The organism is Streptomyces sp. NPDC102451 (assembly GCF_044765485.1).
Taxonomy (GTDB): domain Bacteria; phylum Actinomycetota; class Actinomycetes; order Streptomycetales; family Streptomycetaceae; genus Streptomyces.
On the sequence record NZ_JBIWKD010000018.1, the window covers coordinates 56,692 to 113,108 of the forward strand.

The window sequence follows — 56,417 nt, forward strand, 5'->3', positions numbered from 1 at the left end:
CGCTGCTCGACACGGCCGCCCTGCGGACCGAGCTGGCCACCCACCGCGCGGGCGCCGCCCGCGCCCGCACCTGGCTGCCCCTGCTCGATCCCCGGTCCGGCTCCCCCGCCGAGACCGTCGCGCGCCTCCGCCTGCACGACGCGGGCCTGCACCCCGTCACCCAGGCCGTCCTGCGCACCCCGTCGGGCCGCACCCTGCGCCCCGACTTCCTCTTCCCCGCCCAGGGCCTGGTGGTCGAGGTCGAGGGGTACGCCTTCCACGGCACGCGCGAGGCCCACGCCGCCGACCTGCGCCGCTTCAACGCGCTGCAGAGCTGCCCTGAGGTCCGCCGCGTCCTGCGGTTCACGGCCAACGAGGTCTTCCACCACCCGGACCGCTTCATCACCGAGGTCCGCGCCGCCCTCGCCCTCGCCGGACTGGAGGACTGACGTACGGGGGCGACGTTCGTTACGGCGCTTCCCGGAGGCCCCCTTGCCCCTTGCCCTCTTGCCCCCTTCCGCTCCAACTCCCTGCATTTACAGCTCTGCTGCCCTTTCGCTTCTGCTGCCGCCCGGTCCGACGCCGGGGCCCTGCCCGGCGCCTCCTCAGAGGTACTGCTGGAACCAGAGCCCGGCCAGGCTCGCGGTCAGCAGACCCGCCCCGTAGCACAGCCCGCGCACAAAGTGGCCGGCCGCCGACCGACGCTGGGACCGGGCCCATCGGCGTAAGCGGCCGGTTCGGGGATGAGGCGTCCGGTGTGCGGGCGGCGTGGTGTTCACACGGTGCATGTCGGTCCTCCAGGCATGGGGAAGGGAGCCCTGCGGGGATCAGCGCCCCGGGGGCTCCCTTCGGTCGGTCGCAGTGGGGGTGACGTGGGGGGATGGGGTTGGGTAGCGGGGTGGGGGTGTCAGCGGCTGGTGAATTCACGCAGGTGATCGGCCAGCCGCCGGTCGGGACGGCTCAGGATGGGACTGCTGCCGTCCCCCGCGAGACGGTCCACCTCCATCTCCAGCAGCCCGGTGGGCGGCGCACTGGCGTCCGAGCCGTTCTTCCGTACGTACGTGGCGACCGTCTCCAGGCAGCCCAGCAGCACGTCGTCGATGCTCTCGGCGCCGGGGCGGGAGTCGGTGACCTCATGCCGCCAGTGAGCGGCTTCCCGGCCCTCCCCGAGGGAGAGATGGTGCAGGTGCAGGCAGTACGCGGAGACCCTGTGCCCGGCCCCGGCAGAGAGCTGCCACCAGAACTGGGCGCTGTGGGGGTGTCCGGTCAAGTGAAGGAGGCAGGCGAAGACCGCTGCCCCTTCGACGTCGAACGTCGTCTCCGGCAGCGGGACCGCGAGCTTGTCGATGTGCCCCGCCGCGCCGGGGGCGTTGATCATCCACCGGCAGACCGTGGTCAGCCGGTGCCCCGCCTGCGCGGCCCTCGCGGTGTCGGTCGCCGGTGCGGTCCGGCCCGCGTCGGCGGCCAGTCGGCGCAGTGCGGCCCCTACGTCGAATCCCTCGGGGTCCGTGACCGTGACGCGTGCCCGTTCCAGGGCTCCGTCGATCGTGGTACCGGTCGCTGCGGTCACTGTCCTCCCTCGTTTCCCTGCGTGACGCGGGTGCGTACGGGCAGGTCCAGCTTTCTGCCCAGCCGTTCCTTCGCCCTGCGGCAGTGGTAGTTCACGGTGCGGTCGTCCAGGCTCATGAAGCGGGCGATCCGGCCGGTCGGGTAGCCCAGGAGGTAGCGCAGGACGATCACCGTGTACTGCCGGACCGGGAGTTCGGAGATGGCCTCGTAGAGACCGATACGGCTCTCGGCGAGTTCGAGTTCACCCCGCAGCACCTGGAGATTCCGTTTGATCTGCCCGTTGATGATGTAGGCCGGGTCCCTGCCCTCCCTGGCCAGGCGCCGGGTGACGTGGCGGTGCAGCACCGCGAGCGTGCGCCGCTCCAGCTCGTCCTCCTGGAGCAGCCCGTCCCAGACCGCGTGGATCTCCAGGAAGACCTCGTGGACGATGCTTTCCGCTGCGGGCCTGGTGCCGCAGTGGATCTCCGCGTAGGCGTGGAAGAACTGCTGGTGGCTGAGGACGAAGGCCTCGAAGTCCAGGGGCAGCGCCAACGGTTCGTGCACTTCGTGGCTCCTGCTGCCCGCGGGTCTCTCTCCTTCACGGACGTCGTCATCACGCATGGGGACCTCCGGCACGCGGCGCTCTGATGGGCACAGCACTCTTCACGGGGATTCCTCTTTGTTGAGGGGTGCCGACTCCCGGTGCCTTCGGCCCGGTCGGCTTCTGGTCCCACTCAAGCGAATCCGGGCCCACAGGACTCAATCCCGGTCAGAAAAAATTACCGGACGTGCTCATTCAGCAACCACGTGCAAGATCCACGGTTGACACCACCCGCATCGCAGCGCTCATGAACAGGCACGATCCCTTCGCCGTACGGACTGACCCTCGGCGCGGACCCGGCGATTGTGGCGCAGCCCACACCGGTCTGGAGCGGGAGCGGGCGGGCGGGAGCGGGCGGGCGGGAGCGAGCGGGCGGGAGCGAGCGGCGCGGGCAGCGGAGGCGGTCCGGTGGGGCGGCATACGGCTCCGTCGACTGCTGGAGCGTCTCGCGCGCAAGCGCGCACAGAGGCAGCAACGGCGGGGTGGGCAGCGGGCCCGTCGCCACCCGCGCGTCCGAGCCACCGGGGGCGCCGGGCCGGGCTCCCCCCTTCCCCGAACAGGGCGTGCAGCCAGCGCCGACGCCGCAGGCGGGAGGGGGAATCTGGGAAAGGGAGGGGTTTCGGCACTTCGGGGACAACCGGGTTTGGACCTCGGGGACCGGAATCCCTGTGGATTCTGCTACTGGGGCAGCACCACCCACGACGTGACCCCCGCGTCCGGGGCCTGGGCGGCGCGGAGACCCCAGTCGCCGCCCCAGTCGTCGACGACGACCGCCAGTAGCCAGAGGGCCCGGCGGCGCCGGGCCTCGCAGAGGGCGAGGGTGTCCGGGTCCGGGTGGTGGGGGTGCTGGTCCCGGAGGACCAGGCGGAGGGTGCCGTCGCAGCGGCGCAGCGAGAGGTAGAGGTCGCGGCCGGGGGTCAGCGCGGCGCTGACGGCGATGAGTTCGCTCACGACGTGCGTGACGGGCCAGGCGTGGGACCGGAGCCCGTGCGCAGGCAGCGCCGCCGTGACCGCGCGCCGCCCGACCGCCGCGCTGCGGGGGTCACCGGGCAGCGTGAGGCTGAGGACGAGCCCCGGGGGCGGGTAGGGGTGCTGCACCGCTGCGGGGCACAGGGCGGTGCGTTGGGGTGGGGGTGCGTACGGGTGCATGGCTGACTCCCTGGTGCTGGTGGCGAGTTGACCGACACCGCCGCTACGGCCGAGCTGTGGCCTGTCTCCCTGGCGCGGACCGACCCCTCCCAGGGCAGGAGTTACGGGCAGGGCCGCGCGATGCACTTCGGCTGGGCGCGCAGTGTGTTGCGGTGCGTGACTCACGGTAGACCCTGCGTGGCACAGATGTCTCCGTGTTGGAGGCAATTGCCTCCTTACGGGTGGACCGGGTACCTGACTCAGCGGCAGACTGTGCCTACCGTCGGCGGAAGAAGAGGGCCATGCCGAGCAGTTCCACACCTACCGAGCGGCAACGGCGCCTGGGCGCCGAGCTCCGCAAGATGCGCACCGCCGCCGAGGCCACGACTGCGTACGCAGCAGGCCTGCTCGGCGTCGACAGGACGAAGATCTCCAACATGGAGGTCGGCGTCCGACCTGTGGCGCCCGAGCGGGTTCGCACGCTGGCCTGCAACTACGCGTGCCCTGACGGCCGTTACGTCGATGCGCTCGTGGAGATGGCAGAGCAACGAGAGCGCGGCTGGTGGGAGCAGTACCGGGGCACCCTGCCTTCGGGCCTGCTGGACATCGCCGAGCTCGAATGGAACGCCGTGCGCATCCGCACCGCGCAGACGGTCCACCTCCCGGGCCTGCTCCACACCGATGGGTACGCTCGCGCGGTCTTCGGCGCCGTACTGCCGGCGCTCTCGCGGCTGGAGGTCGAGCTGCGTGTGGCCCATCGCATGGACAGGCAGCAGGTGCTGGAACGCGAGAACCCGGTCGACTACGTGGGCTACGTCCATGAAGCCGCGCTCCGCATGCAGTTCGGCGGGCGCGAGGTCACCCGGGACCAGCTCGTGTATCTGTGCGAGGCCTCCGAGCGCGAGAACATCGACCTACGAGTCGTCCCGGTGAGCCGCGGAGCCTTTCCCGGCGCGGGTCACGCACTCCTGTACGCGCACGGTGTCGTGCCCCAACTGGACACGGTGCAGCTGGACTCCGCGCACGGCCCGGAGTTCATGCACGCCGAAGCGCAGCTCACCAAGTACCGCGCCCACCTGGACTGGATGGAGGGAGCGGCGCTGGACGTTGCAGAGTCACGCGACTTCATCCACTCCGTCGCACGTCAACTTTGAGGAGCCTCACGATGGCCGAGATCAACTGGGAAGCCCCCTACTGCGGCGAGGGAAACAATTGTTTCCGGCTGGGGACGGATACCGAAGGCAACGCGTTCATCGCCGTCCTCGGCCAGGAGGATCGTTACCTCACCGACAGCCGCGAAGCCCTCCAGCAGATGATCCGGGACATCAAGGCCGGCAAGGCCGATCACCTGCTGTAGACCGCATTCCCCTCCGCATGCCCGCCGGCCGGGCGCCTGCGCCGGCTCACGAGCTGCCAGGCGCCCAGGCCCAGGACCAGCACGGTACCGACGCCGATCCCCGCGAACCCGATCGCCCGCATGGTGGAGTTCGGGCCGCTGCCGGGGACGCTGCTCCCGAGCCCGAATCCGGCCGCCTCCGCGTCACCGTCGTACGGGGGTCCCTGCTGTGCCGTGCCCTCGATACCGACGTTCAACGTCATGGGGACGCTGCTGGGCACCTTGGGATCGAGGGTCACCTGGACGTAGTACCAGCCCTGGAACCGCATCGCCGACGCCGCGTCCGTCCCCACCTCGAACCGGTTCGCGTACGCGGCCGGGGCCGTCCCGAGGTCGACTCCGGTGGGGGCGCCCGAATAGCCGGTGCTCTTGTCGGAGACGCGGCCACGGGCGGTGTTGTACAGCGCGAGGCGCAGCCCGTTGACGGTGAAGAACGACGTGTCCGACGTGCCGTTGGCCAGCTGGGCCCGCAGGAAGAGCTGCTGGCCCCAGGCGACCGGCACCCGGTAGAAGCGGCTCTCGCCCGGCCGGATGTCGTCCCTCCAGGCGCCGCCTTCCACGGCTGCCGCGTCGTTGAACCCCGTGCCGCCGCTCACCTTCTGCGGGGTGCCGCCGCTCGGTGACGGTGCCTTGGAGTTCCAACCGGTCGGCGCAGTGGGCTGATCGGCGCCGGGCTTGAGGCCGGGCTCCGCCATGTACGTCAGCTCGATCGGCCACTTCGCACCGCCGCTGGTCTTCGTACCCGCCCAGGCCACGGTGTAGAGGTAGTCCCCGGCCTCCTGGCACGGTGTGCTGCTGTCCTTGATGCGCCGTGACGCGTAGCTCGCGATCGTACGAGCGGTCTCGCCCCCGAAGTACGCGGCCGGGCTGGAGCCGCACGCCGTACCGTCGGCCGAGGTCAGGGAGACCTGGATGCCGTCGAGGATGGCGCTCTTGCTGCCGGGGGGCGGGGCGAGCACGGTGGAGACGTACGCGTGGGAGGTGGCGTCCAGCCGGACCCGGTAGTACTTCTTCTCGCCCGGCGCGATGGTGTCCGAGTAGATCTTCGCCCGCTCCAGCTCGGGCCCGTCCACGCTCGACTCCGCGCCGGTGACCGGCACCGATCCGTCGGCCGGCCGGTACGAGCGGGCGGCGCCTCCCGGGGTGTCGTCCGCCTGCGGGGCCGCCACCGCGGCGCTCGGCAGCAGCAGGACGCAGAGTGCTGCCGCCACCCCGGCGGCACCGCCTCGGGGCCTCGACACGATTCGGTTCCTCTCGTCGGGCACTGGGCCCCGTTCGTGCGGGGTCCGGTGCCCGACCCTACGGCCGCGGGCACCGAACCCCCAGACTGCGTGTGTGCCGACTCTACGAGCCGTTGGTGCGCGGGAAGGAGACCTCCACGCGACGGTTCTTCTTCCGGCCCTCTTCGGTGTCGTTGCTGGCGATCGGGTACTGCTCGCCGTAACCGCGGATCTCGAACGTGACGCTCGGGAGCTTGGTGGCCAGCACCCCCTGCACGGCGTTCGCCCGCTGCTTGGACAGGACGTCGCCATGAGCGGAGGACCCGAGGTTGTCGGTGAAGCCGAAGACACGCACCTTCGGGGCGTCCTGGGTCTGGATCTCCAGGGCGATCGCGTTGATACGGGCCGTGGCCTCGCTGCTCAGCTTGGCGCTGTCCTTGCCGAAGAGGACTTCGGCCTGAAGGGCGAAGGTGATGTCGGCGTTGGTGTCCTCTCGGCGTTCCTCACCGCCCATGTCCTCGACGATGGACTTGATGTCGAGCACACGGACATCGCCGAGCGTCGCCCCGTCGCCGAGCATGAGCCCGGGCGAGTTGGCGTCGACCTCGACGGGTGGCGAGGCGCTCGGCACGGCGGTGGGGTTGTCGTCCGCCGAGGCCGAGGTGGCGCCCCAGAGCGTCGAGGTGCCGAGGACGACCGCTGCGGCGGCGCAGAGACCGATACGGCATCGGAGAGCGCTGCGCGGTGCGGGTGGTGTGGGGGTGAGTAGCTGCATGGCGGTCGTCACCCCGAGATCTTGATCGTCGCGGTGGGCATGGTGGGGATCTGGAAGTCGACCTCGGTGGTGCTCTGCGGCGGGGCGGGGAACTGGGCGAAGAACGGAGCCTCTGCTCCCGCCGTCAGGCCTTCGAACTTGGTGCACAGGCAGCGGCCGTCGGTGTCCCGAAGGATGAGGTACCGCTTCTTCCCTTGCTGGTCCACCAGCGAGGCACCCGCCATGGAGGCGCCGTTGTTCACCAGTTCCTGCTCGGTGCCCTGCCAGCCAACCGCCGCCCAGATCTGCTTCGATCCGTTCTTGACCCTGCCCTTGACGGTGACGAATCCTCCAGCTTCACGCTTGGCCGAGCTGATAATGGCCTCCACGCCGTCCTTGCCCTTGATCGAGGCAAGCACCTGGCTCTCGTCGTCCTCTGCCGGTGCGGGAGCTTCGCTCTTCTGGTCGGTTGACGAGGACGAAGAGCCCTGGGGCTTGCTCTCGGGCTCGTCCGAACCGTCATCGCCACCACAAGCCGTCAGGACGACAGCCATGGCAACGGAGGCGGCAGCGACGGCGGCCCCCTTGAAGCGAATCCGGGTCATGGCTGCACGCATCGGCGTGTTCCTCTCGGTGACGTTCACTTACTTGTCGGCCAGGTGGACGGAGAAAAGGTCTGCCAGGTCCGGCAGGAGGCTGAGGTTCTTCGGGTCGATATCGAAGTCCAAGTCTTCGTCATCGCAGACGGCTTTGTACGCCTTCTGCTCCTCGGACTCGTCCGTGTCGCCGTCGTCATCCGCCGGGGGGCTCGGCGTGGGACGTGTGTCCTCTTCGATACGGCAGCGCGGCTCGATCACCGCCCTGGCGGTGGCTTCGGCCTTCTTCGTCTTGGTACTGGCGATCACCGAGCTGCCGACGGTCCGGTTGGTCTCGACCTTGACCGTGTAGGACGCCTCGGGCCAGTAATCCGGGTCGCACATGACCGAATGGGCGTCGTTCGCCGCCGCGAGCCGGTCGGCTGCGGAGCACGACCTCTCTCCGATGTCCCGGCCGCTCAGCAGGTTGTCCCACGCGTCGAGGTCGAAGGCCCCGGGCCAGCTCCACTCGTCCCGCGCGTCCTGGGCCGCGGCCAGCGCGGCTGCGTCGGCGGCCGTCTGGGCCTCGTTCTTCTTCATCGAGGCCTGGCCGACGGCGAAGTAAGCGAACGCAAGGAAGAGCAGGCCCGCCACCACCATGATGTAGATGGGGAAAGCCTGCCCTGCCTCGCGCGACTGTCTGGTTACTCGCCGCCGCCGCCCGTGATCTTGCCGATCTGCGTGGTGATGGCAGTTGCGATCGTGGTCCCGAAGTTCGTCGTCATGAGCACCCCGATGATCGCCACGACCACCACGATGATGCCCAGGTACTCCACCGCGCCCTGCCCCTGGTCCGCCCGGGCCTTCATGCGCTCGACGGACGTGTTCGCCCAGACCTTGGCGTTGACGGACGCCTTCAGCATCAGCTTGCTCATGATGTTCCCCTCCGGGTTCGGCCGACCGTGTGCCGGCCGACGCGTAAGTCTCTGTGGCGTCGCCCCCGTTACCGGCTTCCTCCTGGCCGGTGCCGTCTGCGACATGAGAAACGTACGGCCGGACACCCCGTTCGGCGCAGGGCCCCAGGGCCCAAAGCCGGGCCCAAAACGCGCGTTGGGCCCGACCCGTCGTTCTCCCCCGTTCAGCCATGGCGGTCTGTCCCCCTCGTCCCAGGTCCCGGGCTCGGCGCCGTGCCGAGCCAGCGGGCGATCGCTTCGCTGCGGCTGCTGCTGTGCAGCTTGGTGAAGATCCTGTTGATGTGGTTCTTGACTGTCTTCTCGCTGATGAAGCAGGTGGCGGCGATCTGGTGGTTGCTCATCCCGGACGCGATGAGCTCCATGACCTCCGCCTCCCTCGAACTCAGGTCGTACTGCTGCCTGTTGGGCGTCCGTAGCCCGTTGTGGCTTCCTTCAGACGAAGACTGTGCCACAACAGGTTGCAGTTGCGAAAGGCTTTCCGGAACGCCCGCAGGTCGCGCGCCGGAGGGGCCGGGAGGCGGCGCGGTGTGGGGCGCGTGGCCGGGGACGCCGTCGGGGGTGCCGGGCGTCAGTGCCGTGCCCAGGCCTTCCGGGAGGTTCCTCGGGACCTGGTCGGGGCCTTGGCGCATATGGGCGAGCAGGGCGTTGGCCGCGGTGGTGGTGAAGGGGGCGCGGCCGTTCTTCGTGTCCCGTACGGACTGGACGAGTTCGTCCGCGGTGAACTCGCCGTGCACCAGGTAGCCGCCCGCGCCCAGGCGCAGCGCCTCGTGGACGATGTCGCTCTCACGGCTGTACGTCAGCATCATCACAGGTGCAACCTGCACCAGGTGGGGCAAGGCGGAGATGCCGTCCACGCCGGGCATCCGGACGTCGAGCAGGACGACGTCGGGGCGGTGCCGGACGGCCGCCTCGTAGGCCTGGCGGCCGTCGGCGGCCTCGGCGACGACCTCGATGTCGGCGCGGCCGCTGAGCAGGACGCCCAGGCCTGCGCGTACGACGGGGTTGTCGTCGGCGACCACGACCCGCAGGGGGCCGGTGGCCGGCAGGTCGGGACCGCTGGGGAACGGGGGCATCGCTTCGGGTCCCGTGGGTTGCGGGCCGGAGTGCGGGGCGGCCGGGAATCCGGGGGAACTGCAGTCCGTGCTGAGGGGATTGGAGTGCGGGGAGGTGTGCTGGGAGACATGGTTCTGCGAGGCCCAGTTCTGGCCCGAGGCACGGGAGACGTCGTCCGGCATTCTGCGACCTCCTCTCAGGTGTGATGGGGACGGGTGACGGAGCGGTGGTGGTGCGGGTTCAGCTGCCCGGGGCCGGGCCCGGTCGTGCACCCGGCGGGGGTGTGAGCGCGGCGACGGGGAGTTCCAGGCGGACTTCCGTGCCCTTGGCGGCCCTGCCCTTGCCGATGCGGATGCGGGCGCCGATGGAGGCCGCGCGCTCGACCATGCCGACGAGGCCGAAGTGGCCGGCCCGCCTGAGGTCGTCGAGGGTGGTCCCGGCGGGGAGGCCCCGGCCGTCGTCATACACGCTGACGCGCAGGACGTCGCCCTTGATGCCGGCCAGGACGGCGAGGTAGGTGGGGTGGGCGTGCCGGTGGGCGTTCTCCATGGCTTCGGAGGCGACGGTGAGCAGTTGGCGTGCGACGACCTGCGGTACCGGGGGGACCGGGGTGTCGCCGAGGGTGCGGAAGACGGTGCTCGTCCCGTGGCGGCGGGAGAAGTCGTCGGCTCGGGCGCGGAGTTCGCTGACAATGTCGACCCCGCCGTCCAGGCCGGATTCGCGGCGCAGGTCGGAGAGGAGTTCGCGGGATTCGGCGGCGGCGCGGCGGGCCGAGCGGGCGACCAGTTCCGCCTGGTGCCGGACCGTGAGCGGGTCCATCCGGTCGGAGGAGTGGGCCAGTCCGTCGGCGGCCAGGGCCAGGCCGTGCAGGGTCTTGGCGACGGAGTCGTGCATCTCGCGGGCGAGGCGGGCGCGCTCGTCCTCGACGGCCACGCTGACGGCGAGGCGGGCGCGGGTCTCGGTCAGCGCCTGGCTGGCCGCGCCGACCCGGAGCATCAGATTGCGCAGGGCGACGCCGACCGCCCCGGCGAGGATGCAGAAACCGGGCAGCAGGAGCACGGAGGCCAGGCCGTCGGCCTGGAGTTTGTCCTCGGCGCCGTAGGCCGCGGCGAGGATCAGGCTCTGTACGGCGGCGAAGACGCCCGCCGCTCGCCAGCCGTAGACCAGTCCGGCCAGGAGCGGGGTGCAGACGACGGCGTATCCGAGGGTCGAGTCGGGTGTGGCGGTGAACAGGAGCAGCGCGCCGAAGACCGTGTCGGCCCCGAGCAGGAGCGGGGAGCGCACGAGGAGCGGCCCGAAGCGTTCCCAGTCGCGGTAGAGGGCGTACGAGCCGACGACGGTCACCAGGACGGCGGAGGCGACCAGCCAGCTCGGGAGGCCGGGGGCGGTGTTGTCGAGGGCCTGCGGGGTGCCGATGGCGATCATGGCCAGCCGGAAGAGGAACACCTGGCGGGCCAGCGCCGAGAGGGCGTTGACCTGGATGGAGACCGTGGGTGTCGGGCCGGCGGGGGTGGACAGGGCGGCGTGTCGCGATTCCTCGGCGCCCGGTTGCAGGGAGATCGTCATCGGCTGCCGCTCACTCCCCCGTGAGGGATCCGAGGTCGGTGTCGGATCCGAGCAGCATGGCCGCGCCCATGAGGATCATGGTTGCGGGGATCATGAAGGTGGTGACCATCAGCGTGGCCTTGGGGACCGCCTTGGCCGCCTTGCGCCGGGCGTTCTGCGCGTCGGTGCGGCGCATGTCGTTGGCGATGGCGATGAGGGTGTCGACGATCGGCGCGCCGAGTTCCTCACCCTGCTGGAGGGCGGTGACGAACATGGCGACCTGTTCGGAGTCGTTGCGTTTGCGCAGTTCGTCGAAGGCCTGGCGGCGGCTGATGCCCATGTCCATCTGGCGCAGGGTGATGCGCAGTTCGTCGGACCAGGGGCCCTGGTACTTCTCGGCGACCCGGTCGAGGGCCTGCCGGAAGCCGAGGCCCGCGGAGACGACGACGGCGAGGACGTCCAGGAAGTCGGGGAGGGTGCGGTCGATGTCGTCGCGGCGCTTGCGGACGGCTGCCCAGATGCCGACCTCGCCCCAGAACAGGCCGAAGGCGATCATGAACAGGGCCATGAAGAGCTGGCCGCTGGTGAGCATCGCGAAGGCGGCGAAGCCGCCGAGGGCGCTGTAGACGGCGCGGCGGGCGGCGTAGCGGTCGATGGTGAGGCCGCCGGGGTTGCCGGCCATGTCGATCTTGCGGCGTTTCTCGTTGACCTTCTTGGGTCCCATGAGGCGCAGCACAAGGGGCGCCCAGCGCATGCCGAGCCGGTCGATGCCGGAGCCCACGGCGGTGGTGCGGGTCGAGCCGACTTCCAGGGCGAGGGCGAGGTCTCCGGGGAGGGTGGCCTCGGCGCGGTACATCCGTACGCCCTTGAAGGCGCCGAACACGCTGAGGCCGACGACGAGAGCAAGCAGCAGTTCCATACCGGTCCCCTCCTCAGATATCGATCTTGGAAATGCGGCGGATGGCGACGAAGCCGAGGGCGTAGAGGCCGAGCGAGATGATGACGGCGATCTGGCCGGCGACGGATCCCGTCATGCGGTCGAGCGCTCCGGGGAGGATCGAGTTGACGAGGAGCATCGCGCCGACGCCGATGGCGGGGACGGCGTACGCGGTGGTGTTGACCTGTGAGAGCTGGGTGCGCACCTCACGCCGGGTCTCCTTGCGTTCCTCCAGCGTGATGGTGAGGTTGCGCAGGGAGGAGACGACCTGGCCGCCGGCCCGGTTGGAGAGGATCAGTGTGGAGACGAGGACGACGAGTTCGCGGGAGGGCAGGCGTTCGGCGAGTTCACCGAGTGCGTCGTCGAGGGTGCGGCCGACACCGAGCTGGTCGGCGACCACCCGGAGTTCGTCCCCGGCCGGCGCTTCGAGTTCGTCCGCGGCCATGTCGATGGACGTACGCAGCGAGAGCCCGGCCTGGGTGGCGTTGGCGAGCACCCTGGAGATCTCCGGCAGCTGGCTGATGAAGGCCTCGGTGCGCTTGGTGCGGTGCCAGTTCAGGAAGGTGTTGGCGCCCCAGAGCGCGGCGAGGCCGGCGAGCGGGCCGAAGAAGGAGGCCAGGACGGAGGCCGCGATGAGCCAGAGGGCCGCTGCCGAGGCCAGGACGTAGAGGAAGTACTCGCCCGGAGTGAGGTCGAGGCCGGTGGCGGCGAGCTTCAGCTCGATCCTCTTGCCCAGCTTCGTACGGCGCAGCCTGCGGTCGAGCCCCCGGAAGCGGCGCTGCGGGCCCATGTCGATCTGGCCGGTCGAGGAGAGGCGGTCGACGAGGGCTTCGCGCTGGGCCTTGCCCGAGGTGTAGGCGTGCAGGCCCAGGACGCCGAGTACGCAGCACAGCAGCGTGACGCCGATGGTGAGCGGTGCGAGGTTGTCCATGTCGGGGTACCTATCTGGCCTCTCGGGTGGCGAGGTATTCGTCTGACGGGGCGACCCCGAAGGCCTGGGGGATCGGCTGTCCGGCCATGTAGAGCCGGTCGGCGATGCGGCGCGGGAGCGGGAGGGCGTGGAACTCGCCGTGGATCACACCGTCGGTGTCCATCGGCCGGGCGTCGAACCGGGCGACGGTGACGATCCTGTACGGGTCGCGTCCGTGGGAGTCGAGGACCGCGATCTCGGTGACGCGCCTGGTGCCGTCGGCGTGCCGGGTCAGCTGGACGATCACGTCGACGGCGCTGTTGATCTGGTCGTGCAGCGCCTCGAAGGGGATCTTGATCTCGGACATCGAGGCGAGGGTCTGGAGTCGCATCAGCGCGTCCTCCGCACTGTTGGCGTGGACGGTGGCCAGCGAACCGTCGTGGCCGGTCGACATCGCCTGGAGCATGTCGAGCGACTCGCCGCCTCGGACCTCACCGACGACGATGCGGTCGGGGCGCATGCGCAGGGAGTTGCGGACCAGGTCGCGGATGGTGATCTGGCCCTTGCCCTCGACGTTCGCGGGGCGTGACTCCAGCCGGATCACATGGTTCTGCTGGAGCTGGAGTTCGGCGGAGTCCTCGATGGTGACGATGCGTTCGCCTTCGGGGATGAGCCCGGAGAGCGCGTTGAGGAGCGTGGTCTTCCCGGTGCCCGTGGCCCCGGAGACGATCAGGTTGAACTTGGCCTGGACGAGCCCGGCGAGCAGCAGCAGCATCTGCTGGTCCAGCGAGCCGAAGCCGATCATCTCCTGGAGCGAGAAGGACCGGGGGAAGCGCCGGATGGTGAGGGTGGCGCCGGTGAGGGAGAGCGGCGGGATGATGACGTTGACGCGCTCGCCGCTGGGCAGGCGGGCGTCGACCATCGGATTGGCCTCGTCCACCCGCCGGTTGACGGTGGAGACGATGCGTTCGATCGTCTGCATGAGCTGCTCGTGGCTGGCGAAGCGCATGGGGAGCTGCTCGACCCGGCCGGCCCGTTCGACGAAGATCTGGTCGGGCCCGTTGACCATGATCTCCGTGATGGAGGCGTCCTCCAGGAGCGGTTCGAGGACGCCGAGGCCGAGTGCCTCGTCGACGACCCGGCGGATGAGCTGGGAGCGTTCGACGGTGGAGAGGACCGGGCCCTCGCGGCTGATGATGTGGCCCAGGACGCGTTCGAGGCGGGCGCGCCGGTCGGCGGCGGCCAGCGAGGACATCTCCGCGAGGTCGATCTCCTCGAGGAGCTTGGCGCGGTAGGTGGCGACCAGGTGGCCGTCCTCCCGTCCCCCTCCGCGCTCCTCGGGGGCGGTGATGCGTGCCCGCAGGCTCATGGGTGGTACTCCTCGGATGGGATGGGGGGTGCGCTCAGTCGCGGGGCATGGTGGCGGACTTCTCGACGGTCCGGTCGCCGAGCAGGCCGAGCAGGACGTCGGGGATGGTGACCGTGACCTTCACCGTGACCGAGTCGCCGCCGGTCGGCGGGGCGATCCGGGCCCGCTGGGCCACCCAGTCGGTCATCGACGCCTTGCCGACGCGCTCGTACGATCCGCGCAGGCCGTCCTGCGAGGCGGTGCGGGCGGCGGCCCTCGCGCCGGTGCCGGCCTGCTGGGCGGTGTAGGCGATCAGGCCGAGCTGGAGGCCGGCCATGCCGATGAGGATGAGGACGGGGAGGAAGCCCAGGTACTCGATGGCGGTCGAGCCCCGGTCACCACGCCTGGCCGTTCCCGCTCGCCGTCCGGCCGGGCGTGGGATGCGCCGGGCCGCGCGTGTGGTCCGTACGGCTGCCATGACGCGTCACTTCCCTTCCGCGGCCGCGCCGGCCGTCGCTCTGACGGGGATGGGGAGGCTGGCGAAGCCGGGGAACAGGACGGGGGCCTTCAGGGTGATGCGGACCGTGACCATGTCGTCCTTCAGCAACCCGCACTCGTGGATCTGCGCGGGCCCGTCCCATGCGCTCGGGAGCCGTTCGTACACTGCTGCCTCGCAGTTGCTCCGGCGGTCCCAGGCGCCCGAGGCGGCGGCCTTGCGTGCGCCTTGGTCGGCCGCGCCGCTCGCCAGGGTGAAGGTGTACCCCACGAGCACCGCCTGCCAGAGCAGCACCAGGGTCACCAGGATGATCGGCACCATCCCGGTGAACTCGATGGTCAGCTGGCCACGGTCCTGTCCCAGCCGTGCCCGTATCCGGCCCGGTTCTCCTCTGCCTGGTCTCACTGTCGGCCTCCCCCGCTGGTCGTGCCGCCCTTGCGCTTGCGGCCCCCGATCGAGCCCCGGTCCCCGCGCAGCATCCCGCCGCGCGGCTCCGCTCCCTGGGAAGGCTTCACGAGTCCGAGCTCGCCCGCCAGGGCCCAGAGGGCCTGTTTCACGGTGGAGCGTGGGTCCAGTTCGTGCATACGGCCCGAATCCACCGCGCCCTGGAGTTCCTTGAAGTTCGCCGGTACCGCCGTGCCCGCCATCCGGGTCCCGGTGATCCGCTGGATCAGGGCGGGCTGGATCTCCGTGTTGCGGTTGAAGCGGTTGACGACGGTGAACGTCTCCTCGGCCTTGCGGATCTGGAGCCGGTCCCACATCCGTACGATCCGCTTGGCGCCCCGTACGGCGACGACGTCCGGGGTCGTCACCAGTACGGCGGTGTCGGCCATTTCGATCGCCGCGGCGTTGGCCCCGCTCATCTGGCTCCCGCAGTCGATGACGACGACCTCGTAGCGCGAGCGCAGGGCGCTGACGATCTGGCGGGCGGCGCGGTCGCTGACCTCCTCGCCGCGTTCGCCCTCCCCTGGGGCCAGCAGCAGCGCCAGGCCGGTGTCGTGCGAGAACACCGCGTCGGAGAGGACCCGCGGGGAGATGTCGGTGATGGCCGCCAGGTCGACGACGGAGCGCCGGAACTGCACGTCGAGGTAGGCGGCGATGTCGCCGGTCTGGAGGTCGAGGTCGACGAGTGCGGCCGTGTGCCCGGAGGCCTGTGCGGCCAGGGCCAGTTGTACGGCGGTGACGGTGGCCCCGACCCCGCCCTTGGCGCCGGTGACGGTGAGGACCGTGCCTCCGGGGCCGGTGAAGACGTCGCCGCCCGTGCCGAGGTGGCGCCGTACGCCCGTGGACCACTGTGCGGCGGCCTGTACGCGGTTGACGAGCTCCTCGTAGCTGAGGGGGAGGGTGACCAGGCCCCGTGCTCCCGCGTCCATGGCGGCGGCGAAGAGGGTCTGGCTCGCGTCGGCGGTGATCAGCACGACCCCGACGGCGGGGAAGCGCAGGGAAACCTCCCGGATCAGCTCCAGGGCGGGCACCGGGCCGATCCGCTCGTGGACCAGCACGACCTCGGGCAGTTCCTCGATGGACTCGCCGGCGAGCCGGGCGAGGGTGTCGATGAGCTGCGTCGAGTCACCCACCGGCGCCGCCGGCTCCGCGTCGGGGAGCTGGCTGAGGAGGGTGGTCACGGACCTGGCCGCGTCGGCGTCACCGACGGCCGGGAGGATTCTGGTGGTCATCCGGGCCCTCACTTGTCCTTGTCGAGCGTGTAGGTCCGGTCGCCCGGCCGGATGGTGCCGTCGCTGCCGGGTGCGATCAGTGCGAGTCGTACGTGCTCGGCGAAGGACTCCGCGTAGGCCACACGCTGGGTGTCGAGGGTGTTGAGCGCGAAGGTGATCGGCACGGCCTCGGTCGCCTGGTTCCGGTCGTCCTTCTTCGGTTCCAGGGCGGTCAGTTCGCCGACGTCGAGGACCTTGGCGTTGGAGACGATGACCTTGGACTGGGACGCCTCACCGTCGCGTTCGCCCGCGAAGGTGGCGTAGATGTTCACCTTGTCGTTCGGCCGGATCTTGCCCGCGACACCGGTGGCGGCGTCGATCATGATGGCGATCTCCTGCTCGCCCGGGCGCAGTTCCGGGCTCCTGACCATCATGTCGGACTGCATCAGGGAGCCCTTCTGCAGTTCGGTGACGGCGATCTTGCCGTCGATCTCGCCGATCTCCGTGACGGCGTTGCCCGACAGCCAGCGCTTGGGCATGGAGACCTTCTCGAACTGGTCGGCCGACAGGGCCGTGTACGGGGCCACGTCCGACTTGAGCCGGTAGGCGTCGACCTCGGGTCCGACCTTCGAGTTGACGTCGCTGATCACCGAGAGCACCCCGGCGAAGGCGCCGAAGGCGCACAGGACCGACAGGAGCAGGAGTATCACGCCGCGGCGCTGGCGGGAGTTCATGGGCCGGACAACCTCGTTCGAATCGGATGCGTGGGGCAGCGGACAGAGAGGGATGCGCGGTGTCTGCGGAGAGCCCGGGGCTCGCTAGGTGCTGGGCGGCGCGGGCGCTCCATGGCTCAGGACACCCGGGGAGTGCATTCGGTTCTCCGGCGGTGCCAGCGGGGAGGAACAGAACCCGCAGCGGTCGCCGATGAGCTCCATTCCGCACCAGTGGCAGTTTTCCCGGCGTACGGAGGAAACGAGCTGGTAGATCACGGAGATGTCCGGAAGGAAGGAGGCGAATTCCACCAGCTTCCCCGTTCCCCACCAGCGCGGCGAGCCGGAAGGCAGGGCGCACTCCTGAACGGCCTGCACGCCCCAGGCCGGAGCCAGGGTCTGCTGGACCCATTCGGATGTCAACTGTCCCTTGGCGATCAGCAGTTGTGTGGCGAAGGGCGGGCCTGCCGGGGGTTCGGCGGTCGGTCCGATCCTGACGAGCTGCGGGCTGGGACCGGCGAGCACGGCGAACTGCGATCCCGGCACCCAGGACTTGGCGTGGCTCTTGAGGCTGACGGGGACCCGGTCGAGCCTGGCCACGGAGTTCAGCAGGGCTCCGGCGTGGATGTAGTGGGCGAGCAGCCGCGCCGCCGAGGCCACCACTCCGGGGCTGAAGTCGCAGATGGAGAGCTGGCGCAGCTGGCGTACGAGGACGGCGACGCCCAGCGGCGGCAGGTCCGTCCTGAGCAGGGCGATGCGGTCGCTCTCCAGGACGGAGCGGATGGCGTGCAGCCGGCGTTCATGGGCGGGGCTGATGCCCGTGGGGTAGACCGCGATCACATAACCGTGCTGTTCCAGAAGCAGGTTCATGTCACCGATGGCGAGATCGAGGGGCTGGGCGTCGGGCGCCTGCAGCAGGGCCGCCGTGGGTGTCTGCTGATCGGTCGGCGGTAGCACGAGATCAGCGCTGGTCACTGCTATTGCGGTCGGCACGCTCTTCCCCGTTCGGCCCCGGCCGTCGTCGGGTGTGACTCCGGCCGCAATCGCTCCTGCTCCGTGCTTCTTCCCCAGCACTTTAGCCACGTCAGACCATGCAGAGAACAGATATCGGAACCCAGTACGAAGACGTGCGGCACAGGCGTTCGCTACGCCTCCGTATGAAATCGGACGAAAAGCAGAGTGGTTAACTCCTGTACCACTGCGTAGAGTTACCCCGACCGGTGGGGTTTGAAATCGGCGGGAATTAATCCGCCCACGTCAGAACGTATTTCCTCCCCTTTCCCCGGCCTTCCGCGATATCCGCTCCGTCACGTTCCGGCCATCCCCGAGGCGCGACTCGCACCGTCACCCGCACTGTCACCCGCGCGAGTGCATACGGGAGGGTCCGGGGCCGTTCACCCGGAGGCGCGCACGCCCCTCGCCGGCCCCTCGCCGGCCCCTCGCGGGCATCCGGGCCGCCAGAGGTCTTGACAACTCGATTGGTCTGGACCAGTTTATCGGCCAACGGTGGCCACCGTTCCCGCCAGCACCCCCAACTCCCCCACCGGAGGCAGCAAGTGGAACGCTCCGCAGGCAGCAGCAGGCACAGAAGACGCCGGATCCGGCCTCTCCTCGGCGGGGCCGTCGCCGTCGTCGCGGCCGGGGCGCTGGGCGTCACCGGGCTCGTCACCACCGCGCAGGCGGCCGACGTCAACGTGGCCAAGAACGCCGGATTCGAGTCCGGGCTCTCCAACTGGACCTGTTCCGGCGGCTCCGGCGCCACCGTGACCTCCCCCGTGCACGGCGGCTCCTCCGCGCTCAAGGCCACCCCGGCCGGCCAGGACAACGCGAAGTGCACGCAGAGCGTGGCCGTGAAGCCCGGCTCCACCTACACACTGAGCTCCTGGGTGCAGGGCGGTTACGCCTATCTCGGCGCGAGCGGCACCGGCACGACGGACGTCTCCACCTGGTCGCCCGGCTCCAGCAGCTGGACCCAGCTGCGAACCACCTTCACCACCGGCCCCTCCACCACCTCGGTTACCGTCTACACCCACGGCTGGTACGGCCAGGCCGCCTACGTCGCGGACGACGTCGAGGTGACCGGTCCGGACGGCGGTGGCGGCACCGACCCGGAGCCCGCGATCCCCGGTTCCCCGGCCGGGCTGACCGTCTCCACGACGACCAGCTCCTCGGTCGCCCTGACCTGGAACGCGGTCTCCGGCGCCACCGGCTACACCGTCTACCGGGACGGCGCGAAGGCGACCAGCTCCACCGGCACCTCCGCGACGGTGACCGGGCTCGCCGCGGACACCGCCTACCAGTTCTCCGTCAGCGCGACGAACGCCGCCGGTGAGTCGGTCAAGTCGGCGACCGTCAGCGGCCGTACGGCGAAGGCGACCGACCCGGGCCCCGGCCCGACGACCTCGGTGCCCAAGCACGCGGTGACCGGCTACTGGCAGAACTTCAACAACGGCGCCGCCGTCCAGAAGCTCAGCGACGTCCCCGCGGACTACGACATCATCGCCGTCTCCTTCGCGGACGCCACGGCCACGCCCGGAGCCGTCACCTTCAACCTGGACTCGGCCGGTCTGAACGGCTACACCGTCGCCCAGTTCAAGGCCGACATCAAGGCCAAGCAGGCCGCCGGGAAGAACGTCATCATCTCCGTGGGCGGGGAGAAGGGGGCCGTCGCCGTCAACAGCGACGCCTCCGCCACCGCCTTCGCCGACTCGGTGTACGCGCTCATCCAGGAGTACGGCTTCAACGGCGTAGACATCGACCTGGAGAACGGCCTCAACTCCACCTACATGACGAAGGCCCTGCGCTCCCTGTCGTCGAAGGCGGGCTCCGGCCTCGTCATCACGATGGCCCCGCAGACCATCGACATGCAGTCGACGTCCGGTGAGTACTTCAAGACGGCGCTCAACATCAAGGACATCCTGACCGTCGTCAACATGCAGTACTACAACAGCGGTTCGATGCTGGGCTGCGACGGCAAGGTCTACTCCCAGGGCTCGGTGGACTTCCTCACCGCGCTCGCCTGTATCCAGCTGGAGGGCGGTCTCGCCCCGTCCCAGGTCGGCCTCGGGGTGCCCGCGTCCACCCGCGGCGCGGGCAGCGGCTACGTCGCCCCGTCCGTCGTGAACGCGGCCCTGGACTGCCTGGCCAAGGGCACGGGCTGCGGCTCGTTCAAGCCCTCCAGGACCTACCCGGACCTGCGCGGCGCGATGACCTGGTCCACGAACTGGGACGCCACCGCCGGAAACGCCTGGTCCGGCGCGGTCGGCCCGCACGTGCACGGCCTCCCGTAACGCGAAGGCCCCTCCGGTCCAGCAGCGCCGCCGCTCCCCCGGCGGCGCTGCTGCGTGCGTGCTGCGTGCGTGCGTGCTGCGTGAGTAAGGAGGTCTACGCCGCCGTCACCAGGGCAGTTCGCGCACCTGCTGGACGCACAGCACGACGAACAGCAGTCCCGCCGCGCCCAGCATGCCGTTGCTGAGCCAGCCGTTGCGCCACTCCCTCGGCGTACGGGAGGAGTTGAGCAGCCAGAGCAGGGTCAGGGCCAGGAACGGCATGAAGAACGCGCCCAGGACGCCGTAGCCGATGACCAGCCCGAAGGGCTCGTCCAGCCACAGCAGCGTCATCGGCGGGAACGTCAGCCAGAGCAGGTACGCGCGGAAGGGCACGGACCGCTCCTGCCGGCCGATCGTCCCGCTGCCCGCCTTCTCCACGCTCACGGCACCGCGGGCGGCCCGGATCCGCTCGACGAAGTCGGCGAACATCAGGCTCACGCCGTGCCACACACCGATGAGCGACGAGAACGACGTCGCGAAGAAGCCGACCAGGAACAGCTTCGCGGTGCCCGCCCCGAAGCGGTCCTCCAGGACCTGGCCGAGGTCGATCAGCCCCCGGTCGCCCTTGGTCAGGGCGATGGTCGAGGAGTGCAGGAGCTCGGCGCCGACGATGAGCATCGCCACGACGAAGATGCCGGTCGTGATGTACGCGGCCCGGTTGTCGATCCGCATCACCTTCATCCAGGAGGTGTTGGACCAGCCCTTGGCGTTCACCCAGTACCCGTACGCCGCCATGGTGATGGTGCCGCCGACCCCGCCGATCAGCCCGAGCGTGTAGATCAGCGAGCCGTCGGGGAGGACGGGGAGCAGCCCCGCGAAGGAGGCGCCGATGTCCGGGACCACCCGGATCGCGACGTAGACCACGACGACGAACATCACGCCGATCAGGACCGTCATGACCTTCTCGAAGACGGCGTACTGGTTGAACCAGACGAAGACCAGGCCGATCAGCCCGGTGATGATCGCCCAGGTCTTCAGGCCGGGCCCGTCGGGGAAGAGCGCCACGATGGGCAGGGCGCTGGAGGACATGGCCGTCGCGCCGTACACGAAGCCCCAGACGACGACGTACACCGCGAAGTAGCCCGTGGTCCACCCGCCGAGGGTGCGCCAGCCGTCGAAGAGGGTGCGGCCCGTCGCGAGGTGCCAGCGGCCGACCGCCTCCGCGAGGGAGATCTTCACGAGGCAGCCGATCACGGCCGCCCACATGAGGGTGTAGCCGAACTTGCTGCCCGCGATGAGTGTCGCGACCAGGTCTCCCGCTCCGACACCGGTGGCCGCGACGACGATGCCGGGTCCGATGTAGCGCCAACTGGACTTACGCGGCCGGGAGCTCAGCTCCCCCGCTCCTGTGGTCTCGCTTGTCTCCGCCATGTCGATCAACGAAGCGCATCACGCGGCATCGCACAAGGGGGCGCGTCATACCGCCGTGAGGCCCCCTCGGGTCACGGACACCTGTGGATTTCCGGTGACAGGAGGGGGCGGTGGGACGGTCTGGACGGGTTCCGTCCGGATCGGGCCGTCCGCCCGATCCGGACGGACGGATCTAAATGACCAGGCTCAGTGCGGCGGCGACGACGAAGCCGGCGACCGAGAGGACGGTCTCCAGGACCGTCCAGGTCTTCAGGGTGTCGCGCTCCGAGATGCCGAAGTACTTCGAGACCATCCAGAACCCGCCGTCGTTGACGTGCGAGGCGAAGATGGAGCCCGCCGAGATCGCCATGATGATCAGGGCGAGGTGGGCCTGCGACATGCCCTGGTTCTCGACGAGCGGGACGACGATGCCGGCGGTGGTGACGATCGCGACCGTCGCCGAGCCCTGGGCGACCCGCAGGACGACGGAGATCAGCCAGGCGAGCAGGATGACGGGCAGGCCGACGTCGTTGAAGGTGTCGGCGAGCGCGTCGGCGATGCCGCTGCCCTTGAGCACGGCTCCGAAGATGCCTCCCGCGCCGACGACCAGCAGGATGTTGCCGACGGGCTTCAGCGAGGACGTCGAGACCGACTCCAGGGACTTGCGGGACCAGCCCCGCCGGATGCCCAGCAGGTAGTAGGCGAGGAGCAGGGCGATCGTCAGCGCGACGAACGGGTTGCCGAAGAACTCGATGACGGAGCGCAGGGTGGACGGGTCCAGCGCGATCGAGGAGAACGTCGCGGCCAGGATGAGGATCAGCGGCGTACCGATGATCGCGAGGACGGTGCCGAGCGCGACGGGCTTCTCGCGGGGGGTGACACCGGCGGCCTGCTGTTCGGCGACGACGGCGGCCTTGGCCTCGGCGGCGGCCTCGACCATGTCCTGCGGTACGTCGACGAAGATGCGCTTGCCGATCCAGGCGGCGTAGCCCCAGGCGGCGAGGACGGACGGGATGCCGACGAGGGCGCCCATCAGGATGACCCAGCCGAGGGAGACGTTGAAGAGGCCGGCGGCGGCGACCGGGCCGGGGTGCGGCGGCAGGAACGCGTGGGTCATGGAGAGGCCGGCCAGCAGCGGCATCGCGTAGAGGATGATCGACTTGCCGGAGCGCTTGGCGGCGGCGTACACGATCGGCGCGAGGACGAAGATGCCGACGTCGAAGAAGACCGGGATGCCGAAGATGAGGCCGGTGAGGCCCATGGCGAGCGGGGCGCGCTTCTCACCGAAGAGGTTCAGCAGGCGGGCGCTGAGGACTTCCGCTCCGCCGGACACCTCCAGGATCGCGCCGAGCATCGTGCCGAGGCCGATGATGATCGCGACGTGCCCGAGGATGCCGCCCATGCCGGACTCGATGACCGAGACGGCGGCCGACTTCTGGACCGTGCCGAAGAGTTCGGTGACGGAGAGACCGGCACCCAGGCCGACGGCTATGGACACGGCGAGCAGCGCGACGAACGGCTGGAGCCTGACCTTGATGATCAGGACGAGCAGGAGTGCGATCCCGAGGGCGGCGACGGTCAGCAGACCGGGCGTACCGCCGATCAGGAGGAGCAGTCCACCGGTGTGGGGTGGCGCCTCGGGGGCGGGGACGGGGGCGGCGGCAAGCAGCATGAGCGGTCAACTCCGTTGGTGACAGGGTCCTTCGGGGCAGGGAGGAGCGCGGCACGGCGCCCGTACGGGGGGAAGGGGCGCCGTGCCGTGAGGTCAGCGGATCAGGGGGTGATCAGCCGAGGACCGCGAGGGCGTCGATCTCGATGAGGAGGCCCTTGGGCAGGCCGACGTACACCGTCGTACGTGCGGAGGCGGGGGCCTTGAGGCCCTGCTCCTCGAAGTACTCGTTGTAGATGGCGTTCATCTCGGCGAAGTGGTCGACGTCCGTGAGGTAGACACGCATCATCATCACGTCGTCCCAGCTCGCGCCGCCCTCCTCCAGGATCGCCTTGACGTTGGCGAAGGTCTGGAGGGTCTGCTCGCGCAGCGTCGGGCCGGCCGGGGTGGGGGCCTGGCCCTCCACGGCGGGCAGGAAGCCGACCTGACCGGCGACCTGGAGGATGTTGCCCTTCTTCACGCCGTGGGAGAACTTCGCGGGCGGGGCGGTGTGGGTGCTCGGGGTGAGAGCGGTCTTCTCGGTCATGGCGGTTCAGGCTTTCTTGGTGGGGGTGGTACCGGAGTACTCCCGGCTGATGGTGTCCGCGGTACGGCGCACCAGCGGGAGCAGGGTGAGGAGTTCCTCGGCCGTGACGACCACGTTCGGTGCGGACACCGACATGGCGGCGACGACCCGCCCGTCGGCACCCCGGATGGGGGCGCCGACGCAGTTGATGGACTCCTCGTGGCCTCCGAGGTCGGTGGCCCAGCCCTGTTCGCGTACGACGGCGAGTTCCTTGAGGAAGGCGCCGGCGTTCGGGAGCGAACGGGACGTGTACATGGGGTAGTCGAGCCGTTCGGCGATGGCGCGCCGTTCCGGCTCGGTGAGGTCGGCGAGGAGCAGCTTGGCGACCGCGGCGACGGTGATCGCGACGGGTTTGCCGATCCGTGAGTACATCCGGACCGGGTAGCGGCTCTCGACCTTGTCGATGTAGAGGACCTCGTTCTCCTCGTACACCGCGAGGTGGACGGTGTGCCCGCACTGTTCGTTGAGGGCGACGAGGTGGCTGTGGGCGATCTCGCGTACGTCGAGGTTCTCGACGGCCTCCTGCGCGAGCGCGAAGAGCCGGGCGCCGAGGCGGTAGCGCTGGTCCTCCTGGCGGTAGACCAGGCCGTGCTCGTGGAGCGTACGGAGCAGGCGCAGCGCCGTGGACTTGTGGACACCCAGTCGCTCGGCGACCTGGCCGAGGTCGGCGGGTCCCTGGGCGAGCAGCGGCAGGATGCTCAGCGCGCGGTCGACGGTCTGGCTCATGTGACTCGTACCTCCTCGTTCGCCCCGGCGGTGACGGTCCAGCCGGGGCCGAGACGAAGTGTGCCCCAGGCCTCGTCGTCGAGGGCGGCGAGCCGGTCGGCGTGGTCCCGGGGCGGGGGGCCGGTGAGGTCGCCGGGGACGGTGAGGACGGCGGCGGCCATGAGGTGTCCGTGCCGGGCGCGGTCGCGTACGGGGAGGCCGCGGAGGGTGGCGGAGAGGAACCCGGCGGCGAAGGCGTCGCCCGCGCCGACGGCGGCGACGACGTCGACGTGCAGGGAGGGGACGGTGGTGACGGTGTTCTGTGACGCGCCGGCGCCGGTGCGGGAGAAGACGGTGACTCCGTCGGAGCCGCGCTTCACGACCAGCACGTCCGGCTCCGGAAGGGCCGCGCGGATCGCCTCGGCTCCCACGATCCCCCAGGCCTCCTCGGCCTCGTCCTCGCCGACGAAGACGAGGTCGCTGCGGCGGGCGAGGTCGAGCAGGACCTCGGGTCCGGCCTCGCCGTCGCGCCAGAGGCCGGGGCGGTGGTTGACGTCGAAGGAGATCAGGGGACGGCCGTCGCGGGGTGCGGTGAGGTCGTGGAGGAGGGCCAGGCAGTCGGCGGAGAGCGCGGCGGTGATGCCGGAGAGGTGCAGGACGCGGGTGTCGAGGAGGTCCTCGTACGGCACGTTGCCCGGGGACATCGCGGAGGCCGCGGAGCCCGCCCGGTAGTACGCCACCTCGTGGGTGTCGGTGGCCCGGTCCGTCGCGGTGCGGAAGTAGATGCCGGTGGGGCGGGCCGGGTCGCGGCGGACGGCGGAGGTGTCGACCCCGTAGCCGGCGATGGTGTCGACGAGGTGGTCGCCGAAGCCGTCGGCGCCGACCCTGCCGACCCATTTCGCGCGGTGGCCGGCGGCGGCGAGGGCGCAGGCGACGTTGGACTCGGCGCCTCCGATGCCCCGGCCGAAGGAGGGCACGTCGGCGAGGCGGCCCGGCTGCGAGGGCAGGAACGTCACCATGGACTCGCCGAGGCAGACGACGTCCGCGGTGGCTGTCCTGGCTGCGGATCCGGGCACTCTGGGCTCCTCGTGGTCGGCCGTGGGCGCCGGTGTCCACCATTGACCCGGCATCGGCTCGGATGTTAGACAGCCTTGAGCGATATACGCAACGCCTGTTGCACACAATGCAACGACTAGTTCCCGAGGAGACCCCCTTGGCCGCCGAGCAGTCCCCCGAACAGTCCGTGACGGCCCTGGCCGGCGAACGGGTCGACCACCGCTTCAAGGCGCTGCCGCCCGACGCGGAGGGGTTGACCGTGGGCGCGCTGGCGGCCGAGCGCCGCAACCTCTTCACGGGCGGGTTCACCACCCCGGTGCTGGCCCTGTCCGCCGAGTCCGTCGAGGCCAACCTCGCCCTGCTGGAGACGTACGCGGAGCGGCACGGTCTGGCCTTCGCGCCGCACGGCAAGACGTCGATGTCCCCGCAGCTCTTCGCCCGCCAGCTGGAGTACGGCGCGTGGGGCATCACCGCCGCCGTCCCCCACCAGGCCCGGGTGTACCGCGCGTACGGCATCAAGCGGATCTTCCTGGCCAACGAGCTGGTCGACGCGGTGGCGCTGCGCTGGCTCGCCGGTGAGCTGGACGCCGACCCCGGCTTCACGTTCGCCTGCTACGTGGACTCGGTGCGCGGCGTCGAGCTGATGGACGAGGCCCTGCGCGCGGCGGGCGCCGTACGCCCCGTGGACGTCGTGGTGGAGCTGGGTGCCGGCGACGGCGCCCGCACCGGCGCCCGTACGGAGGCGGACTGCGCGGCCGTCGCGGACGCGGTGGCGGCGACGTCCACCCTGCGGCTGGTAGGTGTCGCGGGGTACGAGGGCGAGGTGCCGGACGCCTCACCGGAGCGGGTGCGTGAGTGGCTGCGCCGGCTCGTCGCGCTGGCCGCCGCCTTCGACGCCGCGGGCCGCTTCGGTGCGCTCGCCGACGGTGAGGAGATCCTGGTCAGCGCGGGCGGCAGCGCCTGGTTCGACGCGGTCGCCGATGTCTTCGCCGACGTCCCCGCGCTGAGCCGGCCCGTGCTCAAGCTGCTGCGCTCCGGCGCGTACGTCAGCCACGACGACGGCCACTACCGCCACCTCACCCCCTTCAACCGGATCCCCGAGGAGGGCGCCCTTCAGCCCGCCTTCCGCCTCTGGGCCCAGGTCGTCTCCCGCCCCACGCCGGAGCAGGCCTTCGTCAACGCGGGCAAGCGCGACGCCGCCTACGACCTGGACCTCCCCGAGGCTCAGGTCGTCCGCTCCGCCCGCGACGGCTCGGTCCGTCCGGCCACCGGCATCACGGTCAGCGGGCTCTCCGACCAGCACGGGTGGGTGCGTACGGAGGCGGGGGCGGAGCTGGAGGTCGGCGACTGGATCGGCATGGGGCTCTCGCACCCCTGCACGTCGTTCGACAAGTGGCAGCTGATCCCGCTGGTCGAGGCGGACGGCACGGTCACGGACTACATCCGCACCTTCTTCTGATCCCGTAACCGGGGCTCCGCCCCGACCCCGGTCCTCAAACGCCGGACGGGCTGAAATTCCAGCCTCGCCGGCGTTTGAGGCGCGGGGGTCCGGGGGCGGAGCCCTCGGTTACGGGAAGGGGCGGGGCGGGGAAAAAACACTCCTGAAAGGCGAGCTGCACCCATGGACCTGGTCATTCGCAACGCGTCCGTCGTCGACGGCACCGGTGCCCCCTCCTACCGCGCCGACGTAGGCATCACGGACGGCCGGATCACCGAGATCCGCGGGGAGGGCGACGGCCCCCGCCCCACCGCCACCCGCACCCTGGACGCCGACGGCCTCGCGCTCGCACCGGGCTTCATCGACATGCACGCGCACAGCGACCTCGCCCTGCTGCGCGACCCCGACCACAGCGCGAAGGCCGGCCAGGGCGTCACCCTGGAGGTCCTCGGCCAGGACGGCCTGTCGTACGCCCCCGCCGACGACCGCACCCTCGCCGAGGTCCGCCGCTCCATCGCCGGGTGGAACGGCGACGGCAGCGACATCGACTTCGACTGGCGCACCGTCGGCGGCTATCTGGACCGCCTCGACCGCAACTTCGGCGGCCAGGGCATCGCCGTCAACGCCGCCTATCTCATCCCGCAGGGCACCGTCCGGATGCTCGCCGTCGGCTGGGACGACCGCCCCGCCACCGACGCCGAGCTGGACCGCATGAGGGAGCTCGTCGCCCAGGGCATGGCCGAGGGCGCGGTCGGCATGTCCTCGGGTCTGACGTACACCCCCGGGATGTACGCGAAGGACGCCGAACTCACCGAGCTGTGCCGGGTGGTGGCCGAGCACGGCGGCTACTACTGCCCGCACCACCGCTCCTACGGGGCGGGAGCCCTCCAGGCGTACGAGGAGATGGTGCAGCTCACCCGCGACGCCGGGTGCGCCCTCCACCTCGCCCACGCCACGATGAACTTCGGTGTGAACAAGGGCAAGGCGCCCGATCTTCTCGCCCTCCTGGACGACGCGCTCGCCTCGGGGTCGGACATCACGCTCGACACCTATCCGTACACGCCGGGCTGTACGACCCTCGTGGCGATGCTGCCCAGCTGGGCCAACGAGGGCGGCCCGGAGTCCGTCCTGACCAGGCTCGCCGACGAGGCGACGGCCGAGCGGATGCGTCACGACGTCGAGGTCGTGGGGTCCGACGGCTGCCACGGCGTCCCGATCGAGTGGGACCGGATCGAGATCTCCGGCGTCGGCTCCCCCGAACTGGCCGGATACGTCGGCCGTACGGTGGCCGAGTCCGCCCGGCTGCGCGGCGAGGAGCCCTGGGTGACGGCCCGCCGGCTGCTCGTCGAGGACCGGCTGGGCACGACGATCCTCCAGCACGTCGGCCACGAGGAGAACGTCCGGCAGATCATGCGCCACCGGGTGCACACCGGCGGCAGCGACGGCATCCTCCAGGGCGACAAGCCGCACCCTCGGGCGTACGGCACGTTCCCCCAGTACCTCGGGCGGTACGTCCGGGAGCTGGGCATCCTCTCGCTGGAGGAGTGCGTCGCCCACCTCACGTCCCGCCCGGCCGCCCGGCTGCGGCTCCCCGACCGCGGGTACGTCCGCGAGGGCTACCGCGCGGACCTGGTCCTCTTCGACCCCGCCACGGTGGCGGCGGGCTCGACCTTCGAGGAGCCGCGCGTCCTCCCGGTGGGCATCCCGCACGTCCTGATCGACGGCCGGTTCGTCATCGAGGACGGCAGGCGGACCGCCACCCTCGCGGGCCGCGCGGTGCGGAGCACGGGCGGCTCCCGGGGCTGAGGACGCCGCCCCCACGGGGCACCCGGCCACCTCGGCCCGCCGGCCCCGACCCCGGCGGGCCGAGGTGCGTCAGGACCCCAACTCGCTTATGTCCACGAACCGTTCGCATACGGTCTCCGTCCCTCCACCACGGCCCACGGAAGCTTTACCAGGCAGTCACGCCGCTCCTAGACTCCGTCGAAGACCTGGAGATCACTCGGTCGCACCGGACCGGTTCACAACGGAGTGTCCCCATTGCCTGAGCACAAAATGCTCGTACTCGGGTTGTCGCACATCGAGGAAGACGTCTACCGGCATCTGCTCCGCAACCCCGGCATCGAGGTGGACGACATCCACGTCCTGCTGCGCCACGAGGCCGAGCCGACCCGCCGGTCCATCCAGAGGCTGCGCGAGCTGAAGATCATCCAACAGGTCGACGGCCAGACCCGGGCGTGCGAGCCCGAGCTCGTGGTGGCCCGCCTCGCCGAGCAGCGGCTGGAGGAGCTCTACGACGACATCCGCTCGCTCACCCATCTGCGCCCCCTCGTGGACTCCCTGGGACGCGAGATCCCCGAACCGGAGCTGGGCGAGGACGAGAAGCCCGTCGAGCGGATCACGGGCCTGGAGGCGATCCGTACACGCCTCGACGAGCTGGCGTTCTTCGCCCGTGACGAAGTGCTCGCCGCCGAGCCGTACGACGCGCTGACGCCCGAGAACATCGAGAACTCCCGGCCGCTGGACATGCGCTGTCTGCGCCGCGGAGTCGTCTGCCGCAGCCTGATCCGCCGGACCGCCATGGAGGACGGGCCCACCCTCGCCTATCTCCTGGAACTCACCGCCGCGGGCGCGCGGATCAGGGTCCTGGAAGAGCTGGACGAGCTCATGCTCGTCTACGACCGGCACACCGCACTGGTGCCCCTCGACCCCGGCAACACGTCCAAGGGGGCCCTGTGTTCGCGGGAGGAGGGCATCGTCACCACCGTCGTCAACAACTTCGAGCGGCTCTGGGCGGGGGCGGACGACTTCACGTCCCTGGTCGGGCAGCTCGGTGGCGGCCTGGACGGTCCCGGGCTCACCGAGGTCCAGGGGAAGGTGCTGCGCCTGATGTGCACGGTCGGCAAGGACGAGATCGGAGCCCGCGAGGCGGGCATCGCCCTGCGCACCTACCGCCGCCATATCTCGGACCTGATGCAGCTGCTGGGCGCGGAGAACCGTGCCCACGCGGCGCTGCTCGCCCGCGAACGCAACTGGATCTGAGGAACCGCCGGCTCCCCCGGACGTGCCGGGGAGCCGACCGCTCTCCCGGACGCGCCGGGGAGCCGTCGGCCTCAGGTCCGGTGCCGGGCCGTCATTTTCCGGAGCAGCTGGCGGGCGGCTTTCCCTGCCAGCCGTTGATCGGGCCGCGACAGGGGTCGTTCAGGGGATCGTCTGCCAGCTGCCGTACGCCCCTGTCCGCACCACCCGTCCGACCGTCCGTCTGACCAGCCGTCACCCAGGACGACCCTGCCAGCGTGAGGACCACGAGGGCCGCTCCCGCAATGGCTCCACGCGTACCGCCGAAGATCACACGCATCATGTTCCCTCGCACCCCGCCCGGCACCCCAGTCCCCGTACAGCTGGGGCGTCCCGGGTGAACAGCCGTCAGTCTGGCAGCCGGGGCCCCCGCGCGGGACGGCCGTGCGGGGCAGCCTCCTGCCAACCGGGAGGCAGGATCCTGCCGTCGCCCGGAGGCCGCCCCGTGACGCTGCCCGGGGTCAGGGCTTGGGCAGCGTGCACCCGGCCAGGTCCAGGTCGATCTCGTTGCCGCTGCCGATGCAGGGCACGAGGCCGTAGGTCTGCTGGGCGTAGTTGATGCCCTCGCGGACGGTCACGGTGCCGCTCTCGTCGACCTCGCACGGGTTGTTGTCCGTGCACTGCTGCCCGTCCTCGTTACCGGTGTTGTTGACGGCGACCACCTTGCCGGTCGCGTCGTCGATCACCGGGGAGCCGGACGTGCCGCCGATGGTCTGGCAGGCGGAGGTGTAGCGGACCGAGTCCTTCCAGGTCCAGGCGCCCTCCTTCAGCCGGTAGGCGAACCCGTCGACGGCGCAGCTGTAGGTCCGCTTCCAGTAGCCCGAGGCGACCGTGATGGCGGTGCCCTGGGCCGGGCTGCCCGCGTCGAGTTCCAGCGCCTCGATGCCGTAGCTGCTCTCGATCTGGGCGTACGTGCTGGTGAGCCGGTAGAGCGAGACGTCCGTGTCGGTCATCGTGCCGTACGCGACCTTGTCGGCGCGCAGGGTGCCGACACCGCCGCCCGACGCGTTCAGCAGGGTGAAGCTCCGGGTCGAGGCCTGGTCGAGCACGACTTCGCCGGGGCCGGGGAAACCGGACTCCAGGCAGTGCCCGTTGGACAGGACGAGGGCCCGGTCGTCGGGCTGCGAGGACGGCGCGCGGACGACGGATCCGGAACAGTTGCTGAGCGCGACCGTCCCGGCGAGATCGACGGCCTTCACCCGGACGTCGGCGGTGTCCGGGCCGGTGGCCGCGGTTGCGGGTGCGATGCCCGCGCCGAGGAACAGGACAGCAAAAAGCGCACCGATGAGAGGCTTCTTCATGTGGGGGGTCCCCTCCGTGTTGCCTGTGACCGGAGTTCTTCCGGTTTTTGACATGCGCATGTTTGCGTACGGAGAGGGCCCCCACAAGGGGCGAATTCAAGCCGCGTGGTGATCCGCGCCCCGACGCGCCGCCCGCACCGCGCGGACCTTGCCGGCGACGGGCCTGCCGAGGACGACACCGGCCAGCACCAGGACCAGGCCGCAGAACTGCCGGACCGTCAGCACCTCGCCCGCGACCAGCGTGCCCAGCAGGACCCCGGTCACGGGGTTGAGCAGGCCGACGAGGCCCACCGTCGCGGCGGGCAGATGCCGCAGCCCGGCGAACCAGGCGGCGAAGGCCAGGGCCGTCGCCACCACGGCCACATAGGCGAAGCCCAGGAGGGCGGGCCCGTCGAGGCGGGGCGGCGCACCCTCGACGAGCACGGCGAAGGGCAGCAGCAACAGCCCGCCGGCGGTCAACTGCCAGGACGTCGAGGCGAGTACGTCCACCTCCCCGCCCCAGCGCTTGGCCAGGACGTACCCCAGGGACGACAGGAGCATGGCGGCCACGGAGGCGAGCACCCCGAGCGGGGCGGCCGACACCTCGCCCGCGAGGAGCATGAGCGCCACTCCCCCGGCACCGACACCCGCCCCGGCCAGGTGCCGCGCGCGGGGGCGTTCGGCCACCAGCCCCCACGCGATCAGCATCATGACCATCGGCGAGGTGGCCATGACCGTCGAGGCCAGACTGGTCGGGAGCAGCTGGGCCGCGAGGTACACCAGGGCGAAGAAGACGCCCGTGTTGAGGAACCCGAGGACGGCACTGCGCCACCACCACGACCCGCACGGCAGCTCCCTGCGTACGGCGAGGAGGAGCAGCCCGGCGGGCAACGCCCTGATCGCGGCGCCGTACAGCGGGTTCCCGGCCGGCAGGTACGCGTGGGTGACGAAGTAGTTGGTGCCCCAGGCCACCGGAGCCACGGCCGTGACGAGCGTCCAGCGCAGATTAGCTTCCATAGAAGCTATTATGTCTTCCCGGGAAGCTACAGTGAACCCATGCAGAAGCACACCGACGCACCACTCGACGCACCGCTCGACCACGTGGCCCGCATCCAGGCGGAGTGGGCCCGGGAGCGCCCGGATCTCGACGTACGTCCGCAGGCGGTGATCGGGCGGCTGCACCGGCTGGGCGCGCTGCTCACCGAGCAGCTCTGCGCCGTCTACCGGCGCCACGGCCTGAGCGAGGGCGAGTTCGACGTGCTCGCCGCCCTCCGGCGCGCGGGCGAGCCCTTCGAGCGCGCCCCGGGTGAACTCGCGGCGCACACCATGGTCACCACGGGCGCCATGACGAAGCGGATCGACCGCCTGGAGCGCGACGGCCTGGTCACCCGCCGCCGCTCGACGGCGGACGGCCGGGGCCGGGTCGTGGCGCTCACCCGGGCCGGACGGGACCTGATCGACCAGGCGTTCACCGCCCACATGCAGAACGAACGCCGACTGCTGGACACCCTGTCCCCCGAGGAGGCCGCGCAGCTGGAAACGCTGCTGACCACCTGGCTGTCCCGCACCGAACCCCCGCGCCCGGCCGGCTGAACGGCGGGCGGCAGCCGCGCCGGTTCCGTCCGATCTCCCTTCCGTTTCCGCCCCCTTCGAGGTGAGCCCCGACGAACGGGGCGTCAACGACCGGTCTGCCCTCCGCTCCGGGGGAGGAGAACCGCAAAACGGTGGGAGTTCGGCACTTCCCCGGCCCTGCTGCCCCTGTGAGAAACCCTTGAGGCGTCTGCGTAGTGTCGGGGTATGACACTCGACCTCGACGCCTACTTCGCCCGCATCGGCTGGGCGGGAGACACGGACCGCCGACCCACCGTGGAGGTGCTGCGGTCCGTGCACCGCGCCCACATGCTGGGCATCCCGTTCGAGAATCTGGAGCCGCTCCTCGGCAGCGCCCCGTCCCTCGCGCTCCCCGACCTGGAGCGGAAGCTCGTCCGCAGTGAGCGCGGCGGGTACTGCTACGAGCACAACACCCTTCTCGCCGCCGTCCTGACCCAGCTGGGGTTCCGGGTGACGCTGCTGACCGCGCGGGTGGTGGTGGGTGCCGCGCCCGGTGACATCCGGCCCCGTACGCACATGCTGATGCAGGTGGACGTGGAGGGTGAGGCCACCTCCTGGCTGGCCGACGTCGGCTTCGGGTCGCACGGCGCGCTGCTGGAGCCGATCCCGCTGGTGGTGGACGCCGAGCTGCTCGACACCCCGCGCCGTCACCGGCTCGTGCACGCCCCGCACGACGGGCCGCTGGAGATGTGGGAGCTGCAGGCGGACAAGGGCGGTTATTGGGAGCCGCAGTACGAGTTCACCCTGGAGCCGTTCGAGGCCCCGGACTACGACGTCATCAACTGGCACATCGCGACGAACCCGCGCTCGCCGTTCCGGCAGGCGCTGTACGCCCAGCGCACCCTGCCGGGCCTGCACCGGGCCCTGTCCGGGCGGACGCTGGTGGAGACCGCCGACGACGGCACGGTCACGGAGCGGGAGCTGAGCGACTCCGCCGAGGTGGTGCGGGTGCTGGCCGAGGACTTCGGCGTACGCCTCCCCGAGGGGACCGTCCTGCCGGACTGACCGGGGTGGACGCGTGGCGGGTGGCGCATCTCACCCGGCACCGCCGCCCACGCCCGGATTCCAAGCCGTGGCCCCGCCCCGACCGGCCGTTCCCACGGTCCGCGGGCGGGGCGGCATGCCGATGGAAGACCCGGCGCGCCGGTGCGCACCCCCGGAGGGAGCAACCGGTGCGCGAACCGGGCGCAGCGCGGGAAACACGGCCGTAAGCTCGCAGACATGCAGGTCATCCAGTCCACGAAGCTCGCCGGCGTCTGTTACGAAATCCGCGGCCCCGTGCTCGAGGAAGCGATGCGGCTCGAAGCCGCAGGTCATCGCATCCTCAAGCTCAACACGGGCAACCCCGCGGCGTTCGGGTTCGAATGTCCGCCGGAGATCCTCGAGGACATCCTGCGCAACCTCTCCGGGGCGCACGGCTACGGCGACGCGAAGGGCCTGCTGTCCGCGCGCCGTGCGGTGATGCAGCACTACCAGACCAAGGGGATCGACCTCGACGTCGAGGACGTCTACCTGGGCAACGGCGTCTCCGAGCTGATCCAGATGTCGATGCAGGCGCTGCTCGACGACGGCGACGAGGTGCTCGTCCCCGCTCCGGACTACCCGTTGTGGACGGCCTCGGTCTCGCTGGCCGGGGGTACGGCGGTGCACTACCGGTGCGACGAGCAGGCCGACTGGATGCCCGACCTCGCGGACATCGAGCGGAAGATCACCGACCGCACCAAGGCGCTCGTGATCATCAACCCGAACAACCCGACGGGCGCGGTCTACGACGACGAGATGCTGCGCGGGCTGACGGAGATCGCCCGGCGCCACAACCTGGTCGTCTGCTCGGACGAGATCTACGACCGGATCCTGTACGACGGTGCGACGCACACCCCGACCGCCGCCATCGCCCCGGATCTGATGGTGCTGACCTTCAACGGGCTCTCGAAGAACTACCGGATCGCGGGGTACCGCTCGGGCTGGATGGCGGTCTGCGGCCCGAAGGCGCACGCCTCCTCGTACATCGAGGGCCTGACGATCCTGGCCAACATGCGGCTCTGCGCCAACATGCCCGCGCAGCACGCGGTGGCCACCGCGCTCGGCGGCCGGCAGTCGATCAACGAGCTGGTGCTGCCGGGCGGGCGGATCCTGGAGCAGCGGGACGTGGCGTACGACCTGCTGACGCAGATCCCCGGGGTGACGTGTGTGAAGCCGAAGGGGGCGCTGTACCTCTTCCCGAGGCTCGATCCGAAGGTCTTCAAGATCAAGGACGACCGGCAGATGGTCCTCGATCTGCTGCGGGCCGAGAAGATCATGGTGGTGCAGGGCACGGGCTTCAACTGGCCGGATCCCGATCACTTCCGGGTGGTCACGCTGCCGCCGGTCAAGGATCTGACCGACGCGGTGACGCGTATCGGGAACTTCCTGGACGGCTACAGCCAGCCCTGAGGACCTCCGGGCGGCCAAGATCTTCGGATCCGACACAACTTTAGACTGAATCTAAGATAGGATGGCTTTACTGCACGATCAGGAGGCCATCCATGTACGAGCCGATCCGCACGAAGTCGGTCCACACATCGGCCGACGACGCCGATTTCCCCCACCGCAGCCGCGAGGACGAGCTGGACATCCAGCTCGCCGGACATCTCGCGGCCCTGCTCGCCGTCACCGACGAGCTGGGTCTCGACACCATGGGCGACCGCATCGCCGAATAGGTCGCCCGGCTGCGCGCCGCGCCGCCCGCCCGGCACGCCGGCCGGAGCGACGCGTCCCCGGCCGCTCTGCACCGCCGCGCCCACGCGCTCGCCGGCCGGGCCCTCGTGGTCGCCGCCTCGCGCGCGGACACCGCCGTGGCGATCCTCGCGGCGGAGGCCATGGACGCGCACACCGCGGCCCTGGCCGCTCCCACCGCGCCGACCGTGCTGGTCGGCGCCCCCTGACGGCCCCGGTCCACGGGTCGCGAAGACGTGTGGACCGGGTGCCACACACGGCCGGGCGGAACCTCCCGGAACGAACGAGCGGCACCCGGAGCCATGAGGGGGCTCCGGGTGCCGTGCCGCGGCGGGCCGTTGACCCCACAGGTCAGGGCGGATGTCGGAAGGCCCGGCCGCGGGGTTCGGGAGTGGGTCAGCCCAGGCGCTGGACCAGCGCGCGGTACTCGTCCCACAGCTCCTTCGGCGTGTGGTCGCCGAAGGTGTTGAGGTGCTCGGGGATCAGCGCGGCCTCCTCGCGCCAGACCTCCTTGTCCACCGTGAGCAGGAAGTCGAGGTCGGACTCGGAGAGCTCCAGGCCCTCGGTGTCCAGGGAGCCCTTGGCCGGCAGGACGCCGATCGGGGTCTCGACGCCCTCGGCCCTGCCCTCCAGCCGCTCGACGATCCACTTGAGGACACGGCTGTTCTCGCCGAAGCCCGGCCACACGAACTTGCCCGCCTCGTTCTTGCGGAACCAGTTCACGTAGTAGATCTTCGGGAGCTTGGACTGGTCGGCCTTGTCGGCGCCGACCTCGACCCAGTGCTTCATGTAGTCGCCCATGTTGTAGCCGCAGAACGGCAGCATGGCGAAGGGGTCGCGGCGCAGCTCGCCGACCTTGCCCTCGGCGGCGGCGGTCTTCTCGGAGGCGACGTTGGCGCCGAGGAAGACGCCGTGCTGCCAGGTGAAGGACTCGGTGACCAGCGGGACGGCGGAGGCGCGGCGGCCGCCGAAGAGGATCGCCGAGATCGGCACGCCCTTCGGGTCCTCCCACTCCGGCGCGATGATCGGGCACTGCCCGGCCGGGACGGTGAAGCGGGCGTTGGGGTGGGCGGCGGGCGTGCCGGACTCCGGGGTCCAGTCGTTGCCCTTCCAGTCGGTGAGGTGCGCGGGCGGCTCCTCGGTCATGCCCTCCCACCACACGTCGCCGTCGTCGGTGAGCGCGACGTTCGTGAAGACGGAGTTGCCCCACATGGTCTTCATGGCGTTGGCGTTGGTGTGCTCACCGGTGCCGGGCGCGACGCCGAAGAAACCGGCCTCCGGGTTGATCGCGTACAGCTGGCCGTCCTCGCCGAACCGCATCCAGGCGATGTCGTCGCCGATGGTCTCGACGGTCCAGCCGGAGATCGTGGGCTCCAGCATGGCGAGGTTGGTCTTGCCGCAGGCGCTCGGGAAGGCCGCGGCGACGTATTTCGACTCACCGCGCGGCGGCGTCAGCTTGAGGATCAGCATGTGCTCGGCGAGCCAGCCCTCGTCCCGGGCCATCACGGAGGCGATGCGCAGGGCGTAGCACTTCTTGCCGAGCAGGGCGTTGCCGCCGTAGCCGGAGCCGTACGACCAGATCTCGCGGTCCTCGGGGAAGTGCGAGATGTACTTGGTGGAGTTGCACGGCCACGGAACGTCGTCCTGGCCCTCCTCCAGCGGCGCGCCCAGCGTGTGGACGGCCTTGACGAAGAAGCCGTCGGTGCCGAGCTCGTCCAGGACCTCCTGGCCCATGCGCGTCATCGTGCGCATCGAGACGGCGACGTACGCGGAGTCGGTGATCTCGACGCCGATCGCGGAGAGCGGGGAGCCGACCGGGCCCATGCAGAACGGGACGACGTACATCGTGCGGCCGCGCATGGAGCCGCGGAAGACGCCCTTCTCGCCGGTGAAGATGTCCCGCATCTCGGCGGGCGCCTTCCAGTGGTTGGTCGGGCCCGCGTCCTCCTCCTTCTCGGAGCAGATGAAGGTGCGGTCCTCGACCCGGGCGACATCGCTGGGGTCGGAGGCGGCGTAGTACGAGTTGGGGCGCTTGACCGGGTCGAGCTTGGTGAAGGTCCCCTTGGCCACGAGCTCCTCGCACAGGCGCTCGTACTCGGCCTCGGATCCGTCGCACCAGACCACGCGGTCCGGCTGGGTGAGGGCGGCGATCTCGTCCACCCAGGAGACGAGCTCCTGGTGCCGAGTGGGAACAGTGAGGGGAGCCGCGATGTCTCGCGCCACGATCGCTCCTTGTCGAGAGGGTGTGTTGTCCGGCCCCGTGGGGGCTGCGACCCGGATGCTGACCCCTTCGAATTCCCCTGGCGCTCATCCGGTGCCGACCGCACTCATTTGATCATCCGACCATCTCGCCCATATGTCCAGAGGGCCGCACACGTGAGCATCGCCACTGATATGAGGTACCTACGGGAGCGTAGGTAGCATGCCGATATGACTTCTGCCGCCTCCGGGTCCGGACCCGTCGAGCTCACCGACCCCGTCCCGGTCAAGCCACGGATGCGCGGGTGGCTGCACGCCGGGATGTTCCCCGCGGTCGTCATCTCCGGAATCACGCTGATCGCCCTGGCCGACAGCACGCGCGCCCGGGTCGCCTGCGCGGTCTACGTACTCAGCGCCTGCCTGCTGTTCGGTGTGAGCGGGGTCTACCACCGGGGCACCTGGGGCCCGCGCGGCGAGGCGGTGCTGCGCAGGCTGGACCACGCGAACATCTTCCTGATCATCGCGGGCACCTATACGCCGCTGACGCTCCTCCTGCTGCCCGAGTCCACCAGCCGCCCGCTCATGTGGGCGATCTGGGGCGCCGCGGCGGCCGGCATCGCCTTCCGCGTGTTCTGGGTCGGCGCCCCGCGCTGGCTCTACACCCCGTGCTACATCGCCATGGGCTGGGCCGCGGTGTTCTTCCTGCCGGACTTCATGCGGGCGGGCGGCATCGCCGTGCTGGTCCTGGTCGTCGTCGGGGGGCTGCTCTACAGCGCGGGGGGCGTCATCTACGGCATCAAGCGCCCCAACCCGTCACCGCGCTGGTTCGGCTTCCACGAGGTGTTCCACTCGCTGACGCTGGCGGCGTTCATCGTGCACTACGTCGGCATCTCCCTGGTCGCCTACCAGCAGTGACCTGACCGCATACGGCGAAGGGCCCGGCCACGGCCGGGCCCTTCGCCGCACCCGTCTCAGTCGCCCAGCTTCACGGCCAGCTCCCCCGCGTCCGTCGTAGGCGCGTCGCACACGAAGTGCCGGCAGACGTACGCGGTCGGCTCGCCGCCCACCAGGGGCCGGTCCACCAGCAGCGGGAACTCGGTGCCCGCGTCCGCCTCCTCGCCCGCCGCGACGACCGCGCCGGGGGCCCGCCCCAGCAGCGCCGTCCGGTGCAGCTCGCCGCCGACGGGACCGGCCACCGCGACCTCGCGCGGGCCGTCCAGCAGGGCTTCGGCGACCGCGAGGCCCCAGCCGATGAAGCGGGGGGCCTTCGGCCCGAGCGCCCCGACGATGCCCAGGGCACCCTCGGCCGCGGTGCGGTGCGGCTCGGAGCCGGTGTGCGCGGCGTACGAGAGCAGGGCTCCCGCGGCCGCGGTCCAGCCGGCCGGGGTGGCGCTGTCGGTGGGGTCCTGGGGGCGGCGGATCAGCTGCTCGGCATCGTCGGCGGTATCGAACAGCTGTCCGTCCTCGCCGGTGAAGTGCTCCAGCACGATGTCCAGCAGGAAGCCCGCGAAGTCCAGCCAGGCGCCCTCACCGGTGACGGAGGCGAGCGCGAGGAACCCTTCGGCGACATCGCCGTAGTCCTCCAGGACCCCGGAGTTGTCCCCGGCGCGGCCGTCCTTCGACGTGCGGCAGAGCCGGGCGACGTCGCCCATGTGCACCCGTACGAGCAGATCGGCGGCCTCGGTGGCCCGCTCGACCAGATCCGGGCGGTCGAAGTACGCCCCGGTCTCGGCGAGCGCGGCGATCGCCAGTCCGTTCCAGGCGGCGACGATCTTGTCGTCGCGCTCGGGGCGGACCCGCAGCTCGCGCGCCGCGAGCAGCCGGGCCCGGACGTCGGCGACCCGCGCCTCCTCCTCCGGCTCCTGCGGCTCCCCGTTCCGCACGAGCTGCAGCACGGACGAGCCCTCCTCGAAGGTGCCTTCCTCGGTCACCCCGAAGTACCCGGCGGCGAAGGCGGCGTCCTCCTCCCCCAGCACCTCGCGCAGCTGTGCGGGCGTCCACACGTAGAAGGCGCCCTCGACGTGGCGTCCCTGCGCGTCCTCGCTGTCGGCGTCCAGCGCGGAGGCGAAGCCGCCCTCGGCGGTCCGCAGCTCGCGCACCATGAAGTCGGCCGTCTCCAGGGCCACCCGGCGGGCCAGGTCCGAGCCGGTGGCGCGCCAGAGATGGGCGTAGACCCGGCAGAGCAGCGCGTTGTCGTAGAGCATCTTCTCGAAGTGCGGGACGACCCATTCCCGGTCCACGGAGTAGCGGGCGAAGCCGCCGCCGAGCTGGTCGTAGATCCCGCCGTGGGCCATCGCCGCGCAGCTGTCGGCTGCCATCTGCAGGGCGCCCTCGGCACCCGTACGGGCGTGGTGGCGCAGCAGGAACTCGATGACCATGGACGGCGGGAACTTGGGCGCGCCGCCGAATCCGCCGTGCTTCTCGTCGTAGTCGCGGGTGAGCCGCAGCAGGGCCTGTGCCAGCTCCGCCTCGCCCGGCAGGCCCCCCTCACCGGCGGCCAGGGAGCGGCCGGCGAGGTCGCGGACGATGCGCCCGGCGACCTCGGCGACCTCCTCGCGGCGGTCGGTCCAGGCGGCCACGACCCCTTCGAGGACCTGCTGGAAGCCGGGCATGCCGTGGCGGGGCTCGGGCGGGAAGTACGTGCCGAAGTAGAAGGGTTCGCCGTCCGCGGTGAGGAAGACGGTCATCGGCCAGCCGCCCTGACCGGTCGCGGCCTGCACGGCCTCCATGTACACGGCGTCGACGTCGGGCCGCTCCTCGCGGTCGACCTTCACCGGGACGAAGTTGGCGTTGAGGTAGTCGGCGAGGGCCTGGTCCTCGAACGACTCGTGGGCCATCACGTGGCACCAGTGGCACGAGGCATAGCCGACGCTGAGCAGCACCGGGACGCCGCGCCGCCGCGCCTCCTCGAAGGCCTCGGGCGACCAGGGCCACCAGTCGACGGGATTGTCGGCGTGCTGGAGGAGGTACGGGGAGGTGGTCTGCGCAAGTCGGTTGGCCATGCCCCAATCCTTGCGCACCCGTCCCCACGACACATGCGCGCCACGGGACGGGGCGGGAACGGTCAGGTGGGACGGGTGGGCACTTCCGAAGTCGGGCGCCCCCACCGCGCAGGACAGCTGGACGCCGCCGCGGGCCCGGACTGGAACGCCGACACCGACTTCGACGTCCGCCTGCAGGACGTTCCGCTCACCAACCCCCGCCCTGACGTCACCGTCTACCGGGCAGAAACCATCGACCTCACGCCCACCCGCCCCGAGCACGTACTGCTGGTCGTCGAGGTCGTGTCGCCCGGCTCGGAGACCACTGACCGGATCGTGAAGGTGGACCAGTACGCCAAGGCCGGCATTCCCTTCTACTGGCGGGTTGAGCAGGCCGCCACCGGTGTCCCCATCATTTATACGTACGTCCTCGACCCCGCCACCAAGGCGTACAGGGACGGCGAAATGTTCACCGGCACGGTGAAGGCGACCGCGCCCTTCCCCCTCGCGGTCGATCTCGGGGTCCTGTAGGAAAACCAGGAACGCCCCGACCGGCCGGTCCGTCCCCGGCAACCCCGGGGACGGACCGGCCACCTCAGGAACGCCTGCGCCGGGCGAGCGCGAGCAGAGCGGCCCCGGCGGCAAGGACGCCCGCGGCGATGCCCAGCGGCAGAACCGGGTCGGACCCACCGGTCTGCGCCAGCGGTTCGCTCCCGCCGTGGGCCGTGAGGCCGGAACCGTCGTCACCGGCCGCGCCGGATGCCGCGCCCTTGCCGCCGGCGGCGTCCGGGCCGGTCTCCGTGCCCGCGTCCTCGGCCGCGTCCGGGCTCTCCTGCTCCGGTGCCGACGACTCGGTGCCACCCATGACGGCCCCCGCGGCGGCTCCGAAGGCGTACGCGCCCCGGTCCGGTGCGCCGCCCTTGCGGGTCGCCCCGGTGAAGTCGGTGGATACGGCCGGGAACGCGAGGCCGGAGCCGATGGCGGGCGAACCCTTCATGAGGCGGAAATCCGCGTTCGGGCTCGTACCCGGAGCGATGAGCTTCGGGTCGGCGACGATGTCGTGCGGTCCGTTGACCTCGGGTGCCTTGCCACCGAAGTAGACGTTGTAGTCGTACGTGACGTCCACGTTGCGGGACTTGCTGTTGCTCGCCTGGCCAGGGCGGCCGTAGGCGATGTTGTCCAGCAGTCGTGCGTCGGTGGTGTCGTGGGCGAAGATGTTGGCGTAGGGCGTCGTGATCCGGGTGCTGCGGCCGTTGAGATAGGCCGTGTTGTGGACGATGTCGACGTGCTGGCTCTTGTAGGCGTGGATACCTGAACCGCCGTTGTCGTAACTGATGTTGTTGTCGACCAGAACGCGTCCGCTGTAGGCCGGCCTCCCGCGCTCGGGGTCGCCCTTCGTCGTGTCGACGATGATGCCGTTGCCGTCGGAGTAGCAGCCGCAGCCTTCCCACTTGACTTTGGTCTCGTTGTCGTGGACGCGGTTGCCGGTGATGCGGATCTTGTACGTCCGCGGGTCACCGCCGCCGATGTCGCGAGGGGTGAGGACGGAGATGCCACTGCTGCCGTAGACGGTGAACCAGGCGTTGGAGTGGACGTGGTTGCCGGTGATGGCGACGTGGTCGGCCTCGATCGCGGAGATCCCGCCCCCCGCGCAGTCATGGACCAGGTTGCCGACGATGTCGACGTGGTCGGGGTACGCGCCGGACTCCCGGTTCTTCTCCACGGATATGCAGTTGGTGTTGTACGTGGGGTCGGTCTTGCTCGACGAGCGTTCGGCGTCGGCCAGGGACAGGGCGGCGTTGTTGCCCTTGACCTCAAGGTTCTTGATGACGATGTGCGACGCGCCGTAGACGCTGATGCCGTTCCAGGCCGTCTTCGGGTGCAGGACCGGCCGGTGACCGGGATATGCCATGAAAGTGATCGGAGATCCCGGACGCCCCGAGCGTGTGACGGTCAGCACGTTGGAACCCTTGCGGGGCTCGATGTACGTGCCGTTCATGACGGCGACGACGTCGCCGGGGCCGGCCAGGTCCGCGGCCTTCTGGAGGGTGCGGAACGGTGATCCGGCCGACGTGCCGGGGTTGGTATCGCTGCCGCCGGCGCTCACGAAGTAGGTGGGGGCGGGGGCCTTCGCGGGCGGGGACGTGCGCACGCGCACGGGACCGGGCGAAGGAGTGGGGGTGGGGCTCTTCGTCGAGGCGGGGCTCTCCGTGGGGGCGGGCATCGTCGTCACCCTCGACGGACCTATGTGGGAGGCCGTGTTCCGCGCGTCGGCGGAGTGCTCCGCCCCCGACGGGACCATGACGAGGGCCGTCACGACGAACGCTGCCACTCCGGCGGCGGCGGTCGCGCCCGTCACCTTGGCGGAGAGACCGACGAGCACACCGTGATCCCCGCTCGCGCGGCCGGCCGCGCGACGGCCGTGCCCGCGGAGCGACGGCCGGGGAGCGGTGTGCCGGGCGGCTGCGGCCGGATGGGGGTGGGCCCAGGCGCCGACGGCAGCGGCCTCGACAGGGTCGCCCGCACGGCCGGGTACGAGCAGGGGCAGGCCGGCGAGCAGCCGCTCGGGCGAGATGAGTCGGCCGGCAGAACGACCGCACGCCTCGCACCCGCGCAGGTGCCGGGCGATCCGCTTGCGCAGCAAGGGGCTGGGAGTCGGGTCGCCCGGGCCGGCGAGCTCGGTCAGTTCCGCGCAGCGCGGGGTGCGGGACAGCGCTCGGACGACCGTCCGTGCCACGCCCAGCTGGGACTTCATCCGCCGGACCTGGACCGCCAGATGGGCCGCCTGAAGGTTCAAGGCCGCTGCGATGTCCTTGCGGGACAGCCGTCCGCACGCCTCCAACCACCACAGCGACAGCAGGTCGCGGTGCGACGGGTCGAGCCACGCGGTGGCTGCGGCGACCTGCCGCTGCTCGGCGGTGAGCGACTGCCGCAGCAGGAAGAGGGTCGCGAAGTCGGGTTCCGGCGCGTGCCGTTCGTCGGCGTGCTCCAGAGTCGTCAGCCGGCGGGACCCCGCCCGGCGCCGGGCGTCGGTAAGCTGGCGGACCGCGATGGCCATCAGCCACGAGCGGAACTTCGCCGCGTCCCGCAGGTCCGGCAGCGCACGGATCACTGCGACCATGGTGTCCTGCACGATGTCGTCGACGTCGAGGTCGCTCTCCGCCGCCCGCCCCACCACGTTGTAGACCAGCGGCAGAGCGCTTACGGTCAGCCGTTCGACTGCCCCGGCGTCCCCGTCGCGGGCCGCCTCGACCGTGCGGCTGTCCGGAAAGGTGTCGGTCCTGGCGGACCCGTCATGTCGCATGCGATTCATCCTCGGGCTGGAGCGGGTGTGGCCGCTCTGGTGGGCGGTCTTCGCGGCAGGAGACGAGCGGGTCCCCCGGGCATAACACTTTTCGCACCGCAGGCGCCTTCGGTCGTCACGCGCGAGCCCGGTCGGGTCACGATCCGCCGGCGCGGCTGTGGGGCGGGGCCGCGGAAGGGCCGGCGTCGGTGGCGGGCTCGGCACACCCGCCTGACCGAACGGCACGTACGTCCGTCTGCCGGACGCCCCCTCACCACCGCTGCCCGGACCGCGTCTCGTTGAACCACCGGTGCGCGGAAACGGGGTGGCTTTCGGCACATCCGGTTCCGGCGCCGGGCACGGCTGGGTCCGAAACCGCCCCGTTTCCCCCACCGGCAGAGGTGGCGCGGGGGTCAGCTGCCGCGGCATGGCGGCCGGCCCTGAACTCGGGGGTGGAGGAGTTCCCGCAGCGGAGCAGAAGCGGAATGAGGGCTTCATTTACGTGTCGCCTACAGCTAACATCCTGGTGCATGACTGATCAGGGCGTCACGGGGGCTGTCGCGCCCCTGGGCACGAACGACATGTCCGACCCGGTCGGGCGACTCGACAGGCTGCCCGTCGGTGCGTGGCACCGCCGACTGACCGCGATCGTCGGCGTAGGGGCCTTCTTCGACCTCTACGAGGTGTTCCTCGGCGGGGTGCTCGCCGCCGCGCTCGCCGAGTCCTGGGCCCTGTCCGGCACCGAGAAGTCCTGGCTGATCGCCTCCGGGTTCCTCGGCATGTTCGTCGGGGCCAACGTGCTCTCCGTGCTCGCCGACCGGTTCGGCCGGCGGAAGATGTTCCTGGTCAACCTGGGGCTCTACTCGCTGTTCTCGCTGGCCTGCGCCTTCGCCCAGGACGCCACCCAGCTGTCCGTGCTCCGCTTCCTCGCGGGGCTCGGTCTCGGCGCGGAACTGGTCCTGGTCGACACGTATCTGGCGGAGTTCCTGCCGCGCAAGGTACGCGGGCGCTACATCGCCTGGGCCTACACCGTCGGGTTCGTCGCCGTGCCCGTCGCGGCGCTGCTCGGCGCCCGGCTCGTCGCGAAGCACGAGTTGCTCGGCATCGACGGCTGGCGCTGGCTGCTCGTGGCGGGCGCACTGGGCGCCGCGTTCATCCAGGTGCTGCGGACCCGGCTGCCGGAGTCGCCTCGCTGGCTGGCCGCGCGGGGGCGGCGGGCCGAGGCGGACGCGGTCGTACGGGACATCGAGAAGCGGGTGGGCGTAGCCCCCGAGGCCGTTCCGGCACCACGCTCCGAGGCCGGCGCGGCACCTCACCCCGAGGCCGTTCCGGCGCCCCGCCCCGAGGCCGGCGCGGCTCCTGTCCCGGCCGGGAAGGTGCCGCTCGGGCGGATGTTCAAGGCCCCGTACGCGCGCCGCACCGTCATGTGGTGGATCTTCCAGGTGCTGCAGACCGTCGGCTACTACGGCTTCGGCTCGCTCGCCCCCATCGTGCTGCAGGCCAAGGGACACACCGTCACCGAGTCCCTCTCGTACGCCGCCCTCAGCTACCTCGGCTACCCGGTGGGCTCGGCGCTGTCCGTGCCGCTGATCGACCGGATCGAGCGGCGCACGCTCATCATCCTGTCGGCGCTCGGGATCGCCGCGTTCGGCCTCGTCTTCGGATTCGCGGACGCGTCCTGGCTGATCGTCGGTGCGGGCTTCCTGCTCACCGTGTGCAGCAACGTATTCTCGAACGCCTTCCACGTCTACCAGACGGAGATCTTCCCCACGGACCTGCGCTCCAGCGCCATCGGCATCGCGTACTCACTGTCCCGGCTGACGTCGGTCGTGCTGCCGTTCGTCGCGATCGACGTGCTCGAAGGCCTGGGTCCTGACGCCGTGTTCGTCGGCTCGGGTGCGCTGATGCTCGTCCTCTGCCTGAACGTGCGGCTCCTCGGACCGCGGACGACCGGGCGGAGCCTGGAGTCGATCTGAGACGGACCGGCCGTATCGCACCGCCGGCTGAATAGTCCATTCCTCAACTTGCGCCTCGGAGTGCCCCGTTGGCCACCGGGATCCAACTTGCGATTCCTGGTGACGAGTAGTTAATTGGCGTCACACCGCGACAGGGACGCCTGCCCCCGGGGCTCGCGTGGGCCACCCCTGCCCGCGGACACGTCGATGTGGAGGAAGCATGCTGGATTCCACGACCCCGCTGCCGGGATGGCGGGGAGGTGACGGAAACGCGGCGTATCTCGACAAGACCCTGCGGCACGAGCCCATCGAGATGTCGCTCAACGAGAGCGTCACCTTCAAGGTGATCTTCCTCCTCTGGCTCAGGGCGGCCCTCGCCGCCTTCGTCGTAGGGGTGGTCCCCGCGTTCATCGGCTTCATGGTCCTGCTGTCCGACCTGGGGGAGAGCTCCGACTACGGCCCCTACGGGGGGTCGAGCGACAGCGACGGCAGCTTCGGCATCTGGTTCACGCTCGCCTGCCTCGCCTCGTTCGTGGTCTTCTGGCTGGCGCTCCTCCTGTCCCGGCTGCCCGAACCGGTCGCCGAATGGCGGGTGCTGCTGGCCGACCGCACCGACCGGGCACAGTCCGTGTACGGGGTGATCCTCACGACCCTCACGGGCCGGCGGTACCCGCTCGCGCCGGCCCCGCACGGGACACGGATCACGCTGACCGACGCCCCGTACGTCGCGTACGTCTCCGTCTTCAACTACGGCGACAGCCTCTACCTGGGCTGGATGATGTGGCGTTCACGACGGGGCACCGAACTCATGGGGCAGTTCCTCGGAGACATCGTGCGCGGCCTCAAGGGACAGAACGGCATCGAGCACCAGCTGCTCCGCAGCGAGGGCGCCCGCGCCATGCGGGAGGCCGTCCATCTCGCCTGCCGTGAGGGGCTGATGGCGGCCTTGGACGGTGGACCGGTTCCGGCGGGGGCACCGGGCACCGCCACGAGCGGCGGATTCCCGCGCCCGTCGAGCCCTCCGCCTCCCCGAGTCCCGCCGATGGCGCCGCCCGTCGCGCCCCCGGCCGCGCCCCCGGTCCCGTCGCAGCCCCAGCAGCAGCCGGGGCCGGCCGGCGGTGAGTACGGCGCCGGAGGCGGTACGCACCGGTGAGTGTCCTGGTGTCCGCCTCGGCCACCGGCGCGTGGGCCTGGTCCGGTCTGCGGCTGGAACCCCGGCCCGCCATGAGCGACAACGGGGCTCATGTGGGCCTCCCCGAGTCGCAGCGCCGGGCCGAGGCAGCCGCGCTCGAACAGGTCTGGCTGTCACGTCAGTGGGTGCCCGACGGGCGGGCGTTCGAGCTGCGGTACACCAACGGGCCGCACGGCATCACCGGCACACTCCTGTGCCGGGCCGGCGGGACGGACGGCGCGTCAGCGTCCGCGGCGGCGCTCACGCTGCGCGACGCGCTGTCGGACAGCCCTCGCCACGTCCGCGCCGCGCCGATCGAGGACGCCGACGAACTCCACGGCGTGCTCGTGCCGTCGGCGCACCCGCCCAGCGGGCTCGCCGAGGTACGCAAACGCCTCCTCTGGTCCTATCTGGGCCGCCGCGACACCGATTTCCCGCTCGGAGTCGCCTTCGAGCCCCTGATACCGGAGTCCGTGAGCTGGGAGCCGGTGTGGGAAGCGCTCGTGCGCGAGAGCGTGGCGACGACCGTGAGCATCTGTCTGGAGCCTTACGCGCCGCCGGACGAGCTGCGTTCGTACCTCACCTACCTCGCGCAGGAGTACGGCAGGCTCTCGCAGCCCGGCCGGCCCAGTCCCGTCTTCGCGCAGTACATCCCGCCGGACCCCTTCGCCGTCCGCGCGGCGCCTCTGTACCAGGAGGCCTTGGGCACACTGACCGGCCGCGCCTACCGGCTGCGGATCTCGCTGGCAACGCCCGGCGCGGTCCCCCACCACCTGGCCGGACTGATCGCCGCCACGGTCTCGGCGCCGTACGCCACCGGCGCCGGCCGGCCGGTGGCACAGGCGGTGGCAGCCCATGAGGCCCCTTACGCCTGGGGCAACATCACCGGGCTTCAGCACTGCTGGCTGGAAACGACGTACGGGCAGGACGTCCCGCAGCCCCTGGGGTCCTGGGAGCGTGTCCTGGCGGATCTGGTCGACGTGCCACAGGCCTCGGCCGTCTTCCGCTTCCCGTACGAGATCCCAGGACGGCCGCCCCTGTTCGCAGCCTCGCGACGGGCCGGGCCCGCGGCGACGCCCACGTCCGGGGACGCCCCCCGGGTCCCGGGAAGCCGGGACCCGCACACCCCTACCTTCTGACCCCAGCCACCTGCCCCTCCCCGATCCTCAGGAGCCGTGTCCGTGCCCACCATCACCTTCGAGATCGACAGCCACGCGGACGGGGCCGAAGCCCACACCCGCTCCCTCGCCGCGTGGCTGAACGACGACGAGGACCTCAGCGGGTCGGCCCGGCTGCGGATGCTGCCGCCCGCACGGGGCGAACAGGGCGGCCTCGCGGAGGCGGTGGAGATCGCCGGCGCCGTGGGCCCTGCCCTGGAGGCCGTGATCAGCGGCGTGGCCGTATGGCTCGTGCAACGGTCCAGGTCGCGCCGCGTCGACCTCAAGGTCACCAGGCCGGACGGGACGAGCGTCGAAGTGTCGGCCGGCAGTCCGCAGGACGCGGCCGAGGTCCAGCGGCAGTTGCGCACCTTCCTGGACCCCGGAACCACGGACCGGGACTGAGGCCAGGTTCCTCCGCCATGTCCTGGTCCCTGACGGTCCCCGTCGCGTCGAACTCGGCCGCCGTCGTCGTGGGGACCGCCACGCACGTGCTTCCGAGCGGTCTCCCGCCGTTGCCTCAGGCCGCGCTCAGCGTCGCGACGTTCGCCGACGCGCTCGTCGGGCCGCTCGGCTCCTTCACCTCCAGCGCCGTCCGGCGCCACGTCGACCCGGCCGGCGCGGCGGACGTCTTCCGGCTGTTCCCCGGGCCGGACACCCCCCGGCTCGACGTCCTGCTCTTCTACTTCGCGGGGCACGGGCTGTGCGGCGAGGAGTCCCGGCTGTGTCTCGCGCTGCCCGGTTCCGTCGACGACGGGGACAGCGCAGAGCGCACCTCCCTGCCGGTCGCGGCACTCTTCCAGGCCATGCGCCAGGTGCGGGCCGAACACCGGATCGCGGTGCTGGACTGCTGCTTCGCCGCGAGGGCACTCGACGCGGCCGACGCCGCGGACATCCATGTGCTGGCGGCCGCGGGCCGCACCAGACGCGCCCTCACCCCCGAAGGCCATCTGCGCACCGGCTTCACCGCCGCCCTGATCGACCTCCTCGACCAGGGGGTGCCGGACGGGCCCGAACACCTGGACCTGGCGACGCTCTACCGCCGCCTCGCGGTCACCCTCCCGTCGGCAGGGCTCCCGGCACCGCTCCAGCGGACGTACGGCAGCTCCGGCGACCTCGCGCTGTTCCGCAACAAGGCCTACGGCACCGCACTGTCCGGACCGGGCCTGCTGGCCCGCGCCCGCTTCGCCGACCAGGTGCGCGGTCTGGGGCTGCAGGGCCGCTCAGGCCGCCTGGACCAGGCGGTCCGGCTCCTGCGGTCGGTGGCGCAGGACGCGGTGCGGGTGAGGGGCCGTGCCCACCCGGACACCTTGCGTTACCGCCACGTCCACGCCGCCGCGGTCGGTGAGGCGGGAGACCCGGCGACGGCGTGCGCCCTGCTCGAAGAGGCCCTCGCCGACGGCACTGCGGCACCGGATGCGGTGACGTCGCCCGCACTCGACGCCCTGGGGGCGAGCGTCGCGTACTGGCGCGCCCGGGCCGTACCCCTCCAGGAGCGATGACCCCCCTGGCGCGGGACCGTCGGCGGATCAGCTCCACGGGAGCACCCGCCCTCGCGTGACGTACCGTCGCGCTCTCTCGCGCCGACGGCCCGTACGCAGGACACTGGGTGTCCATGACCGACGGTCAGGTCGCAGTCGCTGGAACCTAGGGGGACGCATGCGGGACAGCCATCGGGCGGAAGCCGAACGGCTGTTGGTACGTGCCGTGGAGGAAGAGGCACGGCGGACAGGGGGCAGGACGGACTCCGGCGTGCTGCTGGCGCGGGCGCGGGCCGCGCTCGACACCCTGGCGGCGGGGGCGGCCGAGGAGTACGCCGCCTACACCCGGGCGCTGGACGCCGCGGGCGCCGGCCAGCAGCCGCTGTCGGCACGCTTCAGCAGAGCGACGCTGGGAACACCCCTGCTGGTGACGGGCGTTGCCGCGGCGGCGGCCTTCGGCGCGGATCTGGCGCTCGGCACCGCGACGGGCCTCGCCCTGGGCGCGGGCGCGGTCGTCGCCGCCGCGGGGACGACGGCGACGGTGGCGCGGGTGACCGCCTCGCACTGGCCCGCCGCCCATCGCAGGGCGGGCGAGCGGAATCAGCCCGGCGGCCCCGAGCAGCTGCGGCTGGAGTGGCTGACGGCCCTGGAGGTACGGGGCATCCGCCCGTTCCTCGACCAGCAGCGCATGCTGACCGCCTCCACGCGCACGCCGAAGAAGAAGGCGGGCACGTCGGTTGTGGCGCAGCTGCGCGGCGGTGACCGCAGTGCCGCCGCCCGCACCCGCTCACTCCTCGAACAGTCTTTCGGCCATCTGCCCGCCGTGGACGGCCCGTTCGCGGGCCGCCGCGGTGAACTGGCGCAGATCGCCCAGTGGGTGCACGCGGCCCGTGCGGCGACCGAGACGCGGCCGACCGTCGTCGTCCTGCACGGCACCCCGGGCTCCGGGCGCACCACACTCGCCGTACGGGCCGCGCACGCGCTGAAGGACCAGTTCCGCGGGGCGTGCGTGGTCGATCTGCGGGGCGATGTCTCCGGCGAGACCCCGCTGCCGACCCGGGACGCCCTGCTGCACCTCCTCAACCGGCTGGGGGCACCGCGCGAGCAGCTGCTCTTCCGGGAGAGGTCGTCCGCCGAGCAGCAGGTGCGGCGCCTCAGCGAGCTCTACCACCAGCATCTGACGGGTACGCCCGTCACGATCGTCCTGGACGACGCCACGGACGCCGCCCAGGTCCGCACGCTCGTCCCCGAACGCTCCGACAGCCTGGTCCTCGTCACCGCCCGCGAGCCCCTGGAACTGCCCGACGACATCCCGGCCCGGGTGTACCAGCTGCCGGTCGGCGGCCTGGACGCGGCGGGCGCCGAGGAGGTGCTGCGGGAGTCGGCCCTCGACGAGGAGACCGGTCCGTACGACTACCCGTCGACCGACACCGTCGTCGAGCTGTGCGGCGGGCTGCCGCTCGCCCTGCGCGTCGTGGGTTCCGCCCTCGGCGCGCGGACCCGGGCCGAACTCGCCACCGCCCTGGGGGCGTACGGCCCGGTCGCACCCGTCGAGCGGGCCCTGTGGCTGCGCTACACCGACCAGTCGGAGACGGCCCGCCGGCTGCTGCGGCGGCTCGCCCTGGCCGGCCGGGCCAGCCTCGGGGCCGCCGCCGCGGCGTCACTGCTGTCCTCGGACGAGCAGGAGGCCGGCCGGCTGCTGGAGGCCCTGGCCCGGGCCGGGCTCCTGGTGCATGTGCGGGGCACGCGCTACCGGCTGCACGACCTCGTACGGGACTTCGCGCTGGCCCGGCTGCTCGACGAGGAGCCCGCGGCCGACCGTACGGCCGCGCAGGAACGCCTCATCCAGAACTACGCGGAGCTCGCCGACGCCGTGATCCGCATGGTCGACGGCAAGATGTCCACCCGCGCGGGGCAGTTCGGCTCGCACGGCTTCAGTTCGCTGGACGCCGCCCTGCGCTGGCTGGACGACGAGTCCAGCTTCATCACCTCGGCGCTGCGGCACGCGGAGGGCGTCGACCAGGCGGCGGTGCTCCATCTGCTGGGCGCGCTCTGCGACTACTGCCTGCTGCGCGGCGACCTCTACCGGCTCGGTGAGATCAGCGAGCTGACGCAGGCCGTCGACCAGGGGCTCCTGGAGCGGTCGGTGCAGTGGCGTACGGGGATCGCGGCCCGGCAGCTCGGTGAGCTCGACAAGGCCCGCACCACATTGTCCTCGGTCGTGGGCCTCTACCGGGAGGCGCAGAACGACGCGGGCGCCGCTCTGGCCCTCTGCTCGCTGGGCATCACCCTGCACCACCAGGGCAATCTGAGTGAGGCCTCGGCACGGCTGCGGGAGGCGCTCGCCCTGCAGGCCTCTCCGGCGCAGGCCGAGGACCGGGCCTGGTCCCTGCACGCCCTGGCGGCCGTCGAACGCGACCGGGCCAATCTGCCCGAGGCCCTGGCCCTGCTGGACACCGCGCTGGCCCTGCACCGCGAGGGCGAGTCGCTGCACGGTGAGGCGTGGTCGCACTTCCAGCTCGGCCAGGTGTGCCTGCGCCTCGGCGAGGTCGCCAGGGCCGAGGAGGAGCTGTCCGCCGCGCTGGACCTGTACGGCCGCACCCGGGACGAGCGCGGCGAGGCGTGGGCGCTGACCCAGCTGGGCCGTGCCCGGCTGATGGACGGGGACAGCGGCGCCGCGCCCGCCGTGGAGGAACTGCGCGGGGCCCTCACCCGGCACCGGGGCAACGAGGACGCGCGGGGCGAGGCGTGGACGCGGTACTACCTGGGGCAGGCGCTGGAGGAGGACGGCGACACCGACCAGGCCGTACGGGAGCTGGAGCGGGCCCGCACGATGTTCTCCCGGATGCGTGACGTGTACGGGCTGGCCTGCGCCCGCCACCACTCGGGGCGCGTCACCCGTGACCAGCGCGCCGCGCAGACCGGCAACCTGCGCAACTCCGGCTTCGCCCGGCAGCTCCTGGTGGACGCCCGGGCCGACTTCCGGCGGATCGGGGTGGCCCACGGCGAGGCCTGGACCTGCCTGGAGCTGGCCCTGGTCGACGGCGGGAACAACCGCGCGGCGCAGGCGCTGGAGCTCTGCGGCGAGGCGATCACCCTGTTCGCGTCGTACGGCGATGCCCGGGGCGGCGACTGGGCGGCGTTCCTGCGGTGCACACTGCTGCCGTACGCCTCACCGGGCGGCAGCGAGGTGGGCACGGCGGTGGCGCAGCAGGAGCTGGCCGATCTGGTGGAGGCCGCCCACCCGCTGCGCGACGCGAAGCTGGAGGACTGCGCGGAGGCCTTCCGGGTGATCCTGGAGCGCGGGGTGGACCTGGACGACGGGTGGCAGGCCTGGCGCCTCGGCCTGACACCGTCCCGGCACGCCCGCGAGGTGATGGGCGTCGCGGTGGGCGTACGGCCGTAGGCACCGGCCCTACGCGCGGGGCAGGCCGAGCCGGCCGCGGGTGGCGAGGAGCAGCACGGCGGCCGCGGCCGTGGAGCTCACGAGGAAGGCGTGCCCCGCGTACGCCGGGTCCAGCGAGGGGAACATGTCGGTGAAGACGACGGAGAAGTAGTTGTTGACGCTGGTGTGCAGCAGCATGGCCAGCAGCAGGGCCTGCCGGGTGTGGTTGAAGACCCAGGTCATGACGAAGCTGAAGGCGATCGTGGTGGCGATGAACTCCACCGGCGCCCACCAGGCGAGGTCCGGGCCGCCCCAGTCGGTGAGGAACAGCGGCAGGTGCCAGGCGCCCCACAGCGGGCCGAGGACCAGCGTGCCGCGGACGGGGCCGAACCTGTCCTGCAGCCGGGGCATCGCGAAGTCGCGCCAGCCCGGCTCCTCGGCGACACCGGTGGTGATCATCTGGAGGGCCAGGCCGGGCAGGAAGGCGACCAGCACCACGGTGCTCGGCATGACCGGGCTCTCGCCGCCCAGGGCGTACAGCGTGAGGACGAGGACGAGCGGCACGGTGACGATGATCGCGGCCCACCAGCGCCAGCCGACCCGCCACTTGGTCATCCTCCCTGCCCAGGCGCGGAGTCCGGGGCGTCCGTCGGCGACGGCGGTGACGAGGAACGCGGAGAGGATCGGGCCCAGATAGGCGCCGGGGAGGACCCCCAGCAGCTGGCCGGCGGCCTCGCCCCCGGGGAAGGTGAAGTCCAGGACGCCCTGGCCGTTCCCGGACAGGATGTACGGCACCCAGGCCACCCAGCTCAGCACGAACGCCAGCGAGAAGAACCAGGTCAGGGGGCGGCGGCTCATGCTGTCCCGCCAGCCGCCGCTCGGCTGGGGCGTGCTGGGCCCCGGAGGGGGGCCGGCGCTGAGCTGTGTCCCGGCGCTCATCGGGCGTTCCTCTCCGTGGAGCGGGCGCGGCGGTGGTCCGCGACGAGGGCGATCCCGCAGGCCAGGGCGGCCAGCCCGGCGGCGACGGAGACGGCCGTGGCGATCCCGCCCATCATCGAGGTGACCGCGTTGCAGACGGCGCAGAGCAGGAGCAGCAGCCAGAGCACGGGACGTGCGGGCCGCCGGGTGGAATCAGCCATCGTCTTCTCCTTGTCCGAGGGGGAGTTGGGCACGGAAAGGACGCTACGGAGGCGGCGCGGGGGCGACGATCCCGCCAGGTGGAGGACCGGGGTACAGCAGGCTGTACCTGTCGTCCCCTGCCCGTCGCGCACCCGGCGGGAGATGCCATAGTGGCGCGGCACCAGGAGGTGGAGATGCCCGCGCACGACGCCCCGCCGGCGACCGCACAGGAACCGGCCCGCCCCTGGGACGTGTTCGCCCGCGCCCGGACCGCTCTCGACGCCTTCGAGCATCTCGTCGGCGGCATCGGTACGGCGATCCTCGCCCTGATCATGCTGCTGTGGCTGGTGTTCACCGCCGCCGCCTGCCTCTTCGGGGTCGGCCTGTTCCTGGTGCCGGGCACCCTCAGGGCGCTGCGCGCCGTCGCCGGACGCGAACGCGTGCGGCTGTCCCGGTGGGGGCCGGAGGTCATCGGACCGGGGCCCTCGCGGACCCGGCTGCGGGAGGCCGTCGCCGACCCGTCCACCCGGCGCGAGGTGGGCTGGGTGGCCTCGCACGCCGTCCTCGGCACGGCGCTGGGCCTGGTCGGGCTGACGCTGCCCCTCACCTCGGCGACGGATGCCACGTTCCCGCTGTGGTGGTCGTTCGTACCGCCCTCGGAGGCCACCCCGTCCCTCGGCCTGTGGACCGTGGCGGACTGGCCGGGGGCGTTCGCGGTCAGTCTGCTGGGGATCGGGTGGTTCGCCCTCACCCTGGCCGTCGCGCCCGGCATGGCGCGGCTCCAGGCGTGGCCGGGGCGGCGGCTGCTCACCCCTCCGCCCGGCACCGACCTCGTGACGCGCGTCGCCGAGCTCACCGCGACCCGCGCCGCCGCCCTGGACGCGCACGCCACCGAGCTGCGGCGCATCGAACGGGCCCTGCACGACGGCACCCAGAACCGGCTGGTCGCGGTGACGGTGCTGCTGGGCGCGTCCCGCCGGGCGGTGTCCCGGGGCTCCGCCGACGCGGACGCCCTGCTGGAGCGCGCCCAGGACGCCGCCGAGCAGGCACTCGCGGAGCTGCGCGCGGTCGTACGGGGCATCCTGCCGCCGGTGCTGGCCGACCGGAGTCTGACGGACGCGCTCTCGGGGCTGGCGGGCAGCTGCCCGGTGCCCTGCGGGGTCGACGCGGACGTGGAGGAGCGGTTCGCCGCGTCCGTCGAGGCGACCGCCTACTTCGTGGTGGCGGAGGCGCTCACCAACGTCGCCCGGCACAGCGGGGCCCGGTCGGCGTCGGTCACGGTCCGCCACCGCGACGGACGGCTGTGGCTCCGGGTCACCGACGACGGCCGCGGCGGAGCGGACGAGCACGGCGGGTCCGGCCTGGCCGGCATCCGTAAGCGCGTCGAGGCGCTCGACGGCGTACTCACCCTGGCCAGCCCGGCGGGCGGGCCCACGACACTGGAGGCCCGACTGCCATGCGGATCGTGATCGCGGAGGACGACCCGCTGCTGAGGGAGGGGCTCGCGCTGCTGCTGCGCGCGGAGGGCCTCGACGTCGTGGCGACCGCGGGTACCCCGGACGTCTTCCTGGCGGCGGTGGACGAGCACCGGCCGGACCTCGCGATCGTCGACGTACGGATGCCTCCGACGCACACCGACGAGGGGATCAGGGCGGCCGTGGAGGCGCGGCGCCGTCAACCGGGGCTTGCGGTCCTCGTGCTGTCCGCCTACGTCGAGCAGGCCTTCGCCACCGACCTCCTCGCCGACGGCAGCGCCCGGCTCGGGTATCTGCTCAAGGAGCGGGTCGGCCGGGTCGAGGAGTTCCTCACGGCTCTGGAGCGGGTCGCGGACGGCGGCACGGCCATCGACCCCGAGGTGGTCGCGCAGCTCTTCGCGCGGACCCGCCCCGACACCCGTCTGGACCGGCTCAGCCCGCGCGAACGGGAGGTGCTGGCCCTGATGGCGGAGGGCCTGGGCAACGCGGCCATCGCCGAGCGGCTCGTGGTGACGGACGGCGCCGTCCACAAGCACATCCGGAGCATCTTCGCCAAGCTCGACCTGGCGCCCGCCGACGGCACGGA

48 protein-coding genes and 3 pseudogenes (2 of these 51 only partly in view) are annotated in these 56,417 nt (G+C 71.3%); 21 read left to right on the plus strand and 30 right to left on the minus strand.

Annotated features, from left to right (window positions below; translation table 11 throughout):
* Positions 1-428, plus strand: the final stretch of a protein-coding gene (locus tag ACIRD8_RS30500) for a hypothetical protein (RefSeq protein WP_403998572.1). It extends 577 nt beyond the left edge of the window; only the last 428 of its 1,005 coding nucleotides appear in the window; the start codon falls outside the window, past its left edge; the stop codon is at positions 426-428.
* A 458-nt stretch (positions 429-886) separates the two neighbouring features.
* On the opposite strand, the gene ACIRD8_RS30505 is transcribed toward ACIRD8_RS30500, so the two are convergent.
* The 3 genes from ACIRD8_RS30505 to ACIRD8_RS30515 form a co-directional block, all read right to left on the minus strand.
* Positions 887-1,549, minus strand: a complete 663-nt coding sequence (locus ACIRD8_RS30505) for a hypothetical protein (protein ID WP_403998575.1) — start codon at positions 1,547-1,549, stop codon at positions 887-889.
* Complete coding sequence (locus ACIRD8_RS30510) at positions 1,546-2,091, minus strand: sigma-70 family RNA polymerase sigma factor (RefSeq protein ID WP_403998578.1); 546 nt, start codon at positions 2,089-2,091, stop codon at positions 1,546-1,548. The genes ACIRD8_RS30505 and ACIRD8_RS30510 overlap by 4 nt, the downstream gene beginning before the upstream one ends.
* Positions 2,092-2,806: 715 nt before the next feature.
* Positions 2,807-3,277: an ATP-binding protein gene (locus ACIRD8_RS30515; RefSeq protein ID WP_403998581.1), complete on the minus strand. Its 471-nt coding sequence runs from the start codon at positions 3,275-3,277 to the stop codon at positions 2,807-2,809.
* 281 nt (positions 3,278-3,558) lie between these two features.
* Between ACIRD8_RS30515 and ACIRD8_RS30520 the strand changes: the two genes are divergently transcribed.
* Positions 3,559-4,410, plus strand: a complete 852-nt coding sequence (locus ACIRD8_RS30520) for a DUF5753 domain-containing protein (RefSeq protein ID WP_403998584.1) — start codon at positions 3,559-3,561, stop codon at positions 4,408-4,410.
* 11 nt (positions 4,411-4,421) lie between these two features.
* A complete protein-coding gene (locus tag ACIRD8_RS30525) occupies positions 4,422-4,613 on the plus strand; it encodes a hypothetical protein (protein WP_403998587.1) in 192 nt (63 codons plus the stop codon).
* Here the strand turns inward: ACIRD8_RS30525 and ACIRD8_RS30530 are convergent.
* From ACIRD8_RS30530 to ACIRD8_RS30600, 15 genes and pseudogenes are all read right to left on the minus strand, one after another.
* Entirely contained in the window at positions 4,601-5,893 is a 1,293-nt protein-coding gene (locus ACIRD8_RS30530) for a hypothetical protein (protein WP_403998589.1), read from the minus strand. The genes ACIRD8_RS30525 and ACIRD8_RS30530 overlap by 13 nt on opposite strands.
* 103 nt (positions 5,894-5,996) lie before the next feature.
* Positions 5,997-6,647, minus strand: coding sequence for an OmpA family protein (locus ACIRD8_RS30535; RefSeq protein WP_403998787.1), 651 nt, complete (start codon positions 6,645-6,647; stop codon positions 5,997-5,999).
* Between the two features lie 8 nt (positions 6,648-6,655).
* The gene (locus ACIRD8_RS30540) at positions 6,656-7,243 is read right to left on the minus strand and encodes a hypothetical protein (protein ID WP_403998592.1); all 588 of its coding nucleotides are present in this window, start codon (positions 7,241-7,243) and stop codon (positions 6,656-6,658) included.
* A 27-nt stretch (positions 7,244-7,270) separates the two neighbouring features.
* Positions 7,271-7,873: pseudogene (locus ACIRD8_RS30545) on the minus strand (pilus assembly protein TadG-related protein); the annotation flags it as partial.
* A 32-nt stretch (positions 7,874-7,905) separates the two neighbouring features.
* On the minus strand, positions 7,906-8,136 hold the full coding sequence (locus ACIRD8_RS30550) for a hypothetical protein (protein ID WP_403998595.1): 231 nt from the start codon (positions 8,134-8,136) through the stop codon (positions 7,906-7,908).
* Positions 8,137-8,339: 203 nt separating this feature from the next.
* Positions 8,340-9,410, minus strand: coding sequence for a response regulator (locus tag ACIRD8_RS30555; RefSeq protein WP_403998598.1), 1,071 nt, complete (start codon positions 9,408-9,410; stop codon positions 8,340-8,342).
* A 58-nt stretch (positions 9,411-9,468) separates the two neighbouring features.
* Entirely contained in the window at positions 9,469-10,794 is a 1,326-nt protein-coding gene (locus ACIRD8_RS30560; RefSeq protein ID WP_403998601.1) for a sensor histidine kinase, read from the minus strand.
* A 10-nt stretch (positions 10,795-10,804) separates the two neighbouring features.
* Positions 10,805-11,692 carry a DUF5936 domain-containing protein gene (locus ACIRD8_RS30565; RefSeq protein WP_403998604.1) on the minus strand — a complete coding sequence of 296 codons (888 nt, stop codon included), beginning with the start codon at positions 11,690-11,692 and terminating at the stop codon, positions 10,805-10,807.
* A gap of 13 nt (positions 11,693-11,705) precedes the next feature.
* Positions 11,706-12,641 (minus strand): type II secretion system F family protein, encoded by a 936-nt coding sequence (locus ACIRD8_RS30570; protein ID WP_403998607.1) that lies wholly within the window; start codon positions 12,639-12,641, stop codon positions 11,706-11,708.
* Positions 12,642-12,651: 10 nt separating this feature from the next.
* On the minus strand, positions 12,652-13,989 hold the full coding sequence (locus ACIRD8_RS30575) for a CpaF family protein (protein ID WP_382987784.1): 1,338 nt from the start codon (positions 13,987-13,989) through the stop codon (positions 12,652-12,654).
* A 34-nt stretch (positions 13,990-14,023) separates the two neighbouring features.
* A complete protein-coding gene (locus tag ACIRD8_RS30580) occupies positions 14,024-14,446 on the minus strand; it encodes a TadE/TadG family type IV pilus assembly protein (protein WP_403998610.1) in 423 nt (140 codons plus the stop codon).
* 6 nt (positions 14,447-14,452) lie between these two features.
* Positions 14,453-14,869, minus strand: a complete 417-nt coding sequence (locus ACIRD8_RS30585; protein WP_403998613.1) for a TadE family protein — start codon at positions 14,867-14,869, stop codon at positions 14,453-14,455.
* Positions 14,866-16,140, minus strand: coding sequence for a CpaE family protein (locus ACIRD8_RS30590; protein WP_403998616.1), 1,275 nt, complete (start codon positions 16,138-16,140; stop codon positions 14,866-14,868). Before ACIRD8_RS30590 ends, ACIRD8_RS30585 begins: the two co-directional genes overlap by 4 nt.
* A gap of 8 nt (positions 16,141-16,148) precedes the next feature.
* Positions 16,149-16,853 carry a Flp pilus assembly protein CpaB gene (gene cpaB, locus ACIRD8_RS30595; RefSeq protein ID WP_403998619.1) on the minus strand — a complete coding sequence of 235 codons (705 nt, stop codon included), beginning with the start codon at positions 16,851-16,853 and terminating at the stop codon, positions 16,149-16,151.
* Between the two features lie 84 nt (positions 16,854-16,937).
* Positions 16,938-17,804 carry a hypothetical protein gene (locus tag ACIRD8_RS30600; RefSeq protein WP_403998622.1) on the minus strand — a complete coding sequence of 289 codons (867 nt, stop codon included), beginning with the start codon at positions 17,802-17,804 and terminating at the stop codon, positions 16,938-16,940.
* A gap of 581 nt (positions 17,805-18,385) precedes the next feature.
* On the opposite strand from ACIRD8_RS30600, the gene ACIRD8_RS30605 reads away from it, so the two are divergent.
* Positions 18,386-20,119, plus strand: a complete 1,734-nt coding sequence (locus ACIRD8_RS30605) for a chitinase (RefSeq protein WP_403998625.1) — start codon at positions 18,386-18,388, stop codon at positions 20,117-20,119.
* 105 nt (positions 20,120-20,224) lie between these two features.
* On the opposite strand, the gene ACIRD8_RS30610 is transcribed toward ACIRD8_RS30605, so the two are convergent.
* The 5 genes from ACIRD8_RS30610 to ACIRD8_RS30630 all read right to left on the minus strand — a co-directional run bounded on the left by ACIRD8_RS30610 (position 20,225) and on the right by ACIRD8_RS30630 (position 25,523).
* The gene (locus ACIRD8_RS30610) at positions 20,225-21,529 is read right to left on the minus strand and encodes an Nramp family divalent metal transporter (protein WP_403998628.1); all 1,305 of its coding nucleotides are present in this window, start codon (positions 21,527-21,529) and stop codon (positions 20,225-20,227) included.
* Between the two features lie 172 nt (positions 21,530-21,701).
* Entirely contained in the window at positions 21,702-23,180 is a 1,479-nt protein-coding gene (locus tag ACIRD8_RS30615) for a GntP family permease (RefSeq protein ID WP_403998631.1), read from the minus strand.
* Between the two features lie 112 nt (positions 23,181-23,292).
* The gene (locus ACIRD8_RS30620) at positions 23,293-23,703 is read right to left on the minus strand and encodes a RidA family protein (RefSeq protein ID WP_033297919.1); all 411 of its coding nucleotides are present in this window, start codon (positions 23,701-23,703) and stop codon (positions 23,293-23,295) included.
* Between the two features lie 6 nt (positions 23,704-23,709).
* Entirely contained in the window at positions 23,710-24,468 is a 759-nt protein-coding gene (locus tag ACIRD8_RS30625) for an IclR family transcriptional regulator (protein WP_329232308.1), read from the minus strand.
* Positions 24,465-25,523 (minus strand): sugar kinase, encoded by a 1,059-nt coding sequence (locus tag ACIRD8_RS30630; RefSeq protein WP_403998635.1) that lies wholly within the window; start codon positions 25,521-25,523, stop codon positions 24,465-24,467. The genes ACIRD8_RS30625 and ACIRD8_RS30630 overlap by 4 nt, the downstream gene beginning before the upstream one ends.
* A gap of 107 nt (positions 25,524-25,630) precedes the next feature.
* Here ACIRD8_RS30630 and ACIRD8_RS30635 point away from each other — a divergent pair, with 107 nt between their 5' ends.
* From ACIRD8_RS30635 to ACIRD8_RS30645, 3 genes are all read left to right on the plus strand, one after another.
* On the plus strand, positions 25,631-26,962 hold the full coding sequence (locus tag ACIRD8_RS30635; RefSeq protein ID WP_403998638.1) for an alanine racemase: 1,332 nt from the start codon (positions 25,631-25,633) through the stop codon (positions 26,960-26,962).
* A 162-nt stretch (positions 26,963-27,124) separates the two neighbouring features.
* On the plus strand, positions 27,125-28,747 hold the full coding sequence (locus ACIRD8_RS30640; protein ID WP_403998641.1) for an amidohydrolase family protein: 1,623 nt from the start codon (positions 27,125-27,127) through the stop codon (positions 28,745-28,747).
* Between the two features lie 225 nt (positions 28,748-28,972).
* The gene (locus tag ACIRD8_RS30645; protein ID WP_403998644.1) at positions 28,973-29,983 is read left to right on the plus strand and encodes a helix-turn-helix transcriptional regulator; all 1,011 of its coding nucleotides are present in this window, start codon (positions 28,973-28,975) and stop codon (positions 29,981-29,983) included.
* 497 nt (positions 29,984-30,480) lie between these two features.
* On the opposite strand, the gene ACIRD8_RS30650 is transcribed toward ACIRD8_RS30645, so the two are convergent.
* Together ACIRD8_RS30650 and ACIRD8_RS30655 are read right to left on the minus strand one after the other, a co-directional pair.
* A complete protein-coding gene (locus ACIRD8_RS30650) occupies positions 30,481-31,320 on the minus strand; it encodes a serine protease (protein ID WP_403998646.1) in 840 nt (279 codons plus the stop codon).
* A 96-nt stretch (positions 31,321-31,416) separates the two neighbouring features.
* Complete coding sequence (locus ACIRD8_RS30655; protein ID WP_403998649.1) at positions 31,417-32,316, minus strand: EamA family transporter; 900 nt, start codon at positions 32,314-32,316, stop codon at positions 31,417-31,419.
* 39 nt (positions 32,317-32,355) lie between these two features.
* On the opposite strand from ACIRD8_RS30655, the gene ACIRD8_RS30660 reads away from it, so the two are divergent.
* The 4 genes and pseudogenes from ACIRD8_RS30660 (at position 32,356) to ACIRD8_RS30675 (ending at position 35,834) form a co-directional block, all read left to right on the plus strand.
* Positions 32,356-32,892: a MarR family winged helix-turn-helix transcriptional regulator gene (locus ACIRD8_RS30660; protein WP_403998652.1), complete on the plus strand. Its 537-nt coding sequence runs from the start codon at positions 32,356-32,358 to the stop codon at positions 32,890-32,892.
* Positions 32,893-33,096: 204 nt separating this feature from the next.
* Complete coding sequence (locus tag ACIRD8_RS30665) at positions 33,097-33,915, plus strand: arylamine N-acetyltransferase (protein WP_403998655.1); 819 nt, start codon at positions 33,097-33,099, stop codon at positions 33,913-33,915.
* Positions 33,916-34,131: 216 nt separating this feature from the next.
* Positions 34,132-35,343 carry a pyridoxal phosphate-dependent aminotransferase gene (locus ACIRD8_RS30670; RefSeq protein WP_403998658.1) on the plus strand — a complete coding sequence of 404 codons (1,212 nt, stop codon included), beginning with the start codon at positions 34,132-34,134 and terminating at the stop codon, positions 35,341-35,343.
* 92 nt (positions 35,344-35,435) lie between these two features.
* Positions 35,436-35,834: pseudogene (locus ACIRD8_RS30675) on the plus strand (hypothetical protein).
* Positions 35,835-36,021: 187 nt separating this feature from the next.
* Here ACIRD8_RS30675 and ACIRD8_RS30680 read toward each other — a convergent pair.
* Complete coding sequence (locus tag ACIRD8_RS30680) at positions 36,022-37,848, minus strand: phosphoenolpyruvate carboxykinase (GTP) (RefSeq protein ID WP_403998661.1); 1,827 nt, start codon at positions 37,846-37,848, stop codon at positions 36,022-36,024.
* Between the two features lie 207 nt (positions 37,849-38,055).
* On the opposite strand from ACIRD8_RS30680, the gene ACIRD8_RS30685 reads away from it, so the two are divergent.
* A complete protein-coding gene (locus ACIRD8_RS30685; RefSeq protein ID WP_403998664.1) occupies positions 38,056-38,739 on the plus strand; it encodes a hemolysin III family protein in 684 nt (227 codons plus the stop codon).
* Positions 38,740-38,795: 56 nt separating this feature from the next.
* Here ACIRD8_RS30685 and ACIRD8_RS30690 read toward each other — a convergent pair whose 3' ends face one another.
* Entirely contained in the window at positions 38,796-40,826 is a 2,031-nt protein-coding gene (locus ACIRD8_RS30690; RefSeq protein ID WP_403998667.1) for a thioredoxin domain-containing protein, read from the minus strand.
* Positions 40,827-40,934: 108 nt separating this feature from the next.
* On the opposite strand from ACIRD8_RS30690, the pseudogene ACIRD8_RS30695 reads away from it, so the two are divergent.
* Positions 40,935-41,336: pseudogene (locus ACIRD8_RS30695) on the plus strand (Uma2 family endonuclease); the annotation flags it as partial.
* A 64-nt stretch (positions 41,337-41,400) separates the two neighbouring features.
* On the opposite strand, the gene ACIRD8_RS30700 reads toward ACIRD8_RS30695, so the two are convergent.
* The gene (locus ACIRD8_RS30700; RefSeq protein WP_403998669.1) at positions 41,401-44,109 is read right to left on the minus strand and encodes a sigma-70 family RNA polymerase sigma factor; all 2,709 of its coding nucleotides are present in this window, start codon (positions 44,107-44,109) and stop codon (positions 41,401-41,403) included.
* Between the two features lie 509 nt (positions 44,110-44,618).
* Between ACIRD8_RS30700 and ACIRD8_RS30705 the strand changes: the two genes are divergently transcribed.
* The 6 genes from ACIRD8_RS30705 (at position 44,619) to ACIRD8_RS30730 (ending at position 53,258) form a co-directional block, all read left to right on the plus strand.
* Positions 44,619-46,064, plus strand: coding sequence for an MFS transporter (locus tag ACIRD8_RS30705; RefSeq protein WP_403998672.1), 1,446 nt, complete (start codon positions 44,619-44,621; stop codon positions 46,062-46,064).
* Positions 46,065-46,263: 199 nt separating this feature from the next.
* Positions 46,264-47,196: a hypothetical protein gene (locus ACIRD8_RS30710; RefSeq protein ID WP_403998675.1), complete on the plus strand. Its 933-nt coding sequence runs from the start codon at positions 46,264-46,266 to the stop codon at positions 47,194-47,196.
* Complete coding sequence (locus ACIRD8_RS30715) at positions 47,193-48,353, plus strand: hypothetical protein (protein WP_403998678.1); 1,161 nt, start codon at positions 47,193-47,195, stop codon at positions 48,351-48,353. The genes ACIRD8_RS30710 and ACIRD8_RS30715 overlap by 4 nt, the downstream gene beginning before the upstream one ends.
* A 42-nt stretch (positions 48,354-48,395) precedes the next feature.
* On the plus strand, positions 48,396-48,776 hold the full coding sequence (locus ACIRD8_RS30720; protein ID WP_403998681.1) for a hypothetical protein: 381 nt from the start codon (positions 48,396-48,398) through the stop codon (positions 48,774-48,776).
* A 17-nt stretch (positions 48,777-48,793) separates the two neighbouring features.
* Positions 48,794-49,873 carry a hypothetical protein gene (locus tag ACIRD8_RS30725; RefSeq protein WP_403998684.1) on the plus strand — a complete coding sequence of 360 codons (1,080 nt, stop codon included), beginning with the start codon at positions 48,794-48,796 and terminating at the stop codon, positions 49,871-49,873.
* A 157-nt stretch (positions 49,874-50,030) separates the two neighbouring features.
* Positions 50,031-53,258, plus strand: a complete 3,228-nt coding sequence (locus ACIRD8_RS30730; protein ID WP_403998687.1) for a tetratricopeptide repeat protein — start codon at positions 50,031-50,033, stop codon at positions 53,256-53,258.
* A 9-nt stretch (positions 53,259-53,267) separates the two neighbouring features.
* Here ACIRD8_RS30730 and ACIRD8_RS30735 read toward each other — a convergent pair whose 3' ends face one another.
* Positions 53,268-54,176, minus strand: coding sequence for a CPBP family intramembrane glutamic endopeptidase (locus ACIRD8_RS30735; protein ID WP_403998690.1), 909 nt, complete (start codon positions 54,174-54,176; stop codon positions 53,268-53,270).
* A complete protein-coding gene (locus tag ACIRD8_RS30740) occupies positions 54,173-54,376 on the minus strand; it encodes a hypothetical protein (protein WP_322983913.1) in 204 nt (67 codons plus the stop codon). Before ACIRD8_RS30740 ends, ACIRD8_RS30735 begins: the two co-directional genes overlap by 4 nt.
* 174 nt (positions 54,377-54,550) lie before the next feature.
* Here ACIRD8_RS30740 and ACIRD8_RS30745 point away from each other — a divergent pair, with 174 nt between their 5' ends.
* Positions 54,551-55,825, plus strand: coding sequence for a sensor histidine kinase (locus ACIRD8_RS30745; RefSeq protein WP_403998693.1), 1,275 nt, complete (start codon positions 54,551-54,553; stop codon positions 55,823-55,825).
* Positions 55,813-56,417 carry the 5' portion of a response regulator transcription factor gene (locus ACIRD8_RS30750; protein WP_147983701.1) on the plus strand. The gene runs 55 nt beyond the window's last position, so the window shows 605 of its 660 coding nt (coding positions 1-605); the start codon lies at positions 55,813-55,815; its stop codon lies beyond the right edge, outside the window. Before ACIRD8_RS30745 ends, ACIRD8_RS30750 begins: the two co-directional genes overlap by 13 nt.

Coding starts and splice junctions, on each gene's coding strand:
- ACIRD8_RS30570 (WP_403998607.1), bottom strand. CDS start 12,641: ATGGACAACCTCGCACCGCTCACCATCGGCGTCACGCTGCTGTGCTGC.
- ACIRD8_RS30615 (WP_403998631.1), bottom strand. CDS start 23,180: ATGCTGCTTGCCGCCGCCCCCGTCCCCGCCCCCGAGGCGCCACCCCAC.
- ACIRD8_RS30670 (WP_403998658.1), top strand. CDS start 34,132: ATGCAGGTCATCCAGTCCACGAAGCTCGCCGGCGTCTGTTACGAAATC.
- ACIRD8_RS30650 (WP_403998646.1), bottom strand. CDS start 31,320: ATGAAGAAGCCTCTCATCGGTGCGCTTTTTGCTGTCCTGTTCCTCGGC.
- ACIRD8_RS30660 (WP_403998652.1), top strand. CDS start 32,356: ATGCAGAAGCACACCGACGCACCACTCGACGCACCGCTCGACCACGTG.
- ACIRD8_RS30705 (WP_403998672.1), top strand. CDS start 44,619: ATGACTGATCAGGGCGTCACGGGGGCTGTCGCGCCCCTGGGCACGAAC.
- ACIRD8_RS30515 (WP_403998581.1), bottom strand. CDS start 3,277: ATGCACCCGTACGCACCCCCACCCCAACGCACCGCCCTGTGCCCCGCA.
- cpaB (WP_403998619.1), bottom strand. CDS start 16,853: ATGAACTCCCGCCAGCGCCGCGGCGTGATACTCCTGCTCCTGTCGGTC.
- ACIRD8_RS30730 (WP_403998687.1), top strand. CDS start 50,031: ATGCGGGACAGCCATCGGGCGGAAGCCGAACGGCTGTTGGTACGTGCC.
- ACIRD8_RS30610 (WP_403998628.1), bottom strand. CDS start 21,529: ATGGCGGAGACAAGCGAGACCACAGGAGCGGGGGAGCTGAGCTCCCGG.
- ACIRD8_RS30550 (WP_403998595.1), bottom strand. CDS start 8,136: ATGAGCAAGCTGATGCTGAAGGCGTCCGTCAACGCCAAGGTCTGGGCG.
- ACIRD8_RS30555 (WP_403998598.1), bottom strand. CDS start 9,410: ATGCCGGACGACGTCTCCCGTGCCTCGGGCCAGAACTGGGCCTCGCAG.
- ACIRD8_RS30575 (WP_382987784.1), bottom strand. CDS start 13,989: ATGAGCCTGCGGGCACGCATCACCGCCCCCGAGGAGCGCGGAGGGGGA.
- ACIRD8_RS30590 (WP_403998616.1), bottom strand. CDS start 16,140: ATGACCACCAGAATCCTCCCGGCCGTCGGTGACGCCGACGCGGCCAGG.
- ACIRD8_RS30540 (WP_403998592.1), bottom strand. CDS start 7,243: ATGCGTGCAGCCATGACCCGGATTCGCTTCAAGGGGGCCGCCGTCGCT.
- ACIRD8_RS30655 (WP_403998649.1), bottom strand. CDS start 32,316: ATGGAAGCTAATCTGCGCTGGACGCTCGTCACGGCCGTGGCTCCGGTG.
- ACIRD8_RS30740 (WP_322983913.1), bottom strand. CDS start 54,376: ATGGCTGATTCCACCCGGCGGCCCGCACGTCCCGTGCTCTGGCTGCTG.
- ACIRD8_RS30565 (WP_403998604.1), bottom strand. CDS start 11,692: ATGGAACTGCTGCTTGCTCTCGTCGTCGGCCTCAGCGTGTTCGGCGCC.
- ACIRD8_RS30735 (WP_403998690.1), bottom strand. CDS start 54,176: ATGAGCGCCGGGACACAGCTCAGCGCCGGCCCCCCTCCGGGGCCCAGC.
- ACIRD8_RS30685 (WP_403998664.1), top strand. CDS start 38,056: ATGACTTCTGCCGCCTCCGGGTCCGGACCCGTCGAGCTCACCGACCCC.
- ACIRD8_RS30700 (WP_403998669.1), bottom strand. CDS start 44,109: ATGCGACATGACGGGTCCGCCAGGACCGACACCTTTCCGGACAGCCGC.
- ACIRD8_RS30535 (WP_403998787.1), bottom strand. CDS start 6,647: ATGCAGCTACTCACCCCCACACCACCCGCACCGCGCAGCGCTCTCCGA.
- ACIRD8_RS30620 (WP_033297919.1), bottom strand. CDS start 23,703: ATGACCGAGAAGACCGCTCTCACCCCGAGCACCCACACCGCCCCGCCC.
- ACIRD8_RS30635 (WP_403998638.1), top strand. CDS start 25,631: ATGCAACGACTAGTTCCCGAGGAGACCCCCTTGGCCGCCGAGCAGTCC.
- ACIRD8_RS30525 (WP_403998587.1), top strand. CDS start 4,422: ATGGCCGAGATCAACTGGGAAGCCCCCTACTGCGGCGAGGGAAACAAT.
- ACIRD8_RS30580 (WP_403998610.1), bottom strand. CDS start 14,446: ATGGCAGCCGTACGGACCACACGCGCGGCCCGGCGCATCCCACGCCCG.
- ACIRD8_RS30560 (WP_403998601.1), bottom strand. CDS start 10,794: ATGACGATCTCCCTGCAACCGGGCGCCGAGGAATCGCGACACGCCGCC.
- ACIRD8_RS30520 (WP_403998584.1), top strand. CDS start 3,559: ATGCCGAGCAGTTCCACACCTACCGAGCGGCAACGGCGCCTGGGCGCC.
- ACIRD8_RS30710 (WP_403998675.1), top strand. CDS start 46,264: ATGCTGGATTCCACGACCCCGCTGCCGGGATGGCGGGGAGGTGACGGA.
- ACIRD8_RS30725 (WP_403998684.1), top strand. CDS start 48,794: ATGTCCTGGTCCCTGACGGTCCCCGTCGCGTCGAACTCGGCCGCCGTC.
- ACIRD8_RS30640 (WP_403998641.1), top strand. CDS start 27,125: ATGGACCTGGTCATTCGCAACGCGTCCGTCGTCGACGGCACCGGTGCC.
- ACIRD8_RS30625 (WP_329232308.1), bottom strand. CDS start 24,468: ATGAGCCAGACCGTCGACCGCGCGCTGAGCATCCTGCCGCTGCTCGCC.
- ACIRD8_RS30745 (WP_403998693.1), top strand. CDS start 54,551: ATGCCCGCGCACGACGCCCCGCCGGCGACCGCACAGGAACCGGCCCGC.
- ACIRD8_RS30665 (WP_403998655.1), top strand. CDS start 33,097: ATGACACTCGACCTCGACGCCTACTTCGCCCGCATCGGCTGGGCGGGA.
- ACIRD8_RS30690 (WP_403998667.1), bottom strand. CDS start 40,826: ATGGCCAACCGACTTGCGCAGACCACCTCCCCGTACCTCCTCCAGCAC.